This is a genomic window from Cryobacterium ruanii, assembly GCF_004404055.1.
Lineage (GTDB): Bacteria > Actinomycetota > Actinomycetes > Actinomycetales > Microbacteriaceae > Cryobacterium > Cryobacterium ruanii.
On record NZ_SOHK01000007.1, the window covers coordinates 287,846 to 344,723 of the forward strand.

Annotated in this window: 54 protein-coding genes and 3 tRNA genes (1 of these 57 only partly in view); 6 read left to right on the plus strand and 51 right to left on the minus strand. The window is 65.1% G+C overall.

Annotated elements, in window-relative coordinates; all coding sequences use genetic code 11:
* The 23 genes from hisG to E3T47_RS04905 all read right to left on the minus strand — a co-directional run.
* Positions 1-382, minus strand: the 5' end (the start) of a protein-coding gene (gene hisG, locus E3T47_RS04795; RefSeq protein WP_134554754.1) for an ATP phosphoribosyltransferase. The gene continues 458 nt to the left of window position 1, outside the view; the window shows 382 of its 840 coding nt (coding positions 1-382); its start codon is at positions 380-382; its stop codon lies beyond the left edge, outside the window.
* 70 nt (positions 383-452) lie between these two features.
* The gene (locus E3T47_RS04800) at positions 453-716 is read right to left on the minus strand and encodes a phosphoribosyl-ATP diphosphatase (RefSeq protein ID WP_134554756.1); all 264 of its coding nucleotides are present in this window, start codon (positions 714-716) and stop codon (positions 453-455) included.
* Positions 713-1,396: a ribulose-phosphate 3-epimerase gene (gene rpe, locus E3T47_RS04805; RefSeq protein WP_134554757.1), complete on the minus strand. Its 684-nt coding sequence runs from the start codon at positions 1,394-1,396 to the stop codon at positions 713-715. The genes E3T47_RS04800 and rpe overlap by 4 nt, the downstream gene beginning before the upstream one ends.
* 312 nt (positions 1,397-1,708) lie before the next feature.
* Positions 1,709-3,139, minus strand: a complete 1,431-nt coding sequence (locus E3T47_RS04810; RefSeq protein WP_134554759.1) for an RsmB/NOP family class I SAM-dependent RNA methyltransferase — start codon at positions 3,137-3,139, stop codon at positions 1,709-1,711.
* A complete protein-coding gene (gene fmt, locus E3T47_RS04815) occupies positions 3,136-4,053 on the minus strand; it encodes a methionyl-tRNA formyltransferase (protein WP_134554761.1) in 918 nt (305 codons plus the stop codon). The genes E3T47_RS04810 and fmt overlap by 4 nt, the downstream gene beginning before the upstream one ends.
* Positions 4,054-6,177: a primosomal protein N' family DNA-binding protein gene (locus E3T47_RS04820; protein ID WP_134554763.1), complete on the minus strand. Its 2,124-nt coding sequence runs from the start codon at positions 6,175-6,177 to the stop codon at positions 4,054-4,056.
* 13 nt (positions 6,178-6,190) lie between these two features.
* Positions 6,191-7,384 (minus strand): methionine adenosyltransferase, encoded by a 1,194-nt coding sequence (metK, locus tag E3T47_RS04825; protein ID WP_134554765.1) that lies wholly within the window; start codon positions 7,382-7,384, stop codon positions 6,191-6,193.
* 76 nt (positions 7,385-7,460) lie between these two features.
* Positions 7,461-8,678, minus strand: a complete 1,218-nt coding sequence (coaBC, locus tag E3T47_RS04830; protein WP_134554767.1) for a bifunctional phosphopantothenoylcysteine decarboxylase/phosphopantothenate--cysteine ligase CoaBC — start codon at positions 8,676-8,678, stop codon at positions 7,461-7,463.
* Between the two features lie 24 nt (positions 8,679-8,702).
* Positions 8,703-8,963 carry a DNA-directed RNA polymerase subunit omega gene (rpoZ, locus tag E3T47_RS04835; RefSeq protein ID WP_092107764.1) on the minus strand — a complete coding sequence of 87 codons (261 nt, stop codon included), beginning with the start codon at positions 8,961-8,963 and terminating at the stop codon, positions 8,703-8,705.
* A gap of 115 nt (positions 8,964-9,078) precedes the next feature.
* On the minus strand, positions 9,079-9,999 hold the full coding sequence (gene gmk, locus E3T47_RS04840) for a guanylate kinase (protein WP_134554769.1): 921 nt from the start codon (positions 9,997-9,999) through the stop codon (positions 9,079-9,081).
* The gene (gene pyrF, locus E3T47_RS04845; protein ID WP_241981944.1) at positions 9,992-10,840 is read right to left on the minus strand and encodes an orotidine-5'-phosphate decarboxylase; all 849 of its coding nucleotides are present in this window, start codon (positions 10,838-10,840) and stop codon (positions 9,992-9,994) included. The genes gmk and pyrF overlap by 8 nt, the downstream gene beginning before the upstream one ends.
* An 83-nt stretch (positions 10,841-10,923) precedes the next feature.
* Complete coding sequence (carB, locus tag E3T47_RS04850; RefSeq protein WP_134554773.1) at positions 10,924-14,211, minus strand: carbamoyl-phosphate synthase large subunit; 3,288 nt, start codon at positions 14,209-14,211, stop codon at positions 10,924-10,926.
* Positions 14,211-15,344 carry a glutamine-hydrolyzing carbamoyl-phosphate synthase small subunit gene (carA, locus tag E3T47_RS04855; protein WP_134555106.1) on the minus strand — a complete coding sequence of 378 codons (1,134 nt, stop codon included), beginning with the start codon at positions 15,342-15,344 and terminating at the stop codon, positions 14,211-14,213. The genes carB and carA overlap by 1 nt, the downstream gene beginning before the upstream one ends.
* A 115-nt stretch (positions 15,345-15,459) precedes the next feature.
* Positions 15,460-15,999, minus strand: coding sequence for a PH-like domain-containing protein (locus E3T47_RS04860; protein WP_134554775.1), 540 nt, complete (start codon positions 15,997-15,999; stop codon positions 15,460-15,462).
* Positions 15,992-17,329, minus strand: coding sequence for a dihydroorotase (locus E3T47_RS04865; protein ID WP_134555108.1), 1,338 nt, complete (start codon positions 17,327-17,329; stop codon positions 15,992-15,994). Before E3T47_RS04865 ends, E3T47_RS04860 begins: the two co-directional genes overlap by 8 nt.
* Positions 17,330-17,333: 4 nt before the next feature.
* Positions 17,334-18,296 carry an aspartate carbamoyltransferase catalytic subunit gene (locus E3T47_RS04870; RefSeq protein WP_134554777.1) on the minus strand — a complete coding sequence of 321 codons (963 nt, stop codon included), beginning with the start codon at positions 18,294-18,296 and terminating at the stop codon, positions 17,334-17,336.
* Complete coding sequence (gene pyrR / locus E3T47_RS04875) at positions 18,293-18,835, minus strand: bifunctional pyr operon transcriptional regulator/uracil phosphoribosyltransferase PyrR (protein WP_134554779.1); 543 nt, start codon at positions 18,833-18,835, stop codon at positions 18,293-18,295. Before pyrR ends, E3T47_RS04870 begins: the two co-directional genes overlap by 4 nt.
* Before the next feature lie 186 nt (positions 18,836-19,021).
* Complete coding sequence (locus tag E3T47_RS04880) at positions 19,022-20,539, minus strand: M28 family peptidase (RefSeq protein ID WP_134554781.1); 1,518 nt, start codon at positions 20,537-20,539, stop codon at positions 19,022-19,024.
* A 146-nt stretch (positions 20,540-20,685) separates the two neighbouring features.
* Complete coding sequence (locus E3T47_RS04885; protein ID WP_166805613.1) at positions 20,686-21,699, minus strand: thioredoxin domain-containing protein; 1,014 nt, start codon at positions 21,697-21,699, stop codon at positions 20,686-20,688.
* 78 nt (positions 21,700-21,777) lie between these two features.
* Positions 21,778-22,197, minus strand: coding sequence for a transcription antitermination factor NusB (nusB, locus tag E3T47_RS04890; RefSeq protein ID WP_134554784.1), 420 nt, complete (start codon positions 22,195-22,197; stop codon positions 21,778-21,780).
* Complete coding sequence (gene efp / locus E3T47_RS04895) at positions 22,194-22,757, minus strand: elongation factor P (RefSeq protein WP_092107753.1); 564 nt, start codon at positions 22,755-22,757, stop codon at positions 22,194-22,196. The genes nusB and efp overlap by 4 nt, the downstream gene beginning before the upstream one ends.
* A gap of 106 nt (positions 22,758-22,863) precedes the next feature.
* Positions 22,864-23,298, minus strand: a complete 435-nt coding sequence (locus tag E3T47_RS04900; protein WP_134554786.1) for a type II 3-dehydroquinate dehydratase — start codon at positions 23,296-23,298, stop codon at positions 22,864-22,866.
* Positions 23,299-23,348: 50 nt separating this feature from the next.
* Positions 23,349-23,753, minus strand: a complete 405-nt coding sequence (locus E3T47_RS04905; RefSeq protein WP_134554788.1) for a hypothetical protein — start codon at positions 23,751-23,753, stop codon at positions 23,349-23,351.
* Between the two features lie 215 nt (positions 23,754-23,968).
* On the opposite strand from E3T47_RS04905, the gene E3T47_RS04910 reads away from it, so the two are divergent.
* The 3 genes from E3T47_RS04910 (at position 23,969) to E3T47_RS04920 (ending at position 27,532) form a co-directional block, all read left to right on the plus strand.
* Positions 23,969-25,333: a GAF domain-containing protein gene (locus E3T47_RS04910; protein WP_134554790.1), complete on the plus strand. Its 1,365-nt coding sequence runs from the start codon at positions 23,969-23,971 to the stop codon at positions 25,331-25,333.
* 56 nt (positions 25,334-25,389) lie between these two features.
* Positions 25,390-26,913: an acetaldehyde dehydrogenase ExaC gene (gene exaC, locus E3T47_RS04915; protein ID WP_134554791.1), complete on the plus strand. Its 1,524-nt coding sequence runs from the start codon at positions 25,390-25,392 to the stop codon at positions 26,911-26,913.
* Between the two features lie 145 nt (positions 26,914-27,058).
* On the plus strand, positions 27,059-27,532 hold the full coding sequence (locus tag E3T47_RS04920) for a DUF779 domain-containing protein (protein ID WP_134554793.1): 474 nt from the start codon (positions 27,059-27,061) through the stop codon (positions 27,530-27,532).
* A gap of 47 nt (positions 27,533-27,579) precedes the next feature.
* On the opposite strand, the gene aroB is transcribed toward E3T47_RS04920, so the two are convergent.
* From aroB to E3T47_RS04975, 11 genes are all read right to left on the minus strand, one after another.
* The gene (aroB, locus tag E3T47_RS04925; protein ID WP_134554795.1) at positions 27,580-28,677 is read right to left on the minus strand and encodes a 3-dehydroquinate synthase; all 1,098 of its coding nucleotides are present in this window, start codon (positions 28,675-28,677) and stop codon (positions 27,580-27,582) included.
* Positions 28,670-29,191 carry a shikimate kinase gene (locus E3T47_RS04930; RefSeq protein WP_241981946.1) on the minus strand — a complete coding sequence of 174 codons (522 nt, stop codon included), beginning with the start codon at positions 29,189-29,191 and terminating at the stop codon, positions 28,670-28,672. Before E3T47_RS04930 ends, aroB begins: the two co-directional genes overlap by 8 nt.
* A 19-nt stretch (positions 29,192-29,210) precedes the next feature.
* Positions 29,211-30,419 (minus strand): chorismate synthase, encoded by a 1,209-nt coding sequence (gene aroC, locus E3T47_RS04935; RefSeq protein WP_134554797.1) that lies wholly within the window; start codon positions 30,417-30,419, stop codon positions 29,211-29,213.
* 5 nt (positions 30,420-30,424) lie between these two features.
* On the minus strand, positions 30,425-31,303 hold the full coding sequence (locus E3T47_RS04940; protein WP_134554799.1) for a shikimate dehydrogenase: 879 nt from the start codon (positions 31,301-31,303) through the stop codon (positions 30,425-30,427).
* Positions 31,296-32,615, minus strand: coding sequence for an endolytic transglycosylase MltG (gene mltG / locus E3T47_RS04945; protein WP_241981948.1), 1,320 nt, complete (start codon positions 32,613-32,615; stop codon positions 31,296-31,298). The genes E3T47_RS04940 and mltG overlap by 8 nt, the downstream gene beginning before the upstream one ends.
* Before the next feature lie 2 nt (positions 32,616-32,617).
* Entirely contained in the window at positions 32,618-33,088 is a 471-nt protein-coding gene (gene ruvX / locus E3T47_RS04950; RefSeq protein WP_134554801.1) for a Holliday junction resolvase RuvX, read from the minus strand.
* A gap of 2 nt (positions 33,089-33,090) precedes the next feature.
* Entirely contained in the window at positions 33,091-35,745 is a 2,655-nt protein-coding gene (gene alaS, locus E3T47_RS04955; protein ID WP_134554803.1) for an alanine--tRNA ligase, read from the minus strand.
* A gap of 88 nt (positions 35,746-35,833) precedes the next feature.
* A complete protein-coding gene (locus E3T47_RS04960; protein ID WP_134554805.1) occupies positions 35,834-36,064 on the minus strand; it encodes a hypothetical protein in 231 nt (76 codons plus the stop codon).
* Between the two features lie 83 nt (positions 36,065-36,147).
* The gene (locus tag E3T47_RS04965; RefSeq protein WP_134554807.1) at positions 36,148-36,519 is read right to left on the minus strand and encodes a DUF948 domain-containing protein; all 372 of its coding nucleotides are present in this window, start codon (positions 36,517-36,519) and stop codon (positions 36,148-36,150) included.
* A gap of 117 nt (positions 36,520-36,636) precedes the next feature.
* Entirely contained in the window at positions 36,637-37,266 is a 630-nt protein-coding gene (gene rpsD / locus E3T47_RS04970) for a 30S ribosomal protein S4 (protein WP_134554809.1), read from the minus strand.
* A 345-nt stretch (positions 37,267-37,611) separates the two neighbouring features.
* Complete coding sequence (locus tag E3T47_RS04975) at positions 37,612-38,952, minus strand: replication-associated recombination protein A (protein WP_134554811.1); 1,341 nt, start codon at positions 38,950-38,952, stop codon at positions 37,612-37,614.
* 107 nt (positions 38,953-39,059) lie between these two features.
* On the opposite strand from E3T47_RS04975, the gene E3T47_RS04980 reads away from it, so the two are divergent.
* The 3 genes from E3T47_RS04980 (at position 39,060) to E3T47_RS04990 (ending at position 41,938) form a co-directional block, all read left to right on the plus strand.
* Positions 39,060-39,845, plus strand: coding sequence for a peptidylprolyl isomerase (locus tag E3T47_RS04980; RefSeq protein WP_134554813.1), 786 nt, complete (start codon positions 39,060-39,062; stop codon positions 39,843-39,845).
* A gap of 110 nt (positions 39,846-39,955) precedes the next feature.
* Positions 39,956-41,188, plus strand: a complete 1,233-nt coding sequence (locus E3T47_RS04985) for a DUF349 domain-containing protein (protein WP_134554815.1) — start codon at positions 39,956-39,958, stop codon at positions 41,186-41,188.
* Positions 41,189-41,320: 132 nt separating this feature from the next.
* Positions 41,321-41,938: a type IV toxin-antitoxin system AbiEi family antitoxin gene (locus E3T47_RS04990; RefSeq protein WP_134554817.1), complete on the plus strand. Its 618-nt coding sequence runs from the start codon at positions 41,321-41,323 to the stop codon at positions 41,936-41,938.
* Here E3T47_RS04990 and E3T47_RS04995 read toward each other — a convergent pair.
* The 17 genes from E3T47_RS04995 to E3T47_RS05075 form a co-directional block, all read right to left on the minus strand.
* Positions 41,935-44,190 (minus strand): RelA/SpoT family protein, encoded by a 2,256-nt coding sequence (locus tag E3T47_RS04995; protein WP_134554819.1) that lies wholly within the window; start codon positions 44,188-44,190, stop codon positions 41,935-41,937. The genes E3T47_RS04990 and E3T47_RS04995 overlap by 4 nt on opposite strands.
* Positions 44,191-44,361: 171 nt before the next feature.
* The gene (gene secF / locus E3T47_RS05000) at positions 44,362-45,375 is read right to left on the minus strand and encodes a protein translocase subunit SecF (RefSeq protein ID WP_134554821.1); all 1,014 of its coding nucleotides are present in this window, start codon (positions 45,373-45,375) and stop codon (positions 44,362-44,364) included.
* Entirely contained in the window at positions 45,375-47,099 is a 1,725-nt protein-coding gene (gene secD / locus E3T47_RS05005) for a protein translocase subunit SecD (protein ID WP_134554823.1), read from the minus strand. Before secD ends, secF begins: the two co-directional genes overlap by 1 nt.
* 88 nt (positions 47,100-47,187) lie before the next feature.
* A complete protein-coding gene (yajC, locus tag E3T47_RS05010) occupies positions 47,188-47,574 on the minus strand; it encodes a preprotein translocase subunit YajC (RefSeq protein WP_134554825.1) in 387 nt (128 codons plus the stop codon).
* A gap of 119 nt (positions 47,575-47,693) precedes the next feature.
* Entirely contained in the window at positions 47,694-48,758 is a 1,065-nt protein-coding gene (ruvB, locus tag E3T47_RS05015; protein ID WP_134554827.1) for a Holliday junction branch migration DNA helicase RuvB, read from the minus strand.
* Complete coding sequence (ruvA, locus tag E3T47_RS05020) at positions 48,755-49,438, minus strand: Holliday junction branch migration protein RuvA (protein ID WP_134554829.1); 684 nt, start codon at positions 49,436-49,438, stop codon at positions 48,755-48,757. The genes ruvB and ruvA overlap by 4 nt, the downstream gene beginning before the upstream one ends.
* Complete coding sequence (gene ruvC / locus E3T47_RS05025; protein ID WP_134554831.1) at positions 49,435-50,061, minus strand: crossover junction endodeoxyribonuclease RuvC; 627 nt, start codon at positions 50,059-50,061, stop codon at positions 49,435-49,437. Before ruvC ends, ruvA begins: the two co-directional genes overlap by 4 nt.
* Positions 50,062-50,065: 4 nt before the next feature.
* Complete coding sequence (locus E3T47_RS05030) at positions 50,066-50,830, minus strand: YebC/PmpR family DNA-binding transcriptional regulator (protein WP_134554833.1); 765 nt, start codon at positions 50,828-50,830, stop codon at positions 50,066-50,068.
* A 92-nt stretch (positions 50,831-50,922) separates the two neighbouring features.
* Positions 50,923-51,477: a DUF1697 domain-containing protein gene (locus E3T47_RS05035; RefSeq protein ID WP_134554835.1), complete on the minus strand. Its 555-nt coding sequence runs from the start codon at positions 51,475-51,477 to the stop codon at positions 50,923-50,925.
* A gap of 71 nt (positions 51,478-51,548) precedes the next feature.
* Positions 51,549-52,187 (minus strand): pyridoxal 5'-phosphate synthase glutaminase subunit PdxT, encoded by a 639-nt coding sequence (pdxT, locus tag E3T47_RS05040; RefSeq protein ID WP_241981972.1) that lies wholly within the window; start codon positions 52,185-52,187, stop codon positions 51,549-51,551.
* Between the two features lie 17 nt (positions 52,188-52,204).
* Positions 52,205-53,107 (minus strand): pyridoxal 5'-phosphate synthase lyase subunit PdxS, encoded by a 903-nt coding sequence (gene pdxS, locus E3T47_RS05045; RefSeq protein ID WP_134554837.1) that lies wholly within the window; start codon positions 53,105-53,107, stop codon positions 52,205-52,207.
* 102 nt (positions 53,108-53,209) lie between these two features.
* On the minus strand, positions 53,210-53,791 hold the full coding sequence (locus E3T47_RS05050) for an HIT family protein (RefSeq protein ID WP_134555116.1): 582 nt from the start codon (positions 53,789-53,791) through the stop codon (positions 53,210-53,212).
* A gap of 25 nt (positions 53,792-53,816) precedes the next feature.
* Positions 53,817-55,763 carry a threonine--tRNA ligase gene (gene thrS / locus E3T47_RS05055; RefSeq protein WP_241981973.1) on the minus strand — a complete coding sequence of 649 codons (1,947 nt, stop codon included), beginning with the start codon at positions 55,761-55,763 and terminating at the stop codon, positions 53,817-53,819.
* A gap of 223 nt (positions 55,764-55,986) precedes the next feature.
* Positions 55,987-56,178: a DUF1918 domain-containing protein gene (locus E3T47_RS05060; protein ID WP_134554840.1), complete on the minus strand. Its 192-nt coding sequence runs from the start codon at positions 56,176-56,178 to the stop codon at positions 55,987-55,989.
* A gap of 137 nt (positions 56,179-56,315) precedes the next feature.
* A tRNA-Val gene (locus E3T47_RS05065) sits at positions 56,316-56,387 on the minus strand.
* 43 nt (positions 56,388-56,430) lie between these two features.
* Positions 56,431-56,504, minus strand: a tRNA-Cys gene (locus E3T47_RS05070).
* Between the two features lie 73 nt (positions 56,505-56,577).
* A tRNA-Gly gene (locus tag E3T47_RS05075) sits at positions 56,578-56,649 on the minus strand.
* Between the last annotated feature and the right edge of the window lie 229 nt (positions 56,650-56,878).

The following is a 56,878-nucleotide window of genomic DNA, read 5'->3' on the forward strand; positions in this document are numbered from 1 at the left end:
AGTGGGTGGCGAGGAAACGTTCCACCAGGCCCGGGTAGCTCGTGGCGACGCGCAGTCCGTCGAGGTCTTTCAGGTCGGTGAAGCGGCCGGCCGGCCCGGCGAAGCGAAAGGTGGAGTCGCCGAAGTCGAGGCTGGCGATCTCCACGGCCTTCGAGTGCGAGTCGAGCAGCAGGTCGCGACCGGTGATGCCGACGTCTAACGCGCCGGAGCCGACGTAGGTGGCGATGTCGCGGGGGCGCAGGTAGAAGAATTCGACCCCGTTGCGGGGGTCGGCGGTGACGAGGTCGCGCGGGTCGCGACGGCCGGTGTATCCGGCTTCGGCGAGCATCTGCGCGGCGGTTTCAGACAACGAACCCTTGTTGGGCACAGCAATTCTCAGCATGGGGTACTTTCTCGGTTTCAGTTCACACGACTAGTCAATGATTTCGGGCCAGCACAGGCGCTGGCGCGGGTCACAGATGTCGGTAGATGTCGGCCGGGGAGAGACCTTTGGCGATCATCAGAACCTGCAGGTGATAAAGCAGCTGGGAGATTTCAGCGGAGGTTTCGTCATCGCTCTGGAACTCGGCGGCCATCCAGACTTCGGCGGCTTCTTCGACAATCTTCTTGCCGATGGCGTGCACGCCGGCGTCGAGTTCACGTACGGTACCGGAGCCCTCTGGACGAGTGCGGGCCTTGTCGCTCAGTTCTACGAAAAGGTCATCGAATGTTTTCACGACTCTAGGTTACCCGCCCCGTGACGGTGGCTGGCCGCGCGCTCGCGCAGCAGGCTGATCTGCGCGGCGGGATTCTCGGCGCCGAACACGCTGGAGCCGGCCACGAAGGTGTCAGCGCCGGCCAAAGCTGCGATCTCGATGGTCTGCTCGGTGATGCCGCCGTCGACCTGTAGCCAGACGTCGAGGCCGGTCTTCTGTACTTCTGAGCGCAACTGAGCGAGCTTCGGCATGGTCGATTCCATGAAGCTCTGGCCGCCAAAACCGGGCTCGACCGTCATGACGAGCACCTGGTCGAATTCGGGGAGCAATTCGAGATACGGCGCGACATCGGTGCCCGGTTTTAGGGCGATGCCAGCGCGCGCGCCGATCTGCCGCAGCCGACGGGCCAGAGCGACGGGCTCGGTCGTGGCCTCGGCGTGAAAGGTGACCGAGTAGGCACCGGCCTCGGCGTAGCCGGGCGCCCACCGTTCGGGGTCGTCGATCATCAAGTGGATGTCCAGCGGCAGGGGCGATATCTGCTGCAGGCGTTCGACCATTCCTAGCCCGAAGGTGAGGTTTGGTACGAAGTGGTTGTCCATGATGTCGACGTGCACCAGATCGGCAGAGCGGATGCGGGAAAGCTCGCTCTCAAAATTGGCGAAATCGGCAGCGAGGATGCTGGGGTTGATGCGGGTGGCCATCCGCTCAGCCTAGCGAGCCCGCTAACCGGACGGTCACGAGCGAGCGGGGACCATCGCGCCAAAAGGCAACCTCAATTCGACGAAGCGGTCATAGCTGTGCTGCCAGCTAGAGAGGATGCGGCGGGGGCGACCATGGCGTCCGCGCCGGTCGGTTCGGTCTCTCGGAAAGCGACCGTGCGGCAGGTTGCGTTGTGTGTGGCGCCGGGAACCGGATTGGCGGCGGCGACGGAGAGGTTGGCGTCGATAACCTTCTCGATGATAGCGCGGTCCAGGGGGTGAACCAGCCGTCGAGGCTGTAGCCGGCGCGCGCGGTCAGGCGGCGCGCTGCAAAAGGGTGATGAACATGGCGTCGGTGCCGTGGCGGTGCGGCCACAGCTGCACGCTCCCGGTGTCGGCGGGCAGGTCGAGATTGGCAGCACTGAACGACTGCACGACAGCGGCCGTGTCGAGTTCCGTGACGGTGCCTCCGGCCTTCCGCACCGCGAGGGCGACGATGGCCCGTGTTTCTGCCGTGTGGGGAGAGCAGGTGACGTAGGCGAGGATGCCACCGGGTTTGAGGGCAAGCAGGGCCGCATCGATCAGTCCGGACTGCAGTCCGGCCAGGTCGGCGACGTCCTTGGGCTGTTTGCGCCAGCGTGCCTCGGGCCGTCGACGCAGGGCACCGAGACCGGTGCACGGGGCGTCGAGCAGGATGCGGTCGAACACGCCCGGATGCGTCTGGCCGATGGTGGTGCCGTCGAACTCCCACACTGGAACGGTCTCGGGGAGGGCCGCCAGGGCGGTGCGCACGAGGGCCGCCCGGGCGGGAACCAGCTCGTTGGCGACGAGTTCGGCTCCCCCGGCGCGTGCTTCGGCGGCGAGCAGGGCGGCCTTGCCGCCGGGTCCGGCGCAAAGGTCGAGCCAGCGCTCCCCAACTACGATCGGGCGCGCCCGGCTGAGGGCCAGGGCGGCGATCTGCGACCCTTCGTCCTGCACCCGAACACGGCCCTCGGTCGCGGTCACGAGGTGGTACGGGTCTCCGGAATCCAGCACGAATCCGACCGGCGAGAATTCGTCGGCCAGGCCGAGGCGTTCATGGTCGGCTTCGGTCGCGAGGCCCGGCAGCGCCACCATGTTGACCTTGGCCGCCATGTTGTCGGCGGCGAGCAGATCGGCGAGCTCATTCTCATGACCCTCAGCTTGCAGTGCCTGCCGAAAGGCCCGCACAATCCAGGCCGGGTGCGAGTACTCGGCGGCAAGCCGGTCATCGACGTTGACCGCACCTTCGAGGACTCGGTCGCGCCATTCCTCGGCGCTCGACCGGGAGATCGTGCGCAGCACGCCGTTGGTGAATCCGGTTGCGGAGCGCGAGCCGACCTGTTTGGCGAGGGAGACCGATTCGTTCACGGCGGCGTGGGTGGCGACCCGAGTCGCCAGAAGCTGGTGGGCGCCGAGGCGCAACACGTCGAGAATGGCGGGGTCGATCGCGGTGACCGCCCGGTTGGCGGCGAGGGCGATCACCCGGTCGTAGAACCCCTGCATGCGCAGGGTTCCGTAGGTGAGCTCGGTCGCGAGGGCGGCATCCGCTGTGCCCAGGGCGGCGCGCTGAATGCGAGTCGGCAGCAGCAGGTTGGCGTAGGCGTCCGATTCGCGCACGGCCGCGATCACTTCGTAGGCAATGCGTCGGGCTGGCTGCACGAAGTCGGCTGGGGTGTGGCGGGGTCGAGCGGCACCGGTCTGATTGTTTCGCAAGTGATCACTCATGACGTCGTCACCGATTCTGCTGCCACTCCACGCCACCAGTCGTTCGCCGTCATCGCTGTCTTTCCGGCCGGTTGCACGCGCAGCAGAACCAGGGGTTCGCTCTGTGTGCCGACCAGCACTATCTTTTCGCGCTGCACGATAGTTCCGGCAGGCAGGTTGGGTTGGTCGACGCTGGGCGCGACCTCGAGAAGTTTCAATACGGCGCCGTTCACGGTCGTGAACGCACCCGGCTCCGGGGTCACTCCGCGAATATGGTTGTGAACGGATGCCGCCGGTCGGTTGAAATCAATCCGCGCGTCGTCCCGCAGGAGTTTGGGCGCGAGGGTAGCCTCGCCGGTCTGCGCAACGGCCAGGGCGGTGCCGGCGGCGAGCTCAGAGACGACCCGCAGGAGCAGATCGGCGCCACTGTGACTGAGGTCATCGAGAAGTATTCCCGAGGTGGAATGTGCGCCGAGGGGCTGGGAGAAACTTCCGAAAACGGCGCCGGCGTCGAGTTCTGGTACCAGCTGGAACACTGCGGCGCCGATTAGTTCATCACCGGCGATGATGGCCCGCTGCACCGGGGATGCCCCCCGCCACCGTGGCAGGAGGGAGAAGTGCAGGTTGATCCAACCGAGGCGGGGAACGGAGAGCAAGGGCTCGCGTACGATGCCGCCGTAGGCGACGATGACGCCGAGGTCGGGTTGCCGGGCACGGATGGTCTCGGTCGCCTCAGCGTCGAGCCGGTTGGTCTTCAGTACCGGATAGCCGTGGGCCAGCGCGGCGTACGCGACCGGCGACGGAGTGAGGGTGCGCTTGCGCCCGAGCGGGGCATCCGCTCGGGTGATCACGGAGACAATCTCGTGGTCGGAGCTGGCCAGGGCCGTGAGGCTCGGCAGCGCGACCGCGGGCGTGCCGGCAAAGACGAGTTTCATTTATAGCAACTCCGGGTCGTCGAATCGAACTTTAAGTGTAGGTGCCGGTTGGAACGAACCCGACTTCGGCTTGCGGCGTCTGGCGGCGTTCCGCACGACCGCCGCCTTGAGGGCGTGGGCCACTTCATCGCCGCGGGCGTAGCCGAACCGAACGACCGCCCGCACCAGGGAGGCTTCGGTGTCGACCGGGCCCAGTATGTCGAGGCCCGCCACGGCGGCGAGATCGGCGAGGGCAGCGTCGACGTCTGCAGCGGTGCCGGTGACCGAAGCGACGCGCACGGCCGGTGGAAACCGCAGCTGGCGACGGTCGGCGAGTTCGCTCGCGGCGAAGATATCTGGCCGCCAGGAGTTGAGCGCCCGGGCGAGGCCACCACCGACCCCGGCGAGTAACACTGGAGCGCCGGGTGCGGCAAGGGCGGCCGCGTTGGCCCACCAGCGCAGGCAGTCCTCAGCGACGCGCAGCGATTCGCGGGCAAGCATCCGCTCGCCGTCGAGGATGAGGATGGCGCGGTAACCGCCGGTCGGCACCGGTTCGGCGCCCCGGGTGGCGATCACGAGAGCTGGCTGCGCGCCGAGGGTCTGAATCGTGTGTTCTCCGTCGGCGACGATCACCCGTGCCCCCGGAAAGGCCCGGCCGAGTTCTTCGGCGGTGCGACCGGTGCCGAGTGTCACAACGCGCAGCTTGCGGCCGTCGCAGTGCGCGCAGGTCCAGCCGGCAGCGAGGGCGCCGCACCACCGACACGATGGCACGGCCGAGGCCGACTTGAGACCGAGGGGACCCTGGCAGTGGGTGCACCGGGCGGCTTTCTTGCAGCTTTGGCAGGCGAGCATCGGGGCATACCCCGGGCTCGCGACCTGCACCAGCACCGGCCCGTGCGCGAGCGCCTCCCGCGCAGCCTGCCACGCGGCCGACGGGATACGGGCCGCGCGAGCCTGCTGGTCGGGCTCGGATTGAAAATCAGTGGGGATGATGCGCGGGTGTCGGTCGGCGGCCGGATTCACCTCGCTCAGGTACCCCAGCTCGACCAAGCGCTGGGTTTCGACGCTGCGCGAGTGGCCGAGCAGCACGAGGGCGCAGTTGCTGTCCTGCTGACGCACGAGGGCCGCATCGCGAGTGCTGACGTAGGGGCTGAGCGGTTCAGAGTAGAGCGGGTCGCCGTCGTCCCAGATGGCGATGAGACCGAGGCGGTGCGCCGGGGCGTAGACGGCCGACCGGTTGCCGAGGATGATGCGCGGCACGGGCTCCAGGCAAGCCAGAAAGGCGCGATACCGGTCGGGGTTCGCCTGGCGGGCATCGACCCGGCAGAGCGGCAGCGCCGGGGCGAGCTGAGCCAGGGCGGCCTGCACCTGATCCTGGTCACGAAAGTCGGGCACGCAGAGGATGGCGCTCTGACCTGCACTGAGGGTGGCGACGGCGAGTTCGGCCAGGGTTTGGGCCCAACGGCCGATCGTGCTGCCGTCGATCAGCTGCGTGAGTTCGGGGATAGCGGCGACGGCGACGCGGTGGTGCTCCATGATCACACTGTCGAGCCGTCCGGTCGGGTAGCCGACGAAGGCGGGCGCGGCCAGGCCGATCGAGACGGGTGAAGGAGCAGGAATGGCGGTAGTAACGGGCTCCGCCGGACGGCTGGGTGACTGCGCGGACGGTGACGTCGACGCCGCCTCCGGAGCAGAATGGGCGGGCTCTGCAGCCGTGCTCACAACAGCAGGGACGGCAGGAACGCCCTGCGCGGCCAGCCAGGTCTTCTCAACGCGCACCTGCCGCGGCGGCACCGCGAGTCGGATGATGTCACTCGCGTTCCCGGCAGCCCGATCCGCCAGCCGGCGCGCCAGTTTCCACACGTCAGGCGTGAGCACGACGGCCGTCGACACGACCGAGTCGAGCGGACTGAGGGCGCCGTGGAAGGCGGCATCCGTTCGAGCGGCGGACTCAGACCGAGGATCGAAGACCTCGATCACGTAAGCGTCGACGACGCGCCCGCCCGAACGAAACGGCACCTTCACGCGCACACCGGCGGCCACCTGACCGACCAGTTCGGCGGGTACGCCGTAGTCGAACAGGTGGTCCAGTTGCGGCAGGGGGGACTCGATCAGCACCCGTGCGACGAGGCCGGAATGCGTCATGACTGCGCCGGCTTCAGAGTCCGGCGGCGCGGATCAGGTCGTCGACCTTATCGAGCCGTTCCCAGGTGAAGTCGGACAGCTCGCGGCCGAAGTGGCCATAGGTGGCCGTCTGAGCGTAAATGGGACGCAGCAGGTCGAGCGAGTGGATAATCGCTGCCGGACGCAGGTCGAACACCTCGCGGATCGCCGCGGTGATCTCCTGGTCGGGCAGCACGCCGGTGCCGAAGGTCTCGACGTACAGGCCGACCGGCGACGCCTTGCCGATCGCGTAGGCGACCTGCACTTCGAGACGTTCGGCCAGGCCGGCCGCCACGGCGTTCTTGGCGACCCAGCGCATGGCGTAGGCCGCCGAACGGTCGACCTTGGACGGGTCCTTGCCACTGAACGCACCGCCGCCGTGGCGGCTCGATCCGCCGTAGGTGTCGATGATGATCTTGCGCCCGGTGAGGCCGGCGTCGCCCTGCGGGCCGCCGATTTCGAACCGGCCGGTGGGGTTGATCAGCGTCGCGAGCGACGAGGAGTCCAGGTCGATGCGCTCCAGCACCGGGCGAATGACGAGCTCTTCGACCTCGATGCGCAGCTGTTCGGTCGAGACAGAGGGCGCGTGCTGGGTCGACACCACGACGGTCTCGACGGTGCGCGGAATAATGCCGTCATAGCCGATGGTGACCTGGGTCTTGCCGTCGGGGCGCAGGTAGTCGAGTTCGCCGCTCTTGCGTACGAGGGCGAGGCGTTCGGCCAGCCGGTGGGCGATCCAGATTGGGATCGGCATGAGTTCGGGGGTTTCCCGGGTGGCGTAGCCGAACATGATGCCCTGGTCACCGGCGCCCTGCCGGTCGAAGTCGTCGAGGCTGGACTGCTCTCGGGCTTCAAAGGCGTTGTCGACGCCCTGGGCGATGTCGGGTGACTGGCCGCCGATGGAGATCTCGACGCCGCAGGAGCGGCCGTCGAACCAGACGTCGGAGGAGTCGTAGCCGATGTCTGTGATGCACTTGCGTACGATCGACGGGATCTCGACGTAGGCCTCGGTGGTGACCTCGCCGGCCACGTGCACGAGTCCCGTAGTGACGAGGGTTTCAACGGCGACCCGGCTGTGCGGATCGTCGGTGAGCAGGGCGTCGAGGATGCTGTCGGAGATCTGGTCGCAGATCTTGTCGGGATGACCCTCGGTGACTGATTCCGAGGTGAAGAGGCGAAGATCGTTCATCTGGCCCGTCTCTGTTTTGAAGGAAAACGTAGAAGTTGAAAGTATTTGTGGCCCGCCCGGCCCGGCGATGCGCGGGCTAACCGATCAGGTCAAGTATGCAATTGGCCACCGACATTTTGCTGCCGGAGGCCTCGTTCACTATAACTCCGTGGCGATCGAGCACCGTCACGGTGTTACGTTCCGTGCCGAACCCCTCGTGCTGGCCGACCCGGTTCACGGCCAGGTAGTCGCACCCCTTGCGGGTGATCTTGTCACGCCCGAGCGCAAGCAGTCGGTCGGCATCCGTTTCGGTTTCGGCGGCGAAGCCGATGATCAGCTGGCCAGGCCGGCGGGCATCGGACAGCCCGGCCAGAATGTCGGGGTTTCTTACCAATTCGAGGGTGAGGGTGTCCCCCACGTCTTCCTTTTTGATCTTGCCGAGCTGCACCGTCCTGGGCCGGTAGTCGGCGACGGCGGCGGTCATGATGATGACCTCAGCCGATTCCGCGGCGAGCGTCATGGCCTCGTGCATCTCCAGGGCACTGCTGACCAGAACGGTCGTGACACCGCACGGAACGGCGACCTCGACGTGGGCGGCGACGAGGGTGACCTGGGCCCCGCGGGCCAGGGCCGCCTGGGCGAGGGCGACGCCCTGCTTGCCGCTCGATCGGTTGCCGAGAAAACGCACCGGGTCGAGCGGTTCGCGGGTACCGCCAGCGCTGATCAGCACACGGCGACCGGACAGATCCTGAACAGCGGATGCCGTGGCACCCACAACCCGGTCGAGCACGGCCAGGGCCACGGCCACGATGGCCTCCGGCTCTTCCATGCGGCCGGCACCGGAGTCGGTGCCGGTGAGCCGGCCGACGCCGGGTCCGACGATGGTGATGCCGCGTGCGCGCAACACCGCGACGTTCGCGACGGTCGCCGGGTTGTTCCACATTTCGGTGTGCATCGCCGGGGCGATCACGACCGGCGCCGTGCTGGCCAGGATGGTGTTGCCGAGCAGGTCATCGGCGAGGCCGGCAGCGAGTTTGGCGATGCTGTTGGCCGTCGCGGGGGCGACCACGATGAGGTCGGCGCCCTGGCCGATGGCCACGTGGCGTACCTCGGCCACACCCTCATAAAGATCGGTGTGCACGGGGTTGCGGGAGATGGCCTCGAGCGTCGGCTTGCCGACGAAACGCAGGGCGGCGGTCGTGGCGACGACGTGCACCGCGTCACCGTTCAACACGAAAGCGCGCACGATGTTGACGGCCTTATACGCTGCGATGCCACCGGTGATACCGACGACGATCGTGCGAGGTGTCTTCATCCTGCGCGCTTCGAATCGTGGAGCTTAGGCCTCGACGATCGGGCGGGAAACGAGCTTGTCGTCGTTGATTTCGCGCAGCGCAACCGAGAGCGGCTTGTCTTCGACGGTCGAGTCGACGAGCGGTCCGACGTTGTCGAACAGGCTGCCTTCGTGCAGGTCGGCGTAGTAGTCGTTTATCTGGCGCGCACGCTTGGACGCGAAAATCACGAGGGCGTACTTCGAGTCGACCTTGGACAGCAGGTCGTCGATGGGCGGGTCAATGATGCCAGTGGGCTTGTTCGCCATTGGTGTCACACTCCTAATAGAGCACAGCCTGGGGCCGATGCACGTCTGTTGTTGAACGAATAAGTACGTGAAGAAGCGCGCTACGAAGCACGCGAGAATTCAGCAGAAACGGGCGCTACGCAATGCTGGATGCAGCACGGATCTCCATCAAGTCTACGACCTCGCGAGCGGCGTCGCCGACATCGTGGTTGATCACGAGGTGATCGAACTCCCCCTGCGCGGCCAATTCCAGCTTTGCGGTCTGCAACCGACGGGCCTGTTCTGCCGCATCCTCAGTGCCCCGCCCGATCAGGCGGCGCACCAGTTCATCCCAGCTCGGCGGTAGCAGGAACACCAAACGTGCTTCCGACATTGCGCGTCGCACGGCGCGAGCGCCCTGCAGGTCGATCTCGAGCAGCACACTGTTTCCGGCGGCGATAGCTGCATCGACCGGGCCGCGCGGGGTACCGTAGCGGTAGGCGTTGTGCACCGTGGCCCACTCGAGTAGCTCGCCAGCCTCGATCATGCGATCGAATTCGTCATCGGAGACGAAGAAGTAGCTGACGCCTTCGATCTCCCCCGGGCGTGGTGCGCGCGTCGTCGCCGAAACCGACAGCAGGACGCTGGGATAATTCTCGCGGATGTGATTCGCGACGGTTCCCTTGCCGACCGCGGTCGGGCCGGCGAGAACGATGAGCTTCGAATCCGCCTTGCCGTGATGCAGCGTGGGCCGTTCGGAGAAAAAATCGCGCAGGCGGTCGCGCTGGTGCCGGCCCAGGCCGCCGAGGCGCTTGGAAGGCGAAATTTCGAGCCGGTGAATGATGCGCTGCATCTTGGTCACGCCGATCGCCGGAATGCTAACGAGCAGCTCGGTCACCCGCATTCTGCCCTCGACCCCGGTCGGGTCGGCGATCGCCGCAGCGAGCACCTCGAGTGCGGTGCGTTCTCCGGAGGCGACCTCCGCTTTGACCTTGGCACGGGCCCGGCGGGCAGCGACGGCCGCGCGCGACGCGGCGACCCGGTCTACCTCGGGCGGGGTGGGACGGTTTTCAGCCACGAAGGGCACCTACTTCGGCTACTCGGCGCTCAATGGCTTCATCGATCCGGTGGGGTCCGGCCGAGAGCACACTGCGCGATTCACTCACGATAACCCCTCCGGCGTATTCACCATATATCGAGATCAGATCCATAATATTCCCACCCTGGTGTCCGAAGCCCGGCGCGAGTACCGGTGTTCGAAATTCGCCCGAGGCCTGCCGCACGTCTATGCCAAAGGTCGCCAAGTCGAGAGTGGCTCCGAGTACGACGCCAATCGACCCGAGACCGGTCCTCGTTCGAACGGATGCCGCGCCCGCTCGCGCATTCCGTTGGCCAACCTCGTCGAGAATCGCGCGGGCCACACTCGACCCGGAATGTGGCCCGTCGGCCACGATCGCCCGCTGGATCTGAGCGGCTTCGGGATTCGACGTTGCGGCAAGCAGAAACACACCCTTGCCGTTGGCCGTCGCGAGGGTGAACGGCGAGTCGAGTGAACCGACGCCCATGTACGCGGCGAGGGTGAGGGCATCCACTTCGAGCGGGGAACCAAGAGACAGCCAGGCTTGCGCATATGCCTCGACACTCGTGCCCAGGTCGCCGCGTTTTGCGTCGCCGATCACGAGCAGCCCCGCCTGCCGGGCGTCGGCCAGAACCCGCTCGAGGGCCAGGAAGCCGGCCGAACCGAATCGTTCGTAGAAGGCGACCTGCGGCTTGACCAGGCCGACCCGGCCCGCCGCAGCGGCAACGACCGCGCGGCCGAACGACTCGGCGCCAGCAGCGGTATCGGGCAGGTTCCAGTCGCGCAACAGCCAGGAGTGCGGATCGATGCCGACGCACAGCTGGCCTTGTGTGGCGAACACTCGCTCGAGGCGTTCGCCGAAGGAAACGACCGTCGCAGGGCCGCCGTTCGCAGGAGCGCCAACATTCACAGCAGGGCCGCCGTTCACAGCAGGGCCGTGCGAGCGGTGGCGTACTCCTGAAGCGAGGTCACCTCAAACCCGTCGCGAATCGAGTCGATCGACGCGACCGCAGCGCTGAGCTCGGCGATGGTCGTGAACAGGGGCAGATCGCCGGCCACTGCAGCCGCCCGGATCTCGTACCCGTCGGCCCGTGCCGTGCTGCCACCGGGGGTGTTGATGACGATCTGAATTTCTTCGCGGCGGATGAGCTCGACGATTGACACGTCGTCCTCCCCCACTTTCTCACTGAACTTGGTCACGATGCGGGCGCGGATGCCATTGCGCTGCAGCACCTCGGCGGTGCCGATGGTCGCGGCGATCTCGTAGCCAAGCTGCTGCAGGCGCAGCATCGGCAGGATGATCGCACGCTTGTCGCGGTCGGAGACCGACACGAATACGGTTCCGGAGAGCGGGATCCCGCCGTAAGCGGCGAGCTGGCTCTTGGCGAACGCCCGAGGGAAGTCACGGTCGATGCCCATGACCTCGCCGGTGGAGCGCATCTCCGGGCCGAGGATGGAGTCGACGACGAGGCCCTCAGGGGTGCGGAAGCGGTTGAACGGCAGCACGGCTTCCTTCACGGCGACCGGTGATTCGATCGGCACGCGGGAGCCGTCGATGAGCGGCAGCTTGCCATTGGCCTTCAGCTCGGCGATGGTGGTACCGACCATAATGAGCGCGGCAGCCTTGGCCAGAGTGATGCCGAGCGCTTTCGCGACGAAGGGCACCGTGCGCGAGGCGCGCGGGTTGGCTTCGAGCACGTAGAGCACGCCGGCGCCGATCGCGAACTGCACGTTGAGCAGGCCCTTCACGCCGATTCCGCGGGCGATGCCGAGGGTGGCTTCGCGCACCCGGTCGATTTCGGCGCGGCCGAGGGTGACCGGCGGCAGGGTGCAGCTCGAGTCGCCGGAGTGGATGCCGGCCTCTTCGATGTGCTCCATGATGCCGCCGATGTAGAGCTCGTGGCCGTCGTAGATGGCGTCGACGTCGATCTCGATCGCGTCGTCGAGAAAACGGTCCACCAGAAGCGGATGCCCCGCGCCGATGATTCCCTGCCCGGCCATACGCTGGAAATAGTCAGCGAGTGACGGGGAATCGTAAACGATCTCCATGCCGCGGCCGCCGAGCACATAGCTGGGGCGCACGAGCACCGGGTAGCCGATTTCTTCAGCCACGACGACGGCGCCGGCGAAATCGATGGCCGTTCCGTTGCGGGGGGCAAGCAGGCCGGCGTCGTTGAGGATCTTCGAGAACAGGCCACGCTCTTCGGCGAGGTCGATCGCGTCGGGGGTGGTGCCGAGAATGGGGATACCGGCGGCTTCGAGGCCGCGGGCGAGGCTCAGCGCGGTCTGGCCGCCGAGCTGCACGACCACACCGACCAGTTCGCCACTCTGGCTTTCGGCGTAGATGACCTCGAGCACGTCTTCGAGCGTGAGCGGCTCGAAGTAGAGCCGGTCACTCGTGTCGTAGTCGGTGGAGACGGTCTCGGGGTTGCAGTTGATCATGATGGTCTCATAGCCAGCCTCCGACAGTGCGAAGGAGGCGTGCACACAGGAGTAGTCGAATTCGACGCCCTGCCCGATGCGGTTCGGTCCGGAGCCCAGGATGACGACCTTGCGGCGGTCGCTCGCTACGACCTCGGTCTCGTCGTCGTAGCTGGAGTAGTGGTACGGCGTGAGGGCCGGGAACTCCCCCGCGCAGGTGTCGACGGTCTTGAATACCGGGCGCACGCCGAGAATGTGGCGCACCGTGCGGACATCCGTTTCGCCGAAGCCGCGCAACTCGCCAATCTGAGCATCGGAGAAGCCGTGGTCCTTGGCGAGGATCATGACGTCGCGGTCGAGCCGGTCGGCGGAGGCGACCTGGTCGGCGATCTCGTTGATCAGCACGATCTGGTCGATGAACCACGGATCGATCTTGGTGGCAGCGAAGACCTGGTCGATGGTCGCGCCGCGGCGGAGGGCCTGCTGCACGGTGACGATGCGGCCGTCGGTGGGAATCTCGGCGGCGGAGAGCAGCTCGTCGACCGTGCGGGTCTCGTCGCCCCAGTGAAAGCTTGAGCCGCGCTTCTCGAGCGACCGCAGGGCCTTCTGCAGAGCGGATGCGAAGCTGCGGCCGATGGCCATCGCCTCACCCACCGACTTCATGGTCGTGGTCAGGCGCCGGTCCGCGGCCGGGAACTTCTCGAACGCGAAGCGCGGCACCTTGACCACGACGTAGTCGAGGGTGGGTTCGAAGCTGGCCGGGGTGACGCCGGTGATGTCGTTGGGGATCTCGTCGAGGCGGTAGCCGATGGCAAGTTTGGCGGCGATCTTGGCGATCGGAAAGCCGGTCGCCTTGCTGGCCAGGGCGGAGGACCGGGAGACGCGCGGGTTCATCTCGATCACGATGACACGGCCGTCGGCCGGGTTGATCGCGAACTGGATGTTGCAGCCGCCGGTGTCGACGCCGACGGCGCGGATGATGTCGATGGAGATGTCGCGCAGGTGCTGGAATTCGCGGTCGGTCAGGGTGAGCGCGGGGGCGACGGTGATCGAGTCGCCGGTGTGCACGCCGACCGGGTCGACGTTCTCGATCGAGCAGACGACGACGGTGTTGTCGGCCGTGTCGCGCATCATTTCGAGCTCGTACTCTTTCCAGCCCAGGATGGATTCTTCGAGCAGAACCTCAGTGGTCGGGCTGTGGTGCAGGCCGTCGGTGACAATGCGGCGCAGTTCCACCTCGGTGTAGGCGAAGCCAGAGCCGAGGCCGCCCATGGTGAAGGAGGGTCGCACGACGAGCGGGTAGCCGAGGTCGTCGGCGTAGCCGACGGCCTCGTCGACGGTGCGGGCGATGAAGGAACGGGCCACGCCAGCGCCGGCGTCGATTACGAGCTGCTTGAAGATCATGCGGTCTTCGCCCTTATTGATGGCGTCGAAGCTCGCACCGATCAGCTCGACGTCGTACTTCTCGAGGATTCCGCGCTCGTGCAGCTGGATCGCCGCGTTGAGGGCGGTCTGCCCACCCAGCGTCGGCAGGATCGCATCCGGTCGTTCCTTGGCGATGATCGTCTCGAGAATCTCCGCCGTGATCGGTTCGATGTAGGTCGCATCGGCGAAGTCGGGGTCGGTCATGATGGTGGCCGGGTTGGAGTTGACCAGGATGACGCGTACCCCCTCTTCGCGCAGCACGCGGCAGGCCTGGGTACCGGAGTAGTCGAACTCGCAGGCCTGGCCGATGACGATCGGGCCGCTGCCGATGACAAGAACACTGTTGATATCGTCGCGCTTGGGCATTATTTGGTTTCTCCTGCAACGGCTGACTGTGCAGCCAGAACAACGTCTCTGAATCGATCGAAAAGGTGGTTGGCGTCGTGCGGGCCGGAGGCCGCTTCCGGGTGGTATTGCACCGAGAAGGCGTTGATATCGAGGCAGCGGATGCCCTCGACCACCTGGTCGTTGAGGCTGTAGTGACTCACCTCGACGCGACCGAATCCGGCGCGCGAGTCGTGCACGCCTTCAATGGGCATGTCGACGGCGAAACCGTGGTTCTGCGAGGTGATCTCGACCCGGCCGGTGGTCTTGTCGAGCACCGGCTGGTTGATGCCGCGGTGCCCGAAGGGCAGCTTGTAGGTGCGAAAACCGAGCGCACGACCGAGCAGCTGATTGCCGAAGCAGATTCCGAAGTAGGGAATACCCGCGCGGAGTACCTCCTGCAGCAGGGTCACATGGGCGTCGGAGGCGGCCGGGTCGCCGGGTCCGTTCGAGAAGAACAGGGCCGAGGGCTTGAGCGACAGCACGTGCTCGGCGGTAACCGACTGCGGCAAAACGAGAACCTCGAAACCACGTTCCGCGAGATAGGTGAGCGTGCTGGTCTTCACGCCAAGGTCGAGCACCGCGACGGAGCCGATGCGTTCGCCCTGCGCCGGAATCGAGAAGGGTTCGACCGTCGAGACCTCGAGCGAAAGGTTGCGGCCGCGCATGGCAGCCCCAGCGAGCACCCGTTCGAGCTGTTCGCTGTCTGACAGCCCGAACATGTCGCCCGAGAAGATACCGCTCTTCATCGCGCCCTTCGATCGGATGTGGCGGGTGATCGCGCGAGTGTCGATACCGCTGATCCCGACCACGCCCTGCTCTTCGAGGTCATCGTCGAGGGTGCGAGTGGCGCGATAGTTCGAGGCGATCCGGGCCGGTTCCCGCACAATGAAGCCGGCGACCCAGATCTGCCTGGATTCCATGTCGTCGTCGTTCATGCCGGTGTTGCCGATGTGCGGGGCGGTCATCAGCACGATCTGGCCGGCGTATGACGGGTCGGTCAGGGCTTCCTGGTAGCCGGTCATACCGGTGGCGAAAACAACCTCGCCGAGGGTCTGCCCCTCGCTGCCGTAGCGGCGGCCCACAAAACGGCGGCCGTCTTCCAGCACGAGCACGGCCGGGCCGGGCTTGCCCGCCGAGGAGGAGGACGTGAGGGCAGCGGATGCGCCGGCCTCACCGGCTACGATTTCCGCTGATGCGAACTGGTCTGGTGCGGTCGAATCGGGCACGTCAGGCCTCACTTTCGTCTTGATGGGCCAAGGCCGTAATGGTTCGGATCGAGTCGACGAGGCGAGCACGATCATTCGGGTGGATGATGCGAATGAAGCTGTCGACGGCGCGGCGGTCGACGGTATCGGCAGCGCCACCGGCGGCCAGCCGCCAGGACAGGCGCACGAGTCCGTCGGTTTCAACGGCCCGGTCGATCGCGACCTGAGCGGAGCCGACCGCGTCGATGGAGCCGGCCGGAACGAATACCGGCTGGTTCCCGTCGAGGTCGAGAGCGATTCCGGCGTCGGTCACCGTCACGGCGGCGCGAGCGCGAAAGCCCAGGCCGCTGATCGCGAGCCGCTCGAGCGGCGCGTCACGCGGCGTTGTCGCCACGTAATACACCTCGGCGCTGGCCAGGGTGACCCCGGCGGTGCCGGGCATCGGATAGCCGGCGGTGAGCGACGCATCCCGTCGACTGCGGTTTCGCCAGCTGCGCCACATGAGAATCAGAACGCCGAGCAGAACCAGCGCCGTGATGATGGTGGGAAAAGTCCTATCCATGAGTGAAAACTCCGCTCGCGTGGCCGGCTATCTCGAGGCTGCTGCGCACAGCACCATCCAGCACCGTGGCATAGCCGCGGTGGAAGGTCGCCCGGACCTCACCGGGAAGGGTCATCGACAGGTACGGCGAATTCGTGCTCGTTCCGGCGAGATCGGCGCGACCGAACACGCGGGTCGCTGCGGGATCGTACAGGGTCAGTTCGGCCGGCGACCCGACCGCGATCGGATTGCCCTGGCCGGCCAGGCGCCCGATGCGGGCCGGGGTGCGCGAGAGCACGCGTTCGATGCCAGCCCAGTCGAGCAGCCCGGTCGCCACGACCGCGGCGTGCACGACCGACAAGGCTGATTCCAGCCCGATCATGCCGTTGGCGGCGGCATCCCACTCGCAGTCCTTGCTTTCCATGGGGTGCGGCGCGTGGTCGGTCGCAACGATGTCGATCGTGCCGTCGGCGAGACCGGCACGAAGGGCCTCGACGTCTTCCCGGGCGCGCAGCGGCGGATTCACCTTGAAGCGGGCGTCGTAGCCTCGCACGAGGTCTTCGGTGAGCAGCAGGTGGTGCGGTGTGACCTCGGCGGTCACGTTGATGCCGCGGGCCTTGGCCCAGCGGATCACGTCGACCGAACCGGCCGTCGAGACGTGACAGACGTGCAGGCGCGATCCGACGTGTTCGGCCAACAGAACGTCCCGGGCGATGATCGACTCTTCGGCGACGGCCGGCCAGCCCACGAGTCCGAGTTCGCCGGAGAGGGCGCCCTCGTTCATCTGGGCTTTCTCGGTGAGGCGCGGTTCCTGCGAATGCTGTGCGATGACACCGTCGAAGGCTTTCACGTATTCGAGGGCACGGCGCATGAGGAGCGGGTCTGAGACGCAGAATCCGTCGTCCGAGAACACGCGAACGCGGGCCCTGCTCGACGCCATGGCGCCGAGTTCGGCGAGTTGCTTGCCCGCGAGCCCCACGGTGACGGCGCCGATCGGCTGCACGTCGACGTAGCCGGCACTTTCACCGAGGGCGAGTACCTGCTCGACGACCCCGGCGGTGTCCTGTGCCGGCAGGGTGTTGGCCATGGCGAACACGCTCGTGAAGCCGCCGCGCGCCGCCGCGCGGCTGCCGCTCAGCACGGTCTCGCTGTGTTCGTAGCCCGGCTCGCGCAGGTGGGCGTGCAGGTCGACCAGACCGGGCAGCGCGATGAGCCCGTCGGCGTCGATCACGCTCGCCCCGCCCTGCGACAGGCTGGTTCCGAGCTCGGTGATACGCCGGCCATCCAGACGGATGTCGGTGCCCGTCCCATCCGGAAGGGTCGCGTCGCGAATCAACCAGCGTTGCTGCATTCCGTCAATCGACATTCTTCGATTCCTTCCGGTCACCGGACAAGAGCAGGTAAAGCGCGGCCATTCGCACGGAGACACCGTTCGTGACCTGTTCGAGCACGGTCGAATTAGCGGAGTCGGCCGCCGCCGACGAGATCTCGAGGCCACGGTTCATCGGGCCGGGGTGCATCACAATGCTAGCCGGACCAAGCCGACCGAACCGCGCGTCGTCGAGCCCCCAGACCCGGGAGTACTCGCGGGTGCTCGGAAAGAAAGCCGCGTTCATCCGCTCGGTCTGGATGCGCAGCATCATGACCACGTCGGGGCCCGCATCGATCGCATCGTCGAGGTCGAAGTTAAATCGAGCCGGCCACAGTGTGGTGTCGCTTGGCAACAGGGTGGGCGGGGCGACGAATGTGACCTCGGCGCCGAGGGTGGTGAGCAGCCAGAGGTTGGAGCGGGCCACCCGGGAGTGCAGTACGTCGCCGACGATCGTGACCGTGACCCCGTCGAGGCCCGTTCCGCGGGACGCCTGCCCGTGAATGCGGCGGCGGATGGTGAAGGCGTCCAGCAGCGCCTGGGTGGGATGCTCGTGGGTGCCGTCGCCGGCGTTGATGATACCAGCGTCGATCCAACCGCTCGCGGCGAGCACCGCCGGGGCACCGGAGGCTGGATGGCGGATGACGACGCCATCGGCACCGATCGCGGCCAGGGTCTGCGCGGTATCTTTCAGGCTTTCGCCCTTCGACACGCTCGAGCCCTTGGCGCTGAAGTTGATCACGTCAGCGCTCAGTCGCTTCGCCGCGGCCTCAAACGAGATGCGGGTGCGGGTGGAGTCCTCGAAGAACAGGTTGACCACGGTCTTGCCGCGCAGGGTCGGGAGCTTTCTGACCTCGCGCTGGGCGACATCCGCCATGTCTTCGGCAATGTCGAGCAGGTTGACGGCCTCGTCGCGGCTGAGGTCCTTGGTCGAGAGGAGATGTCTCATCGGTTGCTCCCGCCGTCGATCGATACGAATTCGTCGCCGTCGGTTTCTTCGAGGTGAACGTTGATGCGTTCGTCGGTCGCGGTCGGCAGGTTGCGACCGACGAAGTCGGCGCGGATCGGCAGCTCCCGATGTCCGCGATCGACGAGAACTGCTAGCCGCACGATCGTCGGGCGGCCGTGGTCTCCGAGCGCGTCGAGGGCACTGCGGATGGTTCGTCCCGAGTAGAGCACATCGTCGACGAGTACGACCGTTGCGCCGTTGATGCTGCCGGGCACCTCGGTACGGGTCGGAGTGCGGGTGCGGCCGTGCGCGAGGTCGTCGCGGTACAACGTGACGTCGAGCGATCCGACTCGCACTGCCGTTGCCGCGGGCTCGATGCGTTGGATGATCTCGGCGATGCGCCGGGCGAGAATAACGCCGCGGGTCGGGATACCGAGGATGACGAGGTTGTCCGAGCCCCGATTGGACTCCAGGATTTCGTGGGAGATTCGAGTCAACGCGCGGGTGATGTCAGCCTGGGTGAGCACAGTGTGCGCCAAGTGCCGACCTCCTTCCCCGTCTCACAGGACGGATCTTAAAGGATGTCTGATTTTCTTCTAGCCTAGTCGATCGTCCGCCACCGGTGAACGGGCCAGGACTGGACGGTGCCAGGACTGACCCGAACGGGCAAATCACACTCTCGTGCAGCCCGGTCGCCCCAACGCTGCGACCAGGCTGCACGGAACCTACCGAACCAGGGAACTGCCCTTGTAATCGAACTCACTGGCGGGGACGGACTGCAGCTCCCGGGGTGCCATACGACTGCCGTCCTCGAAGAATCCGGTCGAACTCCGAGCCAGGGTCATTATTGCGTGGACCGCGGCGTCACCCAGCTCGTCGATCGCCTTGGTGTTGAGGTTCGTGATCGAGTCACACGCCTGGTGATAGCACGCGTCGTAGGCCTCGCCGGCTGTTCCGCCGTACGTCACGGCCTCTTCGGGCGTTTTCAGTCCCTCGGCACCACTGAACAGTCCGCCGGCTGGGATTCCAACGGCGATGAACGGACCGTAGTCAGATCTGCCGTCGAAAGCCGTCGGCTCAGTGGCGAGACCCTTCGCAGCGAAATAGCTGTTGAATATCGATTCGATCTGGGCTGAACCGGGAGGGCCCGCCGTGGCACTCGGGTCGGCCGAGGCGTCACCGTCGTAGACGAAGCGCACGTAGTTCGGTGAGGCGAGCATGTCGAAGTTCAGGTTGGCGTAAATTTTGGCCAGATCGACGTCACTCGCACTCGCCACGTAGTTCTCGGACCCGAGAAGCCCGAGTTTCTCGGCGCCCCAGAACGCGAACCGCACCTGCTGCCGCGGCTGAATTTTGAGTTTCTTCATCTGAATTGCGGTCTCGAGAATCGTGGCGGTGCCGCTGCCGTTGTCATTGATCCCCGGCCCCTCGAGCACCGAATCGAGGTGCGCCCCGACCACGATCACCTTGTCCTTATTGCCCGTGCGGGTGTCGGCGATGATGTTCACGGTCGTACGCGTCTCGGCGATGACCTCCGTTTTCACCGCAACGGTCGTCGGCCCTGCCAGGACCGATGCGTAGAGCGCGGCGCCGTCGGCATAACTCAATCCCACGACGGGAACGGATACCGTAGCCCCGAGCGTTCCCTCGACCAGTTCGGTGCGACCGGGGTTGCCCTCGTTGAAGATGATCACGGCGTCATAGCCCGCAGCGATCGCGTTTGCTGTTTTAATGGCGAATGTGCAGGTGCCGCGCTGGATGAGCGCGACCTGGGGCTCGGTGGCCGAGGCCGGTGCAAAGTCGGTCGCGGCACATCCGGAAGCTGAGCTCGGTGCCGGCGTGGCCGGAACCACGGTGTTCGTCGCGGCGACGAGGCCGCCGACAATATTGCCGCTGCCCGAGTAGGTGAATGTGGCCGTCTCGTAGTTCTGGGGTGCGGGAGACACCTGGCTTAGAGTGGCCGGAGTCACCTCCTGATAGAACTCGAACTCGAAGGGTTGCTCCGTCACCTGGTAGCCCGCCATCGTCAGGCGCGCTTTGACGTAGGCAGCGGATGCCGTGAAGCCGGGCGTGCCGGCCGCCCGCGTTCCGCCGGCATTGTTGGCAATCCTCTGCAGGGCCCGTTCGTGTTGCAGGATGCCGCTCACGGTAACCGCCTGGCGGAGTTTAGTCGTGTTGACCTCGTCGATTGCCGCGGTCGCAGACAGGGGAACCGTCAGGCTCCCTACTACAACGGCCGCCATGAGCCATGTTTTTCTTCGCACAATGCCTCCCAATTCCGGTGGGAGCCCGGCCGCCCGGTTGGATGACCCCGCAGTCCCGCTGAATCAATGGCCCGGGATTACCATCTCCGGTAACGTCGTTACCGAATCGTGACCCGTGTCGGTCGTTAGAAGGCTGCGGCGACGAACGCTGAGAATTCGGCCGTGTCGGTGAAGCTTCCGGTGTAGAGAACACCGTCGACGAGCACGGTCGGAGTGCCTTCGACGGAATCAATCTCGGCACCCTCGATCGGTCCGGTCAGGGCCGTCTCGGTGTTCTGCTGCGACCAGGTGAGGTAGTCGCCAGATTCCACGCAGTCGGCGATGTTCACCGAGCCCGGCGCGAGGGCCACCAGTTCAGCGTCGGTGAGTCCACGTGTCTGTTCCGGCGGCTGGTTGGCAAACAGTATGCCCACGTACTCGAGGGCTAGGTCGGGGTTTAGGGCAGCCTGACAGGTCAGCGCAGCGGATGCCCGGCTGGAGTAGTCGGTGCCCTGGGACAGCCGATCGAGAAAGGTGAGCGAATGCACCCGAAGGGTGATGACGCCGCTTTCCACACCGGCGAGCAGGAGTTCACCGTTGGCCTCTTCGAATTGGGCGCAGAACGGACACATCGGGTCGAGGTACTCGTCGACGATGACCGCGCCGGTGCCGAATTCGAGATACCCGGCGTCGAAGTTGGCCGCGCCCAGCTTTCCGGTCGGCAGCGGCGCTGACGGTTCCGGTGCTGACGACGCGGTCGCGGTACCCGGGGCAGCGCTGGAATCAGTAGCCACCACGAATGCAGCGATAGCGGAGGCAAAGATAATCGCGAAAACGACGAGGATGGCGAACACCGCCGTCGCGACGTACCCGATGATGAGGCCCGCCAGCGCGAAGCCGCGGCCCAATTCACCGCGCGCACGAATCTGCGCGAGCGCGATGTGGCCCGTGATGATCGCGACGAGACCGATGAAAAACGAGGACACGAACGACACGATCGCGAGCGTGTTGGTCCTGGGGGCCGTCACGAATGGCGCGGGCGGTACAAATGTCGGTGTCGACCCGGCCGTCGGCGGCACCAGCCGATATGGGTTCGGCTGAACCGGCGTGTTTGGCGGGCCCGGCTGATCGCGGGGAGCGTCTGGTCCGGTGTTGTCCATGTACGTATCCTTCGGTGACATCGAGGCGTTCGCCGCGAAAGCCGAATCTGCCGGTCATGCAACCGGGCGGATCGCAGATCAGGCTGACGGAGCGGTCTGGGCGATCTTGCCGAGCAGTCCGTTGACGAAGCCGGCCGAGTCATCCGTTGAGAGGATTTTGGCAGCTTCGACCGCTTCGTCGATGGCGACGGCGTGAGGCACGGCGCCGTTGTAGAGAATCTCCCAGATACCGATGCGCAAAATGGCACGATCAATGTTGGGCATGCGGGCGAGCGACCAACCCTGCGAGTACGTCTCGATCAGTTCGTCGATCTCCTCGCGGTGGTCGACGACCCCGTCGACCACCTCACGGGCGTAGAGCCAGGAGGCAAGGCGAGCTGGTTCGCTCGCCGCGCGTTCGGCCTCGGTCGCGAGCGACTCCGGAATGCTGATCTGGCGCACATCAGCGGCGTAGAGTATGTCGATGGCGCGTTTGCGAGCCTTGGTCCGTGCGCTCATTCGTTGACGCGGCCGAGGTAGTCGCCGGTGCGGGTGTCGACCTTGACCTTGGTGCCCTGTTCAAGGAACAGCGGAACCTGAATCTGGTAACCGGTCTCCACAGTGGCCGGTTTGGTGCCGCCGGTGGAGCGGTCGCCCTGCAGGCCAGGCTCGGTGTAGGTAATTTCCAGGGTGACGGATGCCGGCAGCTCGACGTACAGCGGGTTGCCGTTGTGCAGCGCCACGGTCACGGCCTGGTTTTCGAGCATGAAGTTGCTCGCATCACCGACCACGGCGGCGGACACGGTGATCTGGTCGTAGTCGGCGACGTCCATGAAGACGTAGGCGTCACCGTCGTTGTACAGGTACTGGAAGTCCCGACGATCGACGTTTTCGGTCTCGATCTTGGCACCGGCGTTGAACGTGCGGTCGACGGTCTTACCCGAGACGACGTTCTTCATCTTGGTGCGAACGAAGGCGCCACCCTTGCCCGGCTTGACGTGCTGAAACTCGACGACGGCCCAGAGTTGGCCATCCATGTTGAGTACGACGCCGTTTCTGATATCAGCGGTAGAAGCCATGGGAGGGGTGTTCCGTTCAATTGATAAGGTGCGCGGGTGCAAATGGCACCTTGTCGAGTCTACGTGTCCAAGCCTCAGGCGCCAAAGGCACCGGGTCGACCGTGTGTCACGGAGCGGTGACGAAGTCCAGGGCCAGACGGTAGGAGTCGAAGCCGAGGCCGGCGATGACGCCGGTCGCGATGGCACTCACGACACTCGTGTGGCGAAAGGTTTCGCGGGCATGCGGGTTGGAGATATGCACTTCGATCAGTGGCAGGCCGGCCTTGGTGACGAGGGCCGCTGCGTCTCGCAATGCGTAGCTGTAGTGGGTGAACGCTGCAGGATTGAGGATGACCGGCATCCGCTCGTCGACGGCTTCATATAGCCAGTGGATGAGCTCGGCCTCGTCATCGGTCTGCCGCAGGTCGATGCTCACCCCGTCTCGAGCGAATGCGACCAGCAGCGCACGCAGGTCGTCCAGGTTCGCCGACCCGTACACGTCGGGCTCGCGACTGCCGAGGCGCCCGAGGTTCGGACCGTTTAGAACCAGCACTGTACTCATCCTTCCAGCCTAGGCCGTCATCGGGTATCGGCCCGGGCGGCAGGCCTCGGTCAGGGGCTGAGAACGGCTATGCCGTCATCGTGCGCGACGAACAAGCCGGCGATGCGCATAAGTTTGCCGAAGGATTGCGCCAGTTCGATGGCCCAGGCCTGGTCTGGAGCGGTGAGGGCGGCGGCCCCCGGCCGTTCCAAAGTCACGATGATGCTGCCGCCGGGGTCCTCCCTGGCGAGGATGTCGTTGATTCTCACGGCGAAAGGGCGTACCGAACCCGGTTCGGGACGCAGGGGTATGCCATCGATCGGTATCAGCATGGAGAGCTGTTGCCCGTGGGCGTCGAGCAGCATAAGCCAGAGCTGCCGGCGGATAGCGTGGCCGACCAGGTCGAAGACCCGTGCTTTGGCCTGTTCCGCAGTGGTCACGGCCGGGGCATCCTCGATTTTCACTGTCAGTGTCATGCCGCCAGCTTGAGCGGATCCGGCCGGGCGCGACCAGTTATCCCCAGAAAGAGTGCGTCTGACCCGCGTTGTGGATAATCTCCGGCGAAACGTTTCACGCTGCGGCGGTGAACGCTTGTCACTCCGAACGATCGGCCGGGCTGTACCCCTAGAATGAAAATCCGATGCCGGCTGCGGCCGCGTCATTCGACCACTGCTAACGGAGGCAGAAGCTCATGGGATACGGCTCGAAGAATTCTTCGTCGGTTCCGACGGGCGACGCGCGGCAGAACATAGTCGCCCTGGAACGGGCCCACGAATCCGCCATATCGGACCGGGTCTTGCAGACCGGGGTGCGCAAGCTCGTGCAGGATTCCTGGCAGCGCTCGCTGTCACTGAGCCTCGACCCGTCGAGCGTGTCTCCGGAGCGGGCGCTGACAGACGCCGAGTTACGCGACCTGCGTAACCAGCATCCGCTCGCCGCGGTGCTGCCCGTCGTGCACAACCTGCTCATACGCCACGCCGTCGACGCCGAACTGATCGTAGCCATCGGTGACGAGTCCGGTCGTTTGCTCTGGATCGACGGTGACCGCGTGCTGCGGCGCCGGGTTGAGGAAATGCTGTTCGTCGAGGGCGCCGACTGGTCGGAAAGCCGAGTCGGCACGAGCGCACCGGGCACCGCCCTCGCCCTGGACCGCGGCATCCAGATTCGCAGAGCCGAACACTTCAATGCCCTCGCACACCCATGGAGCTGCACGGCCGTACCCATTCACGACCCGGATACCGGCAGGATCCTCGGCGTGATCGACATCACCGGCGGTGACCAGGCGGTCGCCCCGCAAACCCTGCCCCTCGTCGAAGCCGCCGTTGCCGCGATGGAAGCGGAGTTGCGCATCCAGCGCCTGGGCCGACCGCACGCTTCGCCGCCAGCCCACCGGTCGCGGGTAACAGCCGCGCCGAGTGTGCCGCGACTGGCGCCGGCCGGCCTGAGTGTGCTCGGCACGGATCACGGCCAGTTGCAGTGCGGCGGCAGAACAGTGGATGTCTCGCCCCGCCACACCGAGATTCTCACGCTCCTGGCCTGGCACCGCGAGGGCCTCTCCGCCGACCGTTTGGCGGGCTATCTCTTCGACCAGAACACAGCGGTGGAGACGCTCCGCGCCGAAATGGTGCGGGTGCGCAAGGTGCTCGCCCTGCTCGATGCTCCGATCACGATCACGTCCCGACCGTATCGGCTGGAATCCCGACTCGAGCTCGATGCCCAACAGGTGTTGGCTTTTCTGGAACGCGGCGCCCACCGGGTGGCTTTGGGCTCCTACCGCGGGGCTGTGCTCCCGGCATCGTCGGCCCCGGGGATTGTCGAAATTCGCGCAGAAGTGAGCAGCCGACTGCGCGAGGCGATGCTCGCGGATGCGTCGGTCGACGTGCTGCTCTCTTTCGCGCGCACCGAGGAAGCCACCTGGGACACCGAAGTTTGGCGGGCCTGCCTTCAGCTGCTTCCGGCTCGTTCGCCTAAACGTGCAACGGTCGTGGCGCATCTTGCGCGCATCGAAGACGAAATCGGTGGCCATCGCAACATTCTGCAACGTTCCCGCTCCTAGAGTCGACTCAGGCCGCAGGATTGCGAGCCCGACACCGTCGTCGAAATAGGAGTGACATGACCGTCTATGCAGCCCCCGGAACACCCGGCTCCAAAGTTACCTTCAAAGCTCGGTACGAGAACTGGATCGGCGGAGAATGGGTCGCCCCGGTCAAGGGCCAGTACTTCGAAGACATCACTCCCGTCACCGGCAAGCCGTTCGCCGAGGTCGCCCGCGGAACGGCCGAAGATATCGAGCTGGCCCTCGACGCCGCCCACAAGGCCGCACCGGCATGGGGCAAGACCAGCGCTACCGAACGCGCTGCCGTGCTGTGCAAGATCGCCGACGTCATCGACGCCAACGTCGAGATGCTCGCCGTGGCCGAAACCTGGGACAACGGCAAGGCGGTGCGCGAAACGATCAATGCCGACATTCCCCTCGCCGCTGACCACTTCCGTTACTTCGCCTCCGCGATCCGCGCCCAGGACGGCGACCACGCCCAGCTCGACGACGACACCGTCTCGTACCAGTTCCATGAACCGCTCGGCGTCGTCGGTCAGATCATCCCCTGGAACTTCCCCATTTTGATGGCCGTCTGGAAGCTCGCCCCGGCCCTCGCCGCCGGCAACGCGATCGTGCTCAAGCCGGCCGAGCAGACCCCGGTCTCAATTCTCGTGCTGCTGGAACTCATCGGCGACATTCTTCCCCCTGGAGTGGTTAACGTCGTCAACGGTTTCGGTCTCGAGGCCGGCAAACCGCTCGCCTCGAGCAACCGCATCCGCAAGATTGCCTTCACCGGTGAGACAACGACCGGCCGTCTCATCCTGCAGTACGCCTCCGCGAACATCATTCCGTCCACCGTGGAGCTCGGCGGCAAGAGCCCGAACATCTTCTTCAGCGACGTTGCCCAAGAGAAAGACGCGTTCTACGACAAGGCCCAGGAAGGCTTCGTGCTGTTCGCCTTCAACCAGGGCGAGGTCTGCACGGCCCCAAGCCGTGCGCTGCTGCAGAAGCCGATCTACGACAGCTTCCTCGGCGACGCCGTCACCCGCGCCAAGAAGATCATTCAGGGTAACCCGCTCGACACCGACACCCAGATGGGCGCGCAGGCCAGCAACGACCAGCTCGAAAAGATCCTCTCTTACATCGACATCGGCACCAAGGAGGGTGCCAGGCTCGCGCTCGGTGGCGAACGTGCGGATCTCGGCGGCGACCTCACCGACGGCTACTACGTGCAGCCGACCATTTTCGAGGGCCACAATAAGATGCGCCTGTTCCAGGAGGAGATCTTCGGACCGGTGCTCGCGGTGACGAGCTTCACCGACTACGACGATGCCATCTCGATCGCCAACGACACCATCTACGGCCTCGGCGCTGGCGTTTGGTCGCGCAACGGCAACGTCGCCTACCGGGCTGGCCGCGATATCCAGGCCGGGCGTGTCTGGGTCAACAACTATCACGCCTACCCGGCCGGCGCCGCCTTTGGCGGCTACAAGAGCTCCGGCATCGGCCGCGAGAACAACAAGCTCGCACTCGGGCACTACCAGCAGACCAAGAACCTGCTCGTGTCCTACTCCGAAAACAAGCAAGGCTTCTTCTAAGCCAATCGATCTGGCCTGTGGCAGCACTCCCCTCGGGTGGGAGTTCTGCCGCGGGTCTGGCTTGGAGGCTGCCAACGACGTAACGTCGTAGGCAGCCTCTTCTTTTCAGTCACCCCCCTGTTCAGCCATGTAGGAAGGCCCGTCAATGTCGACACCCACAATTACCGCGGCGGTCACGATCGCCGGCGAAACCGTTCCCCGCGTCGAGCTCACCCCGGTGGCCGTCGACCTGCTACGCAGCCTCTGGGACGAGCACGGCCCACTCATGTTCCACCAGTCCGGCGGATGCTGCGATGGCAGTTCGCCGATGCTGTTCATGGCTGGTGAGTTCATCACCTCCGACCAGGACGTGCGCCTCGGCCAGTTCGACCTGGCCCCGACCGGTGCGCCGAGTCAGCCGCTCGACTTTTGGATGTCAGCGGAACAGTTCAACTATTGGAGCCACACCTTTCTCACGGTTGACGTCGTTCCCGGGCGCGGCAGCGGCTTCAGCGCCGAAGCACCGCGCGGTGTGCGCTTTCTTATCCGCTCCGAGCTCATGACGACGGTGACCCCGTTCGCGGTCCCGGCCGGCACCGTCGGTGTCGAAGCGGATGCCGCGGCCCCGATCCCCGCCTAACCCCCGCACAGAGGCCTTGCTCGCGCGCCTCGTGAGAGGTGAGGTAGCTACTGACCGATGGCCTGGTACGCGCTGAACAGTAGCGAGGCGTCCGGGCCTTCGAGGATGGTGGGCTTGCCGACATCATCGAGCACGACGAAGCGCAGCATGCCGCTGCGGGTCTTCTTGTCACGCTGCATCGTGGCGAGCAGGGTGGGCCAGCGACCCACCGGGTAGCCGGTCGGCAGGGTCAGCGATTCGAGGATATTGCGGTGCCGGTCGACGACCTCGACCGAGAGCCGGCCGCTGAGAGCGGCGAGTTCCGCCGCGAACATCATTCCGACGGCGACGGCCGCGCCGTGGCGCCAGCCGTACCGTTCAGCGTGCTCGACCGCGTGGCCGAGGGTATGACCGTAATTGAGAATCTCGCGGAGGCCGGTTTCCTTGAAGTCCTCGCCCACGATGCGTGCCTTCATGGCGATCGAGAGTTCGATCAGCCGACGAAATTCAGCGGTCGTCGGGTCGGTGGCGCGGTCGACATCCGCTTCGATGATGTCAAGGATCTCGGGAACCTGAATGAAGCCGGCTTTGACGATTTCGGCGAAACCGGCAAGCACCTCGTTGCGGGGCAACGCATCCAGCAGGTCGAGGTCACACAGTACGGCTGCGGGTGCGTAGAAGGTGCCGACGAGGTTCTTGCCCTCGGCGGTGTTGATGCCGTTCTTACCGCCGACGGCCGCATCGACCATGCCCAGCACGCTCGTGGGAATCTGTACGAGCTTCACGCCGCGCAGCCAGGTGGCTGCGACGAAGCCGGCGAGGTCCGTGACGGCGCCGCCGCCGAGTCCGATCACGGCGTCGGTGCGGCTGAAGTCGGATTGGCCCATGACGCCCCAGCAGAACGCGGCGACCTCGACGCGCTTGGCAGCCTCGGCGTCGGGGATCTCGGCAAGCAGTACCTCGGAGTAGGTCTCGAGCAGGTTGTCGCGCAGGGCGACGGCGCGAGCACCGACCGTGGAGGTGTGCACGATGAGTACCTTGTTGACGCCGCTGCCCAGCTGCTCGGCAACGGTACTGACCAGGCCACGCCCCACGCTGACCGGGTAGCTGTCAGGCCCGTTGACGGTGATCACGGTGGTAATGGTCTGGTCGGAGATCTCAGTCATCATTTCTTTCTTGAACCCAATTCACGATTTCGTCGGCAATGCCACTGATGGGTCGGTTGGAAGTGTCTAGGCGAATCGTCGCGAGGGCTTCATAGGTGGGGCGGCGCAGATTGTAGATACGCTCCCAGTCGGCGATACCACCGGACAGGAGCGGTCGTTTGGTGCCGCCGAGGCGGGCCTCAACGGCAGCGGTCGTCACGCTCAGGTAGACGACGGTCGCGTCGGCAAGATCGGCCTGGGTGTCGGCGTGCAGCACCGCTCCCCCGCCGAGCGAGACGATGGCTGGCTCGCCGAGTGCCCAGTCCACGGCTTCGCGCTCGACGATGCGAAAATACTCCTCGCCCTCACGGGCGAAGATCTCCGGAATCGGACCGTAGCTTTCCACGATGCGCTTGTCGGTGTCGATGAACGGCACGTTCAGGCCGCGGGCCACGCGGCGACCGATCTTGGTTTTCCCCGCGGCCATCGGTCCGATGAACACGATCGGCAGCAGCGAGTTGCGCCGGGTCAGCATGGTGTCAGCCGGCTGGTGGTCACAGCGACGCGTCGCTTGCCGCGCCCGTGCGCAGGTTGGCGGGAATGTTCGCCAGGTACGACTGCAAATTGCGGCGGGTCTCTCCGATCGAGTCGCCCCCAAATTTCTCGAGCACGGAGTTCGCCAGAACGAGCGCCACCATGGCCTCGGCGACGACACCGGCTGCCGGAACCGCACAGACGTCGGAGCGCTGGTGGTGCGCCGGAGCCGGCTCGCTCGTGGCCACATCAACGGTGCGCAGCGCCCGCGGAATCGTCGCGATCGGTTTCATGCCGGCACGAACCCGCAGCACGGTGCCGGTACTCATGCCGCCCTCGGTACCGCCGGCCTTGTCGCTGACCCGCTGGATCGCGCCATCCGCTTGCACCAGTTCGTCGTGGGCGGCCGAGCCGCGGCGGCGGGTGGTCTCGAAGCCGTCGCCGACTTCGACGCCCTTGATCGCCTGGATGCCCATCAGGGCAGCGGCAAGTTGCGAATCAAGGCGGCGGTCCCAGTGCACGAAGGAACCCAGGCCGGGGGGCAGGTTGTAGGCGAGCACCTCGACGACGCCGCCGAGGGTGTCGCCGTCCTGGTGGGCGGCATCCACTTCAGCGACCATCAGAGCGGATGTCGCGGCGTCGAAACAGCGCAGCAGGTCGGCATCGAGCGCGGCGACGTCACCGGGTTCCGGCAACGGCGTGCCGTCGGGCACCCGCACCGGACCGATCGCGATGGTGTGGCTGACCAGGTGGATTCCCAGCTCGTTCAGGAAAGACCGGGCGACAGCGCCGAGCGCCACCCGAGCGGCAGTCTCGCGGGCGCTCGCCCGTTCGAGAACCGGACGGGCTTCGTCGAAACCGTACTTCTGCATACCGGCGAGGTCGGCGTGGCCGGGCCGGGGCCGGGTCAGGGGGGCGCCACGGCCGCGGGCGAGCGTGGCCGGGTCTACCGGTGCTGCATTCATCACGTCGACCCACTTGGGCCACTCCGAGTTGCCGATGCGCAGGGCCACCGGCCCGCCGAGCGTGAGTCCATGCCGCACACCGCCCGAGAGCGTGAGCTCATCCTCTTCAAATTTCATGCGCGCGCCGCGGCCGTAGCCGAGCTTGCGGCGCGCGAGATCGAGGCGGATCGAGTCAAGGGTGACCGGGATTCCAGCGGGCAAACCCTCGACAATGGCGATGAGTTCGGGACCGTGAGATTCTCCAGCAGTAAGCCAACGAAGCATAGTTCCTATCTTTCCACAGCATCACGCGGGCCAGCGTCACGCGTCAGCGCGCCACGCATGGCCGCAAGTACGGCCGGCTCGTCGGGCAGCGGCTCGAACGGGTCGGCGGTAACGAAAACCCGCACCTGGATCAGTGCCTGGTGCAACAGCATTCCGAGGCCGCTCAGCACGGTACCGCTGGCCGCCTGCCACGACGTGGCAACGCCGCTCGGCCACGGCGAATACGCCACGTCGAAGAGAACGGCCCGTTCCCGCAGCGCGAGCGGCAACGGTGACGGCAGCATCGTTCCCCCGGGCAGGGTACTGATCACGACGTCGCTGTCGACGCGGGTAGGGCCGCCGAAATCCTGCAGGTCGACCACCACCCCAAGCGACCGGCCGAGTTCGACGAGCGGCTGCGCCTTCTGCGGGTCCCGCACGAGCACCGTCACGAATTCGGTACCGAGTTCCGCCGCCGCCATCAGAGCGGATGCCGCCGTCGCACCGGCTCCGAGCAGGGTCACGTGCGCCGCACGGGTTATTCCCCCTTCGGCGAGTGCGCGCACGAGACCCGCAACATCCGTGTTGTACCCGATCAAAGTGCCGCGACCGTTGACCTTGCGCAGAAGCACCGTGTTGACGGCACCGGTCAGCTGCGCGATTCGATCGCAGTCGTCGATGAAGGGCAGCACCTCTTGCTTGAGCGGCATGGTGAGCGACAAGCCGCGCCATTCCGGCCCGATCTTGCTCAGGAACATGGCCAGGGAGCCGGACTGCACCTCGACGGCGTCGTAGGTCCAGTCGAGGCTCAACTGCCGGTAGGCCGCACGATGCAGCATCGGTGACCGGGAATGCTTGATCGGAGAGCCGAGCACTGCGAGTCGATTCGGCGTCAGACTATCCATATTCGGGGTGCTCCCTCATCCAGTTTTGCCAGACGCCGACTGCGGCATCATGTTCGGCCACGGTAGTGGAGAACACCGTCTCGCCGGTGTCGAGGTTGACCGTCACAAAAAACAGCCAGGGTCCGTCGGCCGGGTGCAGGGCTGCGTCGATTGCGAGGTCGCCCGGGTTCGAGATGGGGCCGACGACCATGCCGGGATGCACGTAGGTGTTGTAGAGATTGCCGGCGTCGCCTCGTTCGGCATCGGTCGTGGTCACGAGGTGGGTGTTGCCGGTGCCGTACGCGACGGTTGCGTCGGATTGCAGCAGGCCGCTATCCCACCGGGCCGGCTCCAGCCGGTTGAGGAAGACCCGGGACACCTTGTAGTAGTCATCGCGCAGGCCGGCCTCGCGTTGGATCAGCGAAGCGAACACGATGGTCCTCCAGCGGTCGCCGACGGCGACCCCAGCAGAGTCGAGGGCTTCGAACTGCCGGTTCACCATTGCCTGAAGAACGATCTGGGCGGTATCTCCCGGCGAGAAGGTGTAGGTGGCGGGAAAGAGAAAGCCTTCAAGAGTGGTTGCCTCGGCGGGCAGCCCGAACCCTGCCACGCTGGCCGCGGTGGCCTGCAGTTCGGCGAGGGGAATCTCGGTTCCCTCCGAGATCGATTGCAACACATCGACGGTCGCGGTGCCCTCGGGCACGACCACGGTCTGGCTCAGTCTCGTTCCCTCGTCAAGCAGCGCGTCGAGAGCCGTGCTGGCGACCATGTTGGTTTTCAACTGGTACGCGCCGGGCTGGAAGACCGGCTCCGGAGTCGTCTCCAAAAGGATTTGGTAGAAAGCGTCGAAGCTTTTCACGACGCCCCGGTCGACAAGGGTTCTGGCGATGTCCGAGCCGCCGTCACCGCCGTGGATCATGACGACCACGTCCTCGCCGGTGGCCGCTTCGTCAGTGGTGAAATCGGCCGGTCCCTGCGTGGCAGCGATGATTTGGCCGATCGGACCCTGCAGAAAGAAGTAGGCGCCGGCCACGAGTCCGGCCAGCACGACGACAGTGATGAGGCAGCCCCACGCTCCCTTGTGGCTGCGCTTTTCTCGCGGTGGTTCGTCGGCGAGCAGCCAGCGTCGATTGGTGCGGCCGCCACCGGAATCGCCCTTCTCGCTTGCCTGTTCCGCAGTCTCCTGTTCCGCGGTCGCCTGTTCCGCGGTCTCCTGTTCCGCCGCCGACTGTTCCACGGTCTCCTGTTCCGCGGTCGCTTGCTCCGCGGCGGCCTGTTGCGCGCGCAACAGGCGACGGCTCGGCAGGGGCTCATCCAGGTTGGAACTCGGCACGGTTACGGCCTCTCGGTCGGTTCGACGGGTGAGCCTGGTGGTCCCCCCGAGGCACGCTCAGTGTCAAGCGCGTGTTGCAGAATGATAGTCGCGGCCACCTGATCGATCACTGGTCGATGTCTCTTCGCTGGGCGACCTGATGCCCGCAACGCCGATTGCGCCGACACGGTGGAAAGACGTTCGTCGACCAGGCGCACCGGCACGGTGAGCGTCTGGGCGAGCCGTTGGGCGAAATCGACCGCGTCGTCGGTCGACGCCGTGACGTTACCCGACAGGGCGAGTGGAAGCCCAACGATGACCTCGATGGCCTCGAGCTCCAGCACGACGGAGCGAATTCGGGCGAGGTCGGTCAGACCGGCCGGGTCCCTCGCAACGGTTTCGACCGGGGTGGCCAACATGCCATGGTTGTCGCTGCGAGCCAGGCCGATGCGCACCTTGCCGACGTCAACGCCGACCCGCACCCCGGAGCGCATCGTCAGCGGCTGATCGCCGCGACGACGGCCTGCAGTGCGGCCGGGATCGCACCACCGTTGGGGCCACCACCCTGGGCGAGGTCGTCTTTGCCACCGCCGCCGCCGCCGAGAATTCCGGCGACGGTCTTGGCGAGGGCGCCCGCCTTGTGCCCGGCGTCCCTGGCGGCCCGGTTGGTCGCGAGGATGACGACCGCCTTGTCAGCGGCAACGGCCGACAGCGCCACGACGACCGCGTCGCTGCCGAGGCGTTCCCGGGTGGCGAGGGCCAGCATGCGCACGTCGTCCGGGGAGCCCAGGACGCCGAGGTCCTCGGCGACCACGGTCACGGCGCCGACCCGACGGGCCGTGGCCAGCAGGGCGGGCACCCGCTCGGTCAGTGCACGGGCTTCGAAGGCTGCGATCTTCCTTTCGGCCGCTTTGAGGCTCGTCACGAGATCGCCGATGCGCTCGGGCAGCTGGTCTCGCGGAGTCTTCAGGCTTGAGGTGAGTTGCGACACCAGTGCGCGTTCGGCGGCGAGGTCACGGAAGGCTTCGAGACCGACGAGCGATTCGACCCGCCGGTTGGTGGACCCGACCGAGGCTTCGCTGATCAGGTTGATCATGCCGATCTCTGCGCTGCTGGAGACGTGGGTGCCGGCGCACAGTTCACGGGACCAGGGGCCACCGATGTCGACGACACGCACGACGTCGCCGTACTTTTCACCGAACAGGGCCATTGCGCCGAGCGCTTTCGCCTCTGCCAGGGGCAGCTCCCGGGTGGAGACCGGCAGGTTGTCTCGGATGGCGTTGTTGGAGATCTCTTCGATCTCAGTGCGGGTCGCCGGTGACAGCGCCTGGTTCCAGGAGAAGTCGAGGCGAAAGAATCCGGCCTTGTTGTATGAACCGGACTGGTGGGCGTTCGGGCCGAGCACCTGGCGCAGGGCCGCGTGCAGAACGTGGGTCCCGGAGTGGGCCTGGCGGGCGCCGCGGCGCCAACTCTCGTCGACCACGCTCGTCGCGCTGTCGCCAACGCCCACCTCGCCGGACTGTACGAGCACCTTGTGGCTGATCAGTCCCTTGACCGGCTTTTGCACGTCGAGCACCTTGAGTTCGTAGCCGGGGCCCACGATGAGGCCGGCATCCGCTTCTTGCCCGCCGGATTCAGCCCACAGCGCGGTTTCGGCGAGGATGACCTCCGCCGTCTCGCCGGCGACCGCGCTCGTGACCGACTCACCGCCCACGATGAGACCGAGCACGCTCGATTCGTTCTGCAGGTCGTCGTACCCGGTGAACACGGTCTCGCCCAGGGCACGGAAGGCGCTGTAGACGCCGAGGTCGGCGAGGGTCGTCTTTTTCGACTTCGCATCGGCCTTGGCCATGGTGCGTTGCTTGGTCATGAGAACGTCGAACGCGTCGCGGTTCACGCTCAGGCCGGCTTCTTCGGCGATCTCGAGGGTGATCTCGATCGGAAAACCATAGGTATCGTGCAGCAGAAAAGCGGTCGGACCGGCCAGTTCGGTTTTGTTGGCCTTCTTGGTTTTCGCCACGGCGAGGTCGAGCACGGCACTGCCGCTCGCGAGGGTACGCAGGAAGGTTTCTTCCTCTGCGAAGGCAGCCTGGCTGATGCGCCCGAAATCACTCTTGACCTCGGGGTAGGCGGCGCTCATGGCATCACGGGAAGCGGGCAGCAATTCCGGCAGGCTCACCGTGTCGACGCCGAGCAGACGCATGGCGCGCACGCTGCGCCGCAGCAGGCGCCGCAGAATGTAGCCGCGACCCTCGTTCGACGGCATGACGCCGTCGCTCATGAGCATGAGGGAGGAGCGCACGTGGTCGGCAACGATGCGCATGCGAACGTCGTCATCGTGGTTGGCGCCGTAGCGTCGGCCCGACAGGGCAGCCGCGCGGTCGAGCACCGGGCGCACTTGGTCGATCTCGTACATGTTCTCGACGCCCTGCTTGAGGAAGGCGACGCGTTCCAGACCCATGCCGGTGTCGATGTTCTTCTTCGGCAGGTCACCGAGAATCTGAAAGTCGCTCTTACCCGTGCTTTCACCGCGCAGGTACTGCATGAAGACGAGGTTCCAGATTTCGACGTAGCGGTCGTCGTCGGTGGCCGGGCCCCCGTCTGCACCGTAGGCGGGGCCACGGTCGAAGAAGATCTCCGAGCAGGGGCCGGCCGGCCCTGGCTGACCAGTAGACCAATAGTTGGATTCCATGCCGAGACGCTGGATGCGGTTTTCCGGCACACCGAGGGCACGCCAGTAGCGGTGTGCCTCGTCGTCGTCGAGGTAGATGGTGACCCAGAGGTCACTCTCGCGAAAGCCGTAGCCGCCCTGGTTCTCCGGAGTGGTCAGCAGTTCCCAGGCGAAACCGATGGCTTCCTCCTTGAAATAGTCACCGAAGCTGAAGTTTCCGTTCATCTGAAAGAACGTGCCGTGGCGCGGGGTCTTGCCGACCTCTTCGATGTCGTTGGTGCGGATGCACTTCTGCACGCTCGTGGCACGCGGGTACGGCGCGGGGACGAGCCCGGTGAGGTACGGCACGAACGGAACCATGCCGGCAACGGTGAAGAGAAGGGTGGGGTCGTCACTCACCAGTGATGCGGACGGCACAACGGTGTGTCCACGATCGGCGAAGAAGTCGAGCCAGCGCCCGCGAATGTCAGCAGTCTGCATGGTGTCCGTTTGTTGGTGGTGCATGAGTGTGATGACGCCTAAATCCGTGCAGCTCCTAGAGAGCGGATGCGGGCGGTTGAATGGACGCCTACGGTGCGCTGGTTGTCGGTGCCGTGCCAGTGGTGGCGCTGTCGTCGCCGAGCGCGGCGTGCAGCTCGGCCTCGCGCTGCCGGTACCCCTCAGAGATGGCCTCGCCGAATTCCCGTGCCTTGGTGTCGAGTTCGGTGAAGAAATGCTTTCCCTGCTGTGTCTTGTTGACCTCGTGGGCGACCACGAAGCCGGCGGCCACGCCGATGACCAACCAGATGACGTTCTTCATGGCACTTCTCCCTGAATCTGCGCTAGCCGTAGCTATCGATAAGTCGGGCGCGAGAATAGCAACGCCATGTTCAGAGTAGCCGGTCAGCTCCGGTTACGCCCGGACCGTGGCCGCCCGGCGCGAAAGGCTGCCCGCACTCCGGCCGAGAAGCCGGCGAGTTTGATCAGGGGCCCGCCGACCGTCGCCGCGAACAACGCGACGAGCGCTGAGACGTTTCCGGTGACATCCGCTACGTTGCTGGTGATCGTGTCGACCCTGGTCAGCTGCTGGTTGGTGGAGCGGATGGTCTCGGTCGTCTCTGCGAGCATCGGGGTGATTCCGTCGCTGAGTTCGTGGATGGCCGCGGTCGTTTCGTCGAAGACCCGGCCCAGTTTAACCAGAGGAATAGCGATGACCGCGACCAGGATCGCGAACACGCCGGCAGCGATGAGGCCGGCAATATCTCCACCTGACACGGTGACTCCACTCAATTCGGGGGCCTTTTACGAGCCCGGGTATGCGAAAGGGCGGATCACCTTGAGGTGATCCGCCCTACAGCGTACCGGTCGACGACCGGTTAACTACCTGCCGTGTTATCGGGCTGCGTAGTACTCCACGACGAGCTGGACTTCACAGGTCACGGGTATCTCGATGCGCTTCGGGCCGCGCACGAGGCGGGCCTGAAGCTTGTCGAGCTCAACCTCGAGGTACGGCGGGAGCTTGGGAAGCAGGTCGACGTGTCCGCCGGCTGCTGCAACCTGGAAGGGCTCCATGCCTTCGCTGCGAGCCTTGACGTGCATGAGCTGGCCCGGCTTCACGCGGAAGGAGGGCCGGTCGACGAGCTCTCCGTCGACGAGGATGTGACGGTGCACGATCATCTGGCGAGCCTGGGCCGTGGTGCGCGCAATCGCGGAACGCACGAGGAGAGCGTCGAGACGGGTCTCGAGGATCTCGACGAGGTTCTCACCGGTCAGTCCCTGGCGGCGACGGGCCTGTTCGAAGGCAATCTTGAGCTGGGCTTCGCGGATGCCGTACTGGGCGCGTAAGCGCTGCTTTTCGCGCAGGCGAACGGCGTAGTCCGAATCGGTCTTGCGCTTGGTGCGGCCGTGCTCACCGGGTGCATAGGGGCGCTTCTCAAGGAAGCGGGCTGCCTTCGGCGTGAGGGCGATGCCCAGGGCGCGCGAGAGGCGAGTTTTACTGCGGGTACGTGACTTGGTAGACACGGTTTCCTTTCAATCGGACTCAATAACAGGGATACCAGGGCGAGTGCGTATCACTACAGCACAAACGTCATGGGAGATCAGAGGATTGGGTGCCATGGGATGTTCGGCTACAGAACGATTCCCCTCCAAGCTGGAAACGGACGCAGCCGCATGCCGAAACCAGTTGTAGACAGGGGCAAGGTTAGCACACCGCTTCATCCGAGTGGATGCGCTACCGCAGCTCCCCGAGGCAGGCAATAGCTCTCGAGACGGCGGCGGCGGCTCATCCGTTCCTCGCTCAACATCCAATCCGTAACCCCGCGGGAAATCCGCCACCGCTGCAAGTCCAGAGCTGAGGGCGGAGAGTTATTCGTTGCGGACGATGCGGCGGATTTTCATTAGGCGGGCGGAGATGTCGCGCTCGTGGCCGTGCTCGGTCGGCTCGTAATATCGGGTGGTTTTCAGCTCTGTTGGCGGGTACTGCTGGGTGACCACGCCGAGCGCATCGTCGTGCGGATACAGGTAACCCTTGCCGTGACCGAGTCGTTTGGCACCGGGATAGTGCGCGTCGCGCATGCCCTTGGGTACCCGGCCCATCTTGCCGGCCCGCACGTCGGCGATCGCCGCGTCGAGGGCCATGTATGCAGCATTCGACTTGGGTGCGGTTGCGAGGTGCACAACGGCCTGGGCCAACGGTATGCGCCCTTCCGGCATGCCGATCAGTTGCACGGCGTCGGCGGCGGCGACGGCGATGAGGAGCGATTGCGGGTCGGCCATGCCGATGTCTTCGGAGGCGAGGACGATGATGCGGCGGCAAATGTAGCGCGGGTCTTCGCCGGCCTCGATCATGCGCGCCAGATAGTGCAGCGCGGCGTCGACGTCACTGCCGCGCACCGATTTGATGAACGCGCTGATCACGTCGTAGTGCTCGTCACCGTTGCGGTCGTAGCGCAGCAGCGCACGATCAACGGCGAGGGAGACAATATCGGTCGTGATCACGGGCTTACCGGTCGCTCCCGCTTCGAGCGTTGATTCGGCCGAAACGGATGCCGCCTCCAGCGCGGTCAGTGCCCTTCGGGCATCACCAGAGGCGAGTCGGATGATCGCGCCGCGGGCCTCGGGTTCGAGCTCGAACCGGTCGGCCAAGCCGCGCGCATCGGTGACGGCACGATCGACGACGATGCCGAGGTCGTCGTCGCTGAGAACTTCGAGGGTGAGCAACAGGGAACGAGACAGCAGGGGGGAAATGATCGAGAACGACGGGTTTTCGGTCGTCGCGGCAACCAGGATGACGACGCCGTTTTCGACCCCAGGCAGCAAGGTGTCCTGTTGGGCCTTGGAGAAGCGGTGGATCTCGTCGAGAAACAGCACCGTCGCGAGACCGTACAAATCGCGATTGGTGCGGGCATCTTCCATCACCTGACGCACATCACGCACGCCGGCCGTCACGGCGGACAACTCAACGAACCGTCGCCCGGAGCTGTGCGCGATGGCCTGCGCAAGCGTGGTTTTTCCGGTGCCGGGCGGCCCCCAGAGAATGACCGACACGCTGCCGCGTTCCCCCGTCTTGTCGCTCGCGAGGCTCACGAGTGGTGAGCCCGGCGTCAGCAGGTGACGCTGACCGGCGACCTCGTCCAGGGTTTTCGGGCGCATTCGTACAGCGAGGGGGGTCGCGCCACTGCGCAGGCCCGGTTGAGCATCCGACATTCCTCCAGCGTAGTTTGTGCGTAGAGTTCTACGAGATCGGGCGTGTTGGAGTCTGATTGTGTTTTGTCCGGTCGTCGCCAACCCCGACGGCCCTGGAGGGGTTCCAAGTGGCTTCGAATTACAAACTTGAGCGTGCGGCACGTGAAGAGCGCGGACGAGTTCGTTCCTACCAGGCCCGCCGCGCCGTTCACGAGCACCAGAATAAGCGTCGCCGGCGCGACAATTTGATCGCTGGCGGCGGACTGCTCGTCGTTCTGACGCTCATTGTGATCGCCCAGGTGTTCTACTTCGACGGCGGCCCCGGCACACCGGAGCCCACGGCAGCCGCGAGTGCAACCCCAACGCCGTCCGCAGCCGGCGAGAATACGGGCGAGGTGCCCGCGAGCACCCTCGCCGAAGGCCGCACCTGGACCGGTACCCTGACGCTCAACGACATTCCAGTGGGCATCGAGCTTGATGGCGCCCTGGCCCCGCAGGCTGTTTCGTCAACCATCAGCCTCGTGCAGGAAGGCTTCTACAACGGACTCAACTGCCACCGCCTCACCGTTGAGGGCATTTTCGTGTTGCAGTGCGGCGACCCCGCCGGGGACGGCACCGGGGGCCCGGACTACAGCTACGGACCGGTCGAGAACGCGCCATCGGACAACGTGTATCCGGCCGGCACCCTGGCCATGGCCCGAACCGGAGACAACGGTTTCTCCAACGGAAGCCAATTTTTCATCGTGTATGAGGACAGCACGATCCCGTCCGATTCGGCCGGTGGCTATACGGTGCTCGGCACGGTCACGAGTGGTCTCGATGCCATCAAAGCCCAGATCGCCGCTGCGGGAATCAATGCCGACGGCGTTTCCCCCGTCGTACCGACGACGATCACGGGCATAACAGTTCAGTAGGATCGATCGATCCGACTGCGCTATTGCAATAGGATTATCAGGGTATTTGCTGGACCCGCACTCTCTACTCCCGCGGATCCACACACAACAACTCAGCAAAGGTGAGGCTCTTGACTACGACAGATCAGCAACCATGGGGTCGCGTAGACGAAACCGGCACGGTTTACGTGCGCGAGGCAGATGGCGAACGCGCCGTCGGCCAGTACCCGGATGCCACTCCGGAAGAGGCCCTGGCCTACTTCGAACGCAAGTATGTTGAGCTGAACGGGCAGGTCACCCTGCTTGAGCAGCGCGCGAAGGGTGGCGCTCCGGCCGCGGACATCGCCAAGTCGGTCGCCAACCTGACCGTTGCCGTCGCCAACGCCAACGCCGTTGGCAACCTTGCAGCACTAGCCGAACGCCTCGGCGCCCTTGGCGGTGCCGTGAGCGAGCTCACCGAGCAGCAGAGCATCGAGACGAAGGCCGCAGCGGCTGCTGCCGTCGCCGAGCGGGCCGAGATCGTGGCCGAGGCCGAGCGTCTGGCGGCCGAAGATCCGGCCAAGACCCAGTGGAAGCAGACCAGCGCTGCCCTCGACGCCCTGTTTGCCAAATGGCAGGCGCACCAGCACGACGCCCCGCGCATCCCCAAGGGCGAGGCCAACGACCTGTGGAAGCGTTTTCGTGCCGCACGCACCACGATCGAGCAGAACCGCAAGGCCTTCTTCGCTGAGCTCGACAGCGCTCACAAGGACGTTCGCACCAAGAAGCAGCACCTGATCGAACAGGCCGAGGCCCTCGCCCCCAAGGGTGCCGACGGCGTCGGCGCCTACCGCACCCTGCTCGACGAGTGGAAGAAAGCTGGCCGCAGCGGCAAAAAGCAGGACGACGCGATGTGGGCGAAGTTCAAGGCCGCCGGCGACGTGCTCTACTCGGTCAAGACTGAGGTCGAAGCCCAGGACAACGAGGAGTTCTCCGCGAACCTCGTGCTCAAGCTCGAACTGCTAACCGAGTCCGAAACCCTGCTCAGCACGACAGACCGCAACGCCGCGCGTGACACGCTCACCGTGATCCAGCGCAAGTGGGATGAGATCGGCAAGGTTCCCCGCGACCAGGTCAAGCCGATCGAGGATCGTCTCCGCAAGGTGGAGGCCGTCGTGCGCAAACTCGACGACGACCACTGGAAGCGCAACAATCCCGAGACCAAGGCCCGCACCGAGGGCCTCGCCGGGCAGTTGAATGACGCGATCGCCAAGCTCGAGGCTGAACTCGCCACGGCGCAGCAGGGTAAGAACGCCCGCGCCATCAAGGACGCCACGGAAGCACTCGAGGCCCGTAAGGCCTGGCTCAAGGCGATCGGTCAGTAGCCCCACCGCCCAGCGGTCCGGAAAGCACGCTGTACCCCCGGGAGTTATCCACACGCAGCAGCCGGGACCCGGTCTGTCCACAGATTCAGGCCCCTCCGGGGCCTGATCCTGGTTAAGGGCCATGCTCGTGGCATGGTTACTCCACACGCACGAGTGCTCACCGTCAACGACCTGCCACTCGCCGAACTGTATGGCGCCCGACTCGACGGGCAGGTCTTTCAAGTCGCTGATTGCTGGTGCGTGATCGATGAAATAGACGGATGCGATACCCGGGCGGTCGCCGCCAGTCAGCTGGTCCCGCCCCGCGCCATCGCCGAGCGCCTGACCGCAGCGTGGATCTACGGCCTGGCACCGGAGCCGCGCCGCCACCAATTCTGTGTTCTGATCGGGGCACGCACGACCGCGCTGTGGTCGCCGCGGGCTCAGGTGCGCGAGATTGTGCGCACCCCCGATGATGTGCGCACCATCTCCGGTGTACGGGTGACCACTCCCCTGCGTACCGCCGTCGATCTCGCCCGCTACACGCCACACTCACCGTCGATGGCGACAACGACAGAACTGACCGCGCTCCTGGCCCGGCTGCTGCACTACGGTGAATACCCCGATGTCTCAGAGGCTGTGCGCTTGTGTAAACGAGGCAGCCCCGCCCACAGCACCCTCGCCGTGGCCAGATTCGGCACCGTCAATGCACCGCTCGCTGCGCTGAGACAGCGAACCCCATCGGGCAGTCCGACAAAGGTTGCCGGTTAGCCGTCGCTGACCCGGTAGACGTCGTAGACGGCATCAATGCGGCGCACGGCGTTCAGCACGCGGTCGAGGTGAGTGGTGTCCCCCATCTCGAAGATGAAACGGCTGAGCGCCAGGCGGTCGCTCGAGGTGTTGACGGTGGCGGAGAGGATGTTCACGTGGTGCTCGGACAATACGCGGGTGACGTCCGAGAGCAGTCCGGAACGGTCGAGGGCTTCGATTTGAATGTGTACCAGGAACAGGCTCTTGGACGTGGGCGCCCACTCGACCTCGATCATGCGCTCGGGCTCCTTGAGCAGGGACTGCACGTTGTGGCACGCCGCCTGGTGTACCGAGACGCCAGCACCGCGAGTGACGAAGCCGACGATTTTGTCACCGGGCACCGGGGTGCAGCAACGGGCGAGCTTGACCAGAATGTCGGGAGCGCCGCGAACGAGTACGCCGGAGTCGCCGTTGCGGGTGGTTTGCGGTCGACCGCGCGCGGCGACCGGAAAGTCGATGCTGTCGTTGTCTTCGATGCTCTGCACCGACGAGACGACCTTTTCGAGCACGGACTGGGTGGAGACGTGCCCCTCTCCGACGGCAGCGTAGAGAGCCGACACATCTTCGTACTTGAGTTGGGCAGCGACCTCCGCGAAGGAGTCCTGGTTCATTAGTTTCTGCAGCGGAAGGTTCTGCTTGCGCATAGCCCGCGCGATCGCGTCGCGGCCCTGCTCGATGGCTTCGTCGCGGCGTTCCTTGGTGAACCACTGTCGAATCTTGTTGCGCGCCCGTGGGCTCTTGACGAAGTTCAGCCAGTCCTTGCTCGGCCCGGAATCAGGGTTCTTGGAAGTGAACACCTCGACGACGTCGCCGGTGATGAGCTCGCTCTCCAGCGTAACCAGTCGGCCGTTGACCTTGGCCCCCATGGTGCGGTGGCCCACCTCGGTGTGCACAGCGTAGGCGAAGTCGACCGGGGTGGCGCCGGAGGGCAGGCCGATGACACGGCCTTTCGGCGTGAAGACGTAAACCTCTTTGGCGCCGATCTCGTAGCGCAACGAGTCGAGGAACTCGCCGGGGTCGGCCGTCTCGGCCTGCCAGTCCGAAATATGGGCGAGCCACGCCATGTCGGTGTCGCTCTGCGGACCGGGGCCGCCGGCACTCTTGCCGTTGACGTGTTCCTTGTATTTCCAGTGGGCAGCAACGCCGAATTCGGCGCGCTGGTGCATTTCGGTCGTGCGAATCTGAATTTCTACGGCGCGGCCACTTGGGCCCAGCACCGTCGTGTGCAGGGACTGGTACAGGTTGAACTTGGGAGTGGCGATGTAGTCCTTGAACCGGCCGGGCAGCGGTGTCCACCGGGCGTGGATGGAACCAAGCACGGCGTAGCAGTCCCGCACGGAGTTCACGAGAACGCGAATGCCGACGAGGTCGTAGATCTCGTCGAACTCCCGGCCACGCACGACCATTTTCTGGTATATCGAGTAGTACTGCTTAGGGCGCCCGGCGACCTTGCCGCGAATCCGCGCCGATTTCAGGTCATCGTTGATGGTGTCGATGACCTGCTGCACGAATTCCTCGCGCTGCGGCGTGCGCTGCCTGACCAGGCTTTCGATCTCGGCGTAGAGCTTGGGATAGAGCACGGCAAACGAGAGGTCTTCGAGTTCCCACTTGATCGTCTGGATTCCGAGGCGGTGCGCGAGGGGCGCGTAGATCTCCAGGGTCTCGGTGGCCTTGCGCACGGCGGACGCATTGGGTACGAATCCCCAAGTGCGAGCGTTGTGCAGCCGGTCGGCGAGTTTGATAATAAGCACGCGAATGTCCTTGGACATCGCGACGATCATCTTGCGCACGGTCTCGGCCTGGGTCGAATCGCCGTATTTCACCTTGTCGAGCTTGGTGACCCCGTCGACGAGCATCGCGATTTCATCGCCGAAGTCAGCGCGCAGGGCGTCCAGGGTGTAATCGGTGTCTTCGACGGTGTCGTGGAGCAGCGCGGCTGCTATGGTCTTGGTGCCGATGCCGAGGTCGGCTAGTATCTGCGCAACGGCGACGGGATGGGTGATGTACGGCTCACCGCTGCGACGAAGCTGTCCGTCATGGGCTCGCTCGGCGGCGGTGTACGCACGTTCGATGATCGACAGGTCCACCTTGGGGTGGTTCATTCGCACGGTTTTAATCAAGCGGTCGACGGCCCCTGCGGGCTGGGCACGGGAGAAGATCCGGGGCACCAGACGGCGCAGCGACGCCGGGGAAGGGGCCGTCGTATCCGTCATGTTTTCACCTCGTACGTCACGCCCGGTGAAACACGCGGGCAGGTATGCGTACTCCTAATTATGCCGGTTCGGGGCGACCTAACCGTACGCCCCCGGCGATCACAAGACGATCAGACGCAGAACCGGCCGGCCCGTGCGGGCCGACCGGTTCTGTCTTGCAGGATGCTGGGACTAGGCCGTGACGCTCTCCGCAGTGGGGGCCGACGCCTTCGCACGTGCCGCGAGGGCTCTCTTATCGTGTTTGCGAATGGCATCCTCGTTGTTTCGCAGCTGGGCGTAGAGCGGCGACGCAATGAAGATGGTCGAGTAGGTACCGACCAGAATTCCGATGAGGAGAGCCAGCGAGATATCGCGCAGCGTGCCGGCACCCAATACGAAAGCTCCGATGAACAAAATGGATGCGACGGGCAGAGCGGCGACGACCGAGGTGTTGATCGAACGCACGAGGGTCTGGTTCACGGCGAGGTTGACCGACTCGGAGAAGGTCCGGCTCGATCCTGACCCGTCAAAATTAGTGTTCTCACGAATCTTGTCGAAGACCACGACGGTGTCGTAAAGCGAGTAGCCGAGAATCGTCAGAAAACCGATAACGGCGGCGGGCGTAATTTCGAAGCCGGTGATTCCGTAGAATCCGGCGGTGATCACGAGGTCGTGCAGCAGGGCAACCATGGCTGCCACCGACATCTTCCAGGTGCGGAAGTAGATCGCCATGATGATGCCGGCGAGTACGAGGAACACGACGAGGGCGCGAAGCGCCTGCCCGGTGATGTCTTGCCCCCACGTAGCCCCGATGAACGAGGTGGCGACTTCGGTGACCGGAACGTCATAGGCGGCTGCGAGAGCGTCGCGCACTCCTGTCGTCTCGGTCTCCGACAGCTGGTCGGTCTGCACGCGCACACCGTCAGAGCCGACAGTGGAGACCTTTGGAACGGCGTCGGGAACGACGCTCGCCACGGCATCCGTTGCGATGCTCTCGGACTGGCTCGTGGCCTGCGAGACGACGAACTGGCTTCCGCCAGTGAACTCGATGCCGAAGACGAAGCCGCCGCGCAGCAGGAATGGGCCGACCAGGGCGATGAGGATCATACCGCCGGCGATCAGGTACCAGAGTTTACGGCGCCCGACGATGTTGAGCGAACGAGCGCCCGTATAGAGGTCATTTCCGAATTTCGAGAAGCTGGCCATCAGGAATCCTTCCCGTCCGTCGATCGATCAGTGCTGGTGCCCACGAGCTCAGACGCCTTGCGCTCGGCGATGGTCTGTCGTTTGGCGGCCTCCTTGCTCGAGGAAGAGACCTTTGTCGGCGAGATGGACGCCGAGGGCTCAAAGCGAGCCCGACCACGGTACACGGCACCAAGGGCGCGCGGATCGAGTCCGCTGAGTTTGTGGCCCTCGTTAAAGAATTTCGTCCTGGCTACGAGCTGCAGCATCGGGTGCGTGAACAGGCCGACCACGAGGAGGTCGACGATCGTGGTGAGGCCGAGGGTCAGGGCGAAGCCCCGCACATTGCCGACCGCGAGCACGAACAGCACGGCGGCGGCGAGGAAATTGACGACGTCGGATGCGACGATGGTGCGGAAGGCGCGCTTCCAGCCTGCTTCGACCGACGATTCCAGCCCGCGACCATCACGCAGTTCGTCGCGCACGCGTTCGAAGTAGACGATGAACGAGTCGGCGGTGATACCGATGGCCACGATCAAACCCGCCACTCCGGCCAGCGACAGGCGATAGCCCTCTCGCCAGGACAGGATGGTGATGAGCAGGTACGTGATCACCGCTGCCACACCGAGCGAGGCGACGGTGACGAGGCCAAGCAGTCGATATTGGGCGAGCGAGTACATAACGACGAGAATGAGACCGATCAGGCCGGCGATGAGGCCGTTGAGCAGCTGAGTCTTGCCGAGCGTTGCCGAGATGGTGTCCTGGCTCTGCACCGTGAAGCTGATCGGAAGGGCACCGAATTTGAGCTGGTCGGCCAGGGCCTTGGACGTCTCCTGATCGAACGACCCGGTGATCTGCGGCTTGCCGTCGAGGATGGCAGCCTGCGTGGCCGGGGCAGAGATCACTTGCCCGTCGAGCACGATGGCGAACTGGTTCTGTACACCGGTGAGGTTGAACAGGCGTTGGGTGACATCGGCGAATTTCGCGGTTCCGTCGCTGTTGAAGACGATGTTGACGGCCCACTCGCCCGTTGTGGCTCCGTTCTGCGTGGTGCGCTGGCCGTTGGTCGCATTCGCGATCGTGGACCCGTCCACTTCGACCGGTCCGAGAATATATTTGACCGAGTCGTCGGCTTCGCAGGTGATGAGCGGATCATTGGCCGGTGCCACGTTTGTCGCATTGATTTTGCTGCAGTCAAAGGCGTCATACTCGGCCTGGAGTGCCGGGGTGACGTAGTTGAGGTCGCTCGCGTCGGTTGGTTCGACGGCCGGTGTGGTCGACAAGCTAGGATCAACGGTGGCCTCGGGTACCGGCGTCGCGGTGCCGTCAGCACCGACGGTCTGGCCGGACGGCTGGCCCGCGACCAGAACGGCCCGAAACTCGAGTTTGGCTGACGACTTGATGCGTTCCAGCGTGGCGTCGTCGGGGGTACCGGGGATCGATACGACGATGTTCTGGCCACCCTGGGTGTTGATCTCCGACTCGGAAACGCCCGAGGAGTCAACGCGCTGGCGAATGATGCCCACCGCCTCGGAGAGCTGCTCCGACGTGACCGTCTGCCCGCTCTCGAGCTGCGGGGCAAGAATGATCTGCGTTCCGCCCTCGAGGTCGAGCGCCAGCTTCGGTGTCCACGAACCGTTCTGAGTGAGCACGCCAAAGGCGTTGAGGGCGATGAGGCCGACGATGAGCACGCCCAGCCAGGTCAGGGAACGCCAGGCTTTTTTGGCCGGAGACGACGACTTAGCCACCTATGAACTCAGCTTTCTGTTGGCGCCCACGCCAGAATGCGTGGGCGCGCCGCGTGATGCAGTACGAACGTTGGAGTGCGGAGCGAAACTACGCGTCGCCCTTTTTCGGCTGTTCGGTGGTTTCCGTGTCGGAGTCGGCGACGCGCTGACCGAATTCAGGTTCAGTGAGCGGATCGACGTTATCGGAGTCGTCTTCGACGTCGTCGGCGGCGGCAACAGGCTCGACCACGCGGGCGATGGTCTGACGGTGAATTTCGACGATGACGCCGGGCGCGATCTGCAACTCGACCTTGTTGGCCTCTTCATCTATGGCGATGATTGTGCCGTACATTCCGAAGTTGGTCATCACGTCGGCGCCGGGAACCATGGTGGCCTGCAGTGCTTCCTGGTCTTTCTTGCGCTTGCGGCCGTTGCGGAACATGAAGAAGACGAGGACGGCCAGGACGGCCAGCATGACGAGAGTGAGATTATCCATGGAGCGGTGAAACCTTCCGATTGCGGCGCGGGTGGCCGAAGTTTGCGAGTGGGGGCCCGGTCGACCTACGAGTAAATCCCTGCGGATATATTCGGTGTAGACAGACGGACCAAATTGAATTATAGGTCAAGAAGGGTCGCACTGCCGTGTGCAGTCAAGCCCGGTGGAGGGGCCAGACCGAAATGTCGCCAGGCTGCGCTGGTGGCAACCCGACCTCGCGGGGTACGCGTGAGGAAGCCTATCCGTACCAGGAACGGCTCAACGACCGCCTCCACCGTCTCGGACTCCTCGCCGACCGACACAGCCAGCGTGTTCAGGCCCACCGGCCCACCCCCGAAGCGGGTGAGGATGATCTTCATCACCTCGCGGTCGAGGCGATCAAGGCCGATCGCATCGACGTCATACAACTCGAGGGCAGCGTGCACTGCCGCGATGTCGGCCGCTCCCCCGTGCACGAGTGCATAGTCTCGAACCCGACGCAGCAGGCGGTTCGCGATCCGCGGTGTGCCCCGGCAACGTCCGGCGATCTCGGCGAGGGCATCCGCTTTGATCGGCAGGTCGATCAGCTGAGCGGCCCGGCCCAGAACCTGTTCGAGCTCACTCTCGGCGTAAAACTCGAGGTGTGCGGTGAAACCGAATCGGTCGCGCAGGGGATTGGGCAGCAGACCCGACCGGGTCGTGGCGCCGACCAGGGTGAACGGTGCCAGGTCGAGCGGAACCGAGGTAGCTCCGGCGCCCTTGCCCACCATAATGTCGATGCGAAAGTCCTCCATGGCGAGGTAGAGCATTTCTTCGGCAGACCGTGCCATGCGATGGATTTCGTCGATGAAGAGCACCTCGCCGGGCACGAGCGACGACAGTACGGCCGCGAGATCGCCGGCGTGTTGAATGGCCGGACCACTCGACATGCGCAACGGGCGGTTGCCCTCGTAGGCGACGATCATGGCCAGGGTGGTCTTGCCAAGTCCGGGTGGGCCCGCCAGGAGGATGTGGTCTGGCGTGCGATTCTGCATCGTCGCGGCGGTCAGCAGGAGTTGCAACTGACCGCGCACCTTTTTCTGGCCGACGAATTCAGCCAGGCTCGCCGGGCGCAGGGCGCCCTCGAAGGCCAGCTCGGATTCGCTCTCGAGCGAGGGGTTGGCGAGTTCGACGGCGGGGTGATCGATACGGGGATCGGGGTTCATGAGCGACCTGATCCATTCGTCGTCGCGGCTGCAGCAGCAGCACCAGTGGCATGGTGGGCTGCCGGGCCCAGGCGTCCGAGGGCCAGCCGGAGGACGACCGCAACCGCCGGCGGCGCTGAATCGTCGCCGGCGGCGTCTGCTAATTCGGTGAGGGTGTCATCGACGGCTTCGGCCGCGACGCGCTCCGACCAGCCGAGGCCGATCAGTGCCGCCTGCACGCTCGCGGCGACGGTGGTGGTGGTGGTGGTGCCGGGCTGGCGCGTTGGTGTGCTTGCGGCCGTCACGGCGAGCTTGCCGGCCAGTGAGAGCACGATGAGTTTCGCGGTCTTCGGCCCGATGCCGCTGACCTTCCGAAACGCGCCGTCGTCGTCACCGGCTATAGCCTGGGCGATCTGGTTGGGGGTGAGCACCGCGAGCACGCCGAGGGCCGACTTGGGGCCGACGCCGGTCACTCCGACGAGCAGTTCGAAGACCACGAGCTCATCAGCGGTGGGAAAGCCGTAGAGGGTGAGCGAGTCTTCGCGCACGATGAGAGTTGTCACCAGCCGTGCTTCATCGTTGATGCGCACCCCGAGCGCGGTGGCCGGCGTCACCTGCACGGCGAGGCCGACTCCCCCGACCTCGATCACGACGGTTGAGCCCAGGGCGGACAAGACAAGGCCACGTACGGAAGAGATCACCGCTTTAGACTACGGTGCACCACTGACAGTGCTGGCACCGACCCACGCTCAGCGGCGCGCCACGCTTTCTGGGCCGGGGTGAGTGCTCCGGGCGTGGCGGTGGCCGCTTTTACCGAGGCGACAGTCGGCAGAGTGCCCCCTGATGCCCCGGTGCGCCAGGCGTGGCAGATGGCGAGGGCGAGGGCATCCGCTGCGTCAGCCGGTTTGGGAATCTCGGTCAGCCCGAGGATTCGGGCGACCATGGTACCGACCTGTTTTTTGTCGGCGGCACCGTAACCGGTGATGGCGGCCTTGACCTCGCTCGGCGTGTGCAGGGTCACCGGCAGGCCGCGCTGCGCGGCGAGCAGCAGGGCGACACCGCTGATCTGCGCGGTGCCCATGACGGTGCGCACGTTGTGCTGGGCGAAGACCCGCTCAATGGCGATGAACTGCGGACGGTGACGGTCGAACATTTCTTCCAGCCCCTGGGACAACGAGAGTAGCCGTTGTTCCAAGGGCAGGTCGGTGGCACTCCGTAGCACGGTCACGTCGACGAGTCGGGCTGACCGGTTGCCCTCGACGTCGACCACTCCAACACCGCAGCGGGTGAGGCCCGGGTCGATGCCGAGAACTCGGACCGCCATCGAATTACTCGGACTCGCTCGCGAGAGCGGCCTGAACCTCGGCCGACAGGTCGTAGTTGGAGTAGACGTTCTGCACGTCGTCGAGGTCTTCGATCGCGTCGATCAGGTGGAACACCTTGCGGGCGGTTTCGGCGTCGACCTCGACCCTGAGGGACGGTATGAACGCGATATCAGCCGACTCGTAGTCGATGCCGGCGGTCTGCAGGGCGGTGCGGGTGGCGACGAGGTTGCTCACGTCGGAGTGGATCTCAAACGTGTCGCCCTCATCGATGACTTCTTCGGCACCGGCGTCGAGCACGGCGAGCATGATGTCGTCTTCGGTGATCGTCGGCAGGTGTTTGACCACGACGACGCCCTTGCGGTGAAAGTTGTAGGCGACACTGCCCGGGTCAGCCATGGCTCCGCCGTTGCGGGCCATCGCGGTGCGCACCTCGGCCGCGGCGCGGTTCTTGTTGTCGGTGAGGCACTCGATCATGATGGCGACGCCGTGGGTGGCATAGCCCTCGTACATGATGGTCGTGTAGTCGACCTGCTCGCCCGACAGCCCGGCACCGCGCTTGACGGCCCGGTCGATGTTGTCGTTGGGCACCGAGGTCTTCTTGGCCTTCTGGATGGCGTCGACCAGGGTGGGGTTGCCAGAGAGGTCAGCGCCGCCGAGTCGGGCCGCGACCTCGATGTTCTTGATGAGCTTGGCGAACGCCTTGGCCCGCCGTGAGTCGGTGACCGCCTTCTGGTGTTTGGTGGTGGCCCATTTGGAATGCCCGGACATACGTCTCCCGTTGTTGTGCTCGATCAAGCCGTGTTCGATCAAGTTCTCAGTGATCGTTGCAAAGACAGTGCACGCGAAGGTGCCGCGCCAGTCTATCCCGGAGTGACTTCCAGCAGCTTGTGCAGCGTGTGCAGGTTGCGGGTGGTGGTCGTGTCGCGGTACTTGAGCTTGGCGCTCTTCTTACTGAAGGCACTCTTGATGCCGACGGCCTTGCGAACCTCCCAGTACAGCACACCGTGGCCGAGTTCGATGCGTTCGTCGGCGGCCTCGAGCTCCCTGGCGTGTCCGGCGAGTTCGCTGAGATGGCCGGTGTCGGAGGAGAACATGACGTAGGCATGCCAACCGTCATGGTCGGCGTTGAAGGGGTAGGCGCGCACGACTCGGTCGAGCGACTCCGCGTCGACGAGCACAATCCAGGCCTCGTACTCGAACCGGGCGGTCAGGGCCGCTTCAATGCGGGCCTTGAGGGCGGCGGCATCCGCTTTGTCGACGAGGGGGCTGTCGATGCTGAAGATTACGTTGCCGCTCGCCAGCACAGTTTTGACGTCGGTGTAACCGAGGTCGTGAAAGGTGCCGACGAGGTCGGCCATGGCTATGGTGATGCCGTTGACGTTGATGCCGCGCAGAAGTGCTACATAACGGGTCATCGTTGACCGCCGGTTGTCTGAGTCATGTCTGAACCCTAGCCACACTCGCGCGCCCGGCACAATTGAGCGGCTTATCGCCGGACTGCGGCGGCCACCTTTTGCAGGAAATACCGGTGAAAACGATATTCGCCGGTGATTTCCGGGTGAAAAGAAGTTCCGAGCAGGTTGCCCTGCTCCACGGCAACGCACCGCCCGTCGTCGAGGGTGGCCAGCGCCGTGGCCCGCGGACCGACGGTCTCGACGACCGGAGCCCGGATGAAGACCGCGTGCACGGGCTGCTTGCCAAGCGCCGGAATGTCGAGATCGGTCTCAAACGAGGCCGTTTGGGAGCCGAACGCGTTGCGGCGCACAGCGATATCGAGCCCGCCGAGGCTCTGCTGCCCGGTAATGCCGTCAAGAACCGTGTCGGCGAGCATGATCAGGCCGGCGCAGGTGCCGTAGATCGGCAGCCCGCCCCGGATGGCCGCTCTGAGCGGCTCCGCGAGGCCGAACGTGCGGGCGAGTTTGTCCATGACGCTGGATTCGCCGCCCGGAATAACCAGACCGTCTAACGGTGCGAGTTCCTCCGAACGGCGCACCAGATCGACGCTCGCTCCGAGCTCGCGCAGCACCTGCGCGTGCTCACGAAAATCGCCCTGCAGCGCGAGCACCCCGACGCGCAGTCCTGCCGGGACAGCTGTTTCTGCCGGTCGGGCGCGCACGGAGAGAATCGTCACGAACGGATGCGCTACCAGCCGCGGGAGGCGAGGCGGTGCGGCGCGGGGATGTCGGACACGTTGATGCCGACCATCGCCTCGCCAAGGCCGCGGGAGACCTCCGCGATGACCTTGGCGTCGTCGTAGAACGTGACGGCCCTGACGATGGCCGCTGCGCGCTGCTCAGGGTTGCCCGACTTGAAGACTCCCGAACCGACGAACACGCCGTCAGCTCCGAGCTGCATCATCATGGCAGCGTCGGCCGGTGTGGCTACGCCTCCGGCGGTGAACAGCACGACGGGCAGCTTACCGGTCGAGGCGATCTCAGCGACGAGCTCGTACGGTGCCTGCAGTTCCTTGGCGGCGACATACAGTTCATCGCGGCTCATCGAGGTGAGGCGCTTGATCTCGCCGTTGATGGTGCGGATGTGCTTGGTGGCTTCGGAGACATCGCCGGTGCCGGCCTCGCCCTTGGAGCGAATCATGGCTGCGCCCTCGTTGATGCGGCGGAGCGCCTCACCGAGGTTGGTAGCGCCGCAGACGAAGGGAAGAGTGAAGTTCCACTTGTCGATGTGATTCACGTAGTCGGCCGGGCTGAGCACTTCGGACTCGTCGATATAGTCAACGCCGAGCACCTCGAGAATCTGCGCTTCGACGAAGTGGCCGATGCGTGCCTTCGCCATGACCGGAATGTTGACCTCAGCGATGATGCTGTCGATCAGGTCGGGGTCGCTCATGCGAGCCACACCACCCTGCGAGCGGATGTCGGCGGGAACGCGCTCGAGAGCCATCACGGCGACAGCGCCGGCGTCTTCGGCAATACGAGCCTGGGCAGCGGTGACGACGTCCATGATGACGCCGCCCTTGAGCATTTCGGAGAGTCCACGCTTAACGCGGCTCGAGCCGAACTGTTCGGCGGAGATTGATTCAGTCATAACTACGATCCTATTCCTTGCACGGTGGTGGTCTGGTCGCGGGCTGCTGATAGTCTGCGCAAAACAGCTGGGGTCACCAGCATGCCCCCGACCGTGTGCAAGCTAGCGGTCGGCGTTCGAGCCCGCAACGCCGGGCCATCCGTTTGCAATTTCTCGACGCACGTCGCCGAGCAGGCGCGGAATGGCCTTGGTGCCGGCGATGATGGGAAAGAAGTTGGAGTCGAGGGCCCAGCGCGGGACGATGTGCTGGTGCAGGTGTTCGGCGATGCCGGCCCCGGCGATGCGCCCCTGGTTCATGCCGAGATTGAAGCCGTCACAATTCGACACCTGGGTGAGCACCCGCATGGCGATCTGGGTGAGCTCACCGATCTCGGCGACCTCCTGAGGCGTGGCCTGGTCGTAGGTGGCCACGTGCCGGTACGGGCAGACCAGGAGGTGGCCAGTGTTGTAGGGAAACAGGTTGAGCAGCACGTAAGCGTGGGTGCCGCGCGCGACGATCAGCGCCTTCTCATCGGATAGCCCGGGAGCAATGCAGAACGGGCAGTCATCGGGATGCGGCTGCTGGCCGTCCTGGATGTAGACCATCCGATGCGGCGTCCAAAGCCGTTGGAACGCATCCGGAACGGCCGCGAATTCGTCAGACGTCTCACCGGCACCGGCGTCGGCAGCATCGGAGCCGCGCAGTCGATCGGAGGGAATTTCGCCCACGCTAAGCCCGCACGTTGGCGGCGGCGGGAATGACCGGGGTGGTCACGACCTGTGCGCGATTCTCGATTGATTCCACGATGAGGCGCACGGCTTCGGCCACCGGCACACCGTTTTGCTGCGTGCCGTCGCGGTAGCGAAAGCTCACCGCCCCGTTGGCCTGGTCGTCTTCGCCCACAATGAGCTGGTACGGCACCTTGGCCTTGGTGTGGGTGCGGATCTTCTTCTGCATGCGGTCATCGGAGTGGTCGACCTCAGCGCGCACGCCGGCCTTCTTCAGGGTCGCGATCACGTCGTCGAGGTACGCGCCGTACTGCTCGGACACGGGAATGCCAACGACCTGCACCGGCGCCAGCCACACCGGGAAGGCTCCGGCGTAGTGTTCGGTGAGTACGGCGAAGAATCGCTCGATCGAGCCGAACAGGGCACGGTGGATCATGACCGGACGCTGGCGGCTGCCGTCGTTCGCGGTGTACTCGAGGTCGAACCGTTCGGGCAGGTTGAAGTCCAGCTGGATGGTTGACATCTGCCAGGTGCGGCCGATGGCGTCACGGGCCTGCACCGAGATCTTGGGGCCGTAGAACGCCGCCCCGCCCGGGTCGGCGACCAGATCGAGACCGGATGCCTCGGCGACCTCCCGCAGCGTTTCGGTGGCTTCATCCCACGCTTCGTCGCTACCGACGAATTTCTTGGGGTCTTTGGTCGACAACTCGAGGTAATAGTCCTCGAGGCCGTAATCGGCGAGCAGTTGCAGCACGAAGTGGAGGGTGCTCGTGAGCTCCTCTTTCATGCCCTCTTTGGTCGTGTAGATGTGAGCGTCGTCCTGGGTCATGCCACGCACGCGGGTGAGCCCGTTGAGCACGCCGGACTTCTCGTAGCGATAGACCGACCCAAATTCGAAAAGCCGCATCGGCAGTTCACGGTAGCTGCGGCCGCTTGACTTGAAGATGAGGTTGTGGAACGGGCAGTTCATGGGCTTGAGGTAGTAGTCGACGCCCTGACGGGTGACGTGGCCGGTCTCGTCGCGTTCCTCGTCGAGGTGCATCGGGGGGAACATGCCCTCGCGGTACCAGTCGAGATGGCCGGAGGTTTCGAACAGTGTCGACTTGGTGATGTGCGGGGAGTAGACGAAGTCGTAGCCGCCCTCGATGTGGCGTTTGCGGGAGTAGTTCTCCATCTCCTGCCGAATGATGCCGCCCTTGGGGTGGAACACGGCCAGGCCGGAACCGATCTCTTCCGGAAAGCTGAACAGGTCTAGTTCGGCGCCGAGTTTGCGGTGGTCGCGCCTGGCTGCTTCTTCCTGGCGGGTCTGGTACGCGCGCAGTTCGTCTTTGGTGGGCCACGCGGTGCCGTAGATGCGCTGCAATTGCGGGTTCTTCTCCGAGCCGCGCCAGTAAGCGGCGGCGAGGCGGGTGAGCGAGTAGCCGTTGCCGATCATGCGGGTGTTCGGCAGGTGCGGGCCACGGCAGAGGTCTTTCCAGACCGTTTCCCCCGTTTTCGGGTCCACGTTGTCGTATATGGTGAGCTCGGCGCCACCAACCTCGACCGACTCGTTGTCCTCGGTGCTGGACGAGCCGCCCTTGAGGCCGATGAGTTCGAGCTTGTACGGCTCGGCGGCCAGTTCGGCCCGGGCTTCGTCATCGGTCACGACTCGACGCACGAAGCGCTGACCCTGACGGATGATGCGGTCCATCGCCTTCTCAAGCGACTTCACGTCGTCGGGGGTGAACGGAACCTCGACGTCGAAGTCATAGTAGAAACCGTCGGTGATGGGCGGGCCGATTCCGAGCTTGGCGCTGGGGTTGACCGTCTGCACCGCCTGGGCGAGCACGTGAGCGGCGGAGTGGCGCAAAATGTTGAGGCCGTCGGCAGAATCTATACTCACCGGTTCGACGGCATCCGTTGGCAACACGGTGGTCGCCAGGTCTTTCAACTCACCGTTCACCCGCATTGCGACAATGGATCGATCGGTGAAAAGCGCAAAGCCGTCAGCCACGTGTATAACTCCCTGTTGTTTGCCTACCCGTCAACTTTAGCGGCGTGCGCAGGGTTGCTCGTCGGCCCACGCGCTGGTGAAGAGCTCGTTCGGTCCTCGGCATCCCGCGTGGGGGCTCTACCGGAACGCTTGGACTAGAGCGGCTCAGGCCGGTATCAATCGGGCCGGGCCGCTCTGTCTAGACGCTTTCCGTGTGTTCAACGACGAAATCAGCGCCGGGATAGACAATGCGCTCGTGTCGATCGTCGAACGCTACGAGGTACGGTGGTCCGCCGTCCATTCCTCGAACCTCGATAACCTCACCGCGACGATCCGGCCGTTCCACCGTTCTACCGCGAATGACAATCCGGTCTCCCACTGTGGCGCGCATTGCACTCACCTCCTGCGCGCAAAACTACGCGGGCAGCGGATGCCGCGCAAGGGCACCGGGGATCACTAATTGCCCGGCCAGTTTTGGACAGAAAAAAACCCCGGCGAACCGGGGCTTCCACTTAGGCAAATATTGTGTGGGCGATACTGGGATCGAACCAGTGACCTCTTCCGTGTCAGGGAAGCGCGCTACCGCTGCGCCAATCGCCCAAGCTTCTGGGAGTTGCATATTCTTCAGACCGTGCTCAAAGAATGGAGGTGGATACGGGATTCGAACCCGTGTTAACGGCTTTGCAGGCCGCTGCCTCGCCTCTCGGCCAATCCACCATGTGGTTTCGTACCATATGGGTTCCAACTAAATGAATTGGAACCGGCCTGAGGGCCGATTCCAGTTCATTCGAGCGGATGACGAGATTCGAACTCGCGACCCTCACCTTGGCAAGGTGATGCGCTACCACTGCGCCACATCCGCAACTGTTCGCATTTCTGCGTACTTGGAGACTCTAGCTGAATAGCGAGACGGAAACCAAACCGAGCCGTTTACGGCGTGTTGCGCAGTGTGGTGCCGATGGTTTGCGACCCGCGGGGGTGCGCCAGTACGACGGGAGTTGCGCCACCCGAGCAGCGGCTCAGCTTCGCGCTCCGTGACATTGTCTTCGGCCGGGTGGCACGCGCCGCACCCGTGTGCGGCGTCGATGTGC

Bases quoted from the DNA above. Each gene is read 5' to 3' on its own strand.
- E3T47_RS04920 (WP_134554793.1), top strand. From the start codon at position 27,059: ATGTCGACACCCACAATTACCGCGGCGGTCACGATCGCCGGCGAAACC.
- E3T47_RS04820 (WP_134554763.1), bottom strand. From the start codon at position 6,177: ATGACGCATTCCGGCCTCGTCGCACGGGTGCTGATCGAGTCCCCCCTG.
- E3T47_RS04905 (WP_134554788.1), bottom strand. From the start codon at position 23,753: ATGACACTGACAGTGAAAATCGAGGATGCCCCGGCCGTGACCACTGCG.
- E3T47_RS04940 (WP_134554799.1), bottom strand. From the start codon at position 31,303: ATGGATAGTCTGACGCCGAATCGACTCGCAGTGCTCGGCTCTCCGATC.
- coaBC (WP_134554767.1), bottom strand. From the start codon at position 8,678: ATGAAGACACCTCGCACGATCGTCGTCGGTATCACCGGTGGCATCGCA.
- E3T47_RS04865 (WP_134555108.1), bottom strand. From the start codon at position 17,329: ATGCAGCAACGCTGGTTGATTCGCGACGCGACCCTTCCGGATGGGACG.
- fmt (WP_134554761.1), bottom strand. From the start codon at position 4,053: ATGAAACTCGTCTTTGCCGGCACGCCCGCGGTCGCGCTGCCGAGCCTC.
- efp (WP_092107753.1), bottom strand. From the start codon at position 22,757: ATGGCTTCTACCGCTGATATCAGAAACGGCGTCGTACTCAACATGGAT.
- aroB (WP_134554795.1), bottom strand. From the start codon at position 28,677: ATGACTGAGATCTCCGACCAGACCATTACCACCGTGATCACCGTCAAC.
- E3T47_RS04880 (WP_134554781.1), bottom strand. From the start codon at position 20,539: ATGGCGGCCGTTGTAGTAGGGAGCCTGACGGTTCCCCTGTCTGCGACC.
- thrS (WP_241981973.1), bottom strand. From the start codon at position 55,763: ATGCGGGTGAACGGTGAGTTGAAAGACCTGGCGACCACCGTGTTGCCA.
- E3T47_RS04810 (WP_134554759.1), bottom strand. From the start codon at position 3,139: ATGAGTGATCACTTGCGAAACAATCAGACCGGTGCCGCTCGACCCCGC.
- E3T47_RS05060 (WP_134554840.1), bottom strand. From the start codon at position 56,178: ATGCGCGCCACAGTGGGAGACCGGATTGTCATTCGCGGTAGAACGGTG.
- E3T47_RS04900 (WP_134554786.1), bottom strand. From the start codon at position 23,298: ATGAGTACAGTGCTGGTTCTAAACGGTCCGAACCTCGGGCGCCTCGGC.
- alaS (WP_134554803.1), bottom strand. From the start codon at position 35,745: ATGCAGACTGCTGACATTCGCGGGCGCTGGCTCGACTTCTTCGCCGAT.
- E3T47_RS04885 (WP_166805613.1), bottom strand. From the start codon at position 21,699: ATGGACAACACCGGACCAGACGCTCCCCGCGATCAGCCGGGCCCGCCA.
- secF (WP_134554821.1), bottom strand. From the start codon at position 45,375: ATGGCCAGCTTCTCGAAATTCGGAAATGACCTCTATACGGGCGCTCGT.
- nusB (WP_134554784.1), bottom strand. From the start codon at position 22,197: ATGAGCGCACGGACCAAGGCTCGCAAACGCGCCATCGACATACTCTAC.
- E3T47_RS04960 (WP_134554805.1), bottom strand. From the start codon at position 36,064: ATGAAGAACGTCATCTGGTTGGTCATCGGCGTGGCCGCCGGCTTCGTG.
- ruvB (WP_134554827.1), bottom strand. From the start codon at position 48,758: ATGAACCCCGATCCCCGTATCGATCACCCCGCCGTCGAACTCGCCAAC.
- E3T47_RS04990 (WP_134554817.1), top strand. From the start codon at position 41,321: ATGGTTACTCCACACGCACGAGTGCTCACCGTCAACGACCTGCCACTC.
- E3T47_RS04870 (WP_134554777.1), bottom strand. From the start codon at position 18,296: ATGAGACATCTCCTCTCGACCAAGGACCTCAGCCGCGACGAGGCCGTC.
- E3T47_RS04995 (WP_134554819.1), bottom strand. From the start codon at position 44,190: ATGACGGATACGACGGCCCCTTCCCCGGCGTCGCTGCGCCGTCTGGTG.
- aroC (WP_134554797.1), bottom strand. From the start codon at position 30,419: ATGCTTCGTTGGCTTACTGCTGGAGAATCTCACGGTCCCGAACTCATC.
- E3T47_RS04930 (WP_241981946.1), bottom strand. From the start codon at position 29,191: ATGCTGACCCGGCGCAACTCGCTGCTGCCGATCGTGTTCATCGGACCG.
- metK (WP_134554765.1), bottom strand. From the start codon at position 7,384: ATGAACGATCTTCGCCTCTTCACCTCGGAATCAGTCACCGAGGGTCAT.
- ruvX (WP_134554801.1), bottom strand. From the start codon at position 33,088: ATGCGCTCCGGGGTGCGGGTCGGCGTTGACGTCGGCAAGGTGCGCATC.
- ruvC (WP_134554831.1), bottom strand. From the start codon at position 50,061: ATGGCGGTCCGAGTTCTCGGCATCGACCCGGGCCTCACCCGCTGCGGT.
- rpe (WP_134554757.1), bottom strand. From the start codon at position 1,396: ATGGCCACCCGCATCAACCCCAGCATCCTCGCTGCCGATTTCGCCAAT.
- rpoZ (WP_092107764.1), bottom strand. From the start codon at position 8,963: ATGGCGAACAAGCCCACTGGCATCATTGACCCGCCCATCGACGACCTG.
- E3T47_RS04975 (WP_134554811.1), bottom strand. From the start codon at position 38,952: ATGTCGGATGCTCAACCGGGCCTGCGCAGTGGCGCGACCCCCCTCGCT.
- E3T47_RS04910 (WP_134554790.1), top strand. From the start codon at position 23,969: ATGGGATACGGCTCGAAGAATTCTTCGTCGGTTCCGACGGGCGACGCG.
- exaC (WP_134554791.1), top strand. From the start codon at position 25,390: ATGACCGTCTATGCAGCCCCCGGAACACCCGGCTCCAAAGTTACCTTC.
- E3T47_RS05030 (WP_134554833.1), bottom strand. From the start codon at position 50,830: ATGTCCGGGCATTCCAAATGGGCCACCACCAAACACCAGAAGGCGGTC.
- E3T47_RS05035 (WP_134554835.1), bottom strand. From the start codon at position 51,477: ATGACCCGTTATGTAGCACTTCTGCGCGGCATCAACGTCAACGGCATC.
- pdxS (WP_134554837.1), bottom strand. From the start codon at position 53,107: ATGACTGAATCAATCTCCGCCGAACAGTTCGGCTCGAGCCGCGTTAAG.
- E3T47_RS04860 (WP_134554775.1), bottom strand. From the start codon at position 15,999: ATGGATAGGACTTTTCCCACCATCATCACGGCGCTGGTTCTGCTCGGC.
- carB (WP_134554773.1), bottom strand. From the start codon at position 14,211: ATGCCCAAGCGCGACGATATCAACAGTGTTCTTGTCATCGGCAGCGGC.
- yajC (WP_134554825.1), bottom strand. From the start codon at position 47,574: ATGGATAATCTCACTCTCGTCATGCTGGCCGTCCTGGCCGTCCTCGTC.